General features: G+C 72.5%; 45 protein-coding genes and 1 tRNA gene (2 of these 46 running past the window's edge). 17 read left to right on the top strand and 29 right to left on the bottom strand.

Annotation, left to right across the window (positions count from 1 at the left end):
* The 3 genes in view from P9K36_RS08965 to metG are tightly spaced (at most 32 nt apart) and all read right to left on the bottom strand, a layout consistent with a single transcriptional unit that may run on beyond the window.
* Positions 1-620 carry the 5' portion of an MBL fold metallo-hydrolase gene (locus tag P9K36_RS08965; RefSeq protein WP_043354553.1) on the bottom strand. 184 nt of this gene lie to the left of the window's left edge, so the window shows 620 of its 804 coding nt (coding positions 1-620); the start codon lies at positions 618-620; the stop codon falls past the left edge of the window.
* Positions 621-648: 28 nt separating this feature from the next.
* Positions 649-1,452 carry a TatD family hydrolase gene (locus tag P9K36_RS08960; protein ID WP_043756678.1) on the bottom strand — a complete coding sequence of 268 codons (804 nt, stop codon included), beginning with the start codon at positions 1,450-1,452 and terminating at the stop codon, positions 649-651.
* A gap of 32 nt (positions 1,453-1,484) precedes the next feature.
* Positions 1,485-3,062, bottom strand: coding sequence for a methionine--tRNA ligase (metG, locus tag P9K36_RS08955; RefSeq protein WP_043354549.1), 1,578 nt, complete (start codon positions 3,060-3,062; stop codon positions 1,485-1,487).
* Positions 3,063-3,292: 230 nt separating this feature from the next.
* Here metG and P9K36_RS08950 point away from each other — a divergent pair, with 230 nt between their 5' ends.
* Positions 3,293-3,511: a hypothetical protein gene (locus P9K36_RS08950; RefSeq protein WP_043756676.1), complete on the top strand. Its 219-nt coding sequence runs from the start codon at positions 3,293-3,295 to the stop codon at positions 3,509-3,511.
* Between the two features lie 564 nt (positions 3,512-4,075).
* Here P9K36_RS08950 and P9K36_RS08945 read toward each other — a convergent pair.
* The 6 genes from P9K36_RS08945 to P9K36_RS08920 form a co-directional block, all read right to left on the bottom strand.
* Positions 4,076-5,128 carry a DNA polymerase III subunit delta' gene (locus P9K36_RS08945; RefSeq protein ID WP_043756674.1) on the bottom strand — a complete coding sequence of 351 codons (1,053 nt, stop codon included), beginning with the start codon at positions 5,126-5,128 and terminating at the stop codon, positions 4,076-4,078.
* A 383-nt stretch (positions 5,129-5,511) separates the two neighbouring features.
* Positions 5,512-6,234, bottom strand: a complete 723-nt coding sequence (gene tmk, locus P9K36_RS08940; RefSeq protein ID WP_100794081.1) for a dTMP kinase — start codon at positions 6,232-6,234, stop codon at positions 5,512-5,514.
* Positions 6,235-6,244: 10 nt separating this feature from the next.
* Positions 6,245-7,489, bottom strand: coding sequence for a D-alanyl-D-alanine carboxypeptidase family protein (locus P9K36_RS08935; RefSeq protein ID WP_043354561.1), 1,245 nt, complete (start codon positions 7,487-7,489; stop codon positions 6,245-6,247).
* A gap of 172 nt (positions 7,490-7,661) precedes the next feature.
* Positions 7,662-8,993: a septal ring lytic transglycosylase RlpA family protein gene (locus tag P9K36_RS08930; protein ID WP_043761076.1), complete on the bottom strand. Its 1,332-nt coding sequence runs from the start codon at positions 8,991-8,993 to the stop codon at positions 7,662-7,664.
* A 281-nt stretch (positions 8,994-9,274) separates the two neighbouring features.
* Positions 9,275-9,613: a ribbon-helix-helix domain-containing protein gene (locus tag P9K36_RS08925; protein ID WP_043354543.1), complete on the bottom strand. Its 339-nt coding sequence runs from the start codon at positions 9,611-9,613 to the stop codon at positions 9,275-9,277.
* Positions 9,597-10,244: a ParA family protein gene (locus tag P9K36_RS08920; protein WP_278306918.1), complete on the bottom strand. Its 648-nt coding sequence runs from the start codon at positions 10,242-10,244 to the stop codon at positions 9,597-9,599. Before P9K36_RS08920 ends, P9K36_RS08925 begins: the two co-directional genes overlap by 17 nt.
* Before the next feature lie 318 nt (positions 10,245-10,562).
* On the opposite strand from P9K36_RS08920, the gene P9K36_RS08915 reads away from it, so the two are divergent.
* Positions 10,563-11,177: a PAS domain-containing protein gene (locus P9K36_RS08915; RefSeq protein WP_051044948.1), complete on the top strand. Its 615-nt coding sequence runs from the start codon at positions 10,563-10,565 to the stop codon at positions 11,175-11,177.
* Between the two features lie 79 nt (positions 11,178-11,256).
* Positions 11,257-12,894, top strand: coding sequence for an acyl-CoA synthetase (locus tag P9K36_RS08910; protein WP_053609825.1), 1,638 nt, complete (start codon positions 11,257-11,259; stop codon positions 12,892-12,894).
* A 56-nt stretch (positions 12,895-12,950) separates the two neighbouring features.
* On the opposite strand, the gene P9K36_RS08905 is transcribed toward P9K36_RS08910, so the two are convergent.
* A complete protein-coding gene (locus tag P9K36_RS08905) occupies positions 12,951-13,136 on the bottom strand; it encodes a hypothetical protein (protein WP_053609826.1) in 186 nt (61 codons plus the stop codon).
* Between the two features lie 291 nt (positions 13,137-13,427).
* Here P9K36_RS08905 and P9K36_RS08900 point away from each other — a divergent pair, with 291 nt between their 5' ends.
* Both P9K36_RS08900 and P9K36_RS08895 read left to right on the top strand, forming a co-directional pair.
* Positions 13,428-14,729, top strand: a complete 1,302-nt coding sequence (locus tag P9K36_RS08900; RefSeq protein WP_075380018.1) for an alpha/beta hydrolase — start codon at positions 13,428-13,430, stop codon at positions 14,727-14,729.
* Between the two features lie 239 nt (positions 14,730-14,968).
* Complete coding sequence (locus tag P9K36_RS08895; protein WP_043756668.1) at positions 14,969-17,245, top strand: TonB-dependent siderophore receptor; 2,277 nt, start codon at positions 14,969-14,971, stop codon at positions 17,243-17,245.
* 118 nt (positions 17,246-17,363) lie between these two features.
* Here the strand turns inward: P9K36_RS08895 and P9K36_RS08890 are convergent, their stop codons facing one another.
* The 8 genes from P9K36_RS08890 to P9K36_RS08855 form a co-directional block, all read right to left on the bottom strand.
* Positions 17,364-18,905, bottom strand: a complete 1,542-nt coding sequence (locus tag P9K36_RS08890) for a hypothetical protein (RefSeq protein WP_052083592.1) — start codon at positions 18,903-18,905, stop codon at positions 17,364-17,366.
* The gene (locus P9K36_RS08885; protein WP_052083591.1) at positions 18,905-19,585 is read right to left on the bottom strand and encodes an ATP-binding cassette domain-containing protein; all 681 of its coding nucleotides are present in this window, start codon (positions 19,583-19,585) and stop codon (positions 18,905-18,907) included. The genes P9K36_RS08890 and P9K36_RS08885 overlap by 1 nt, the downstream gene beginning before the upstream one ends.
* A gap of 5 nt (positions 19,586-19,590) precedes the next feature.
* Positions 19,591-20,517: a putative selenate ABC transporter substrate-binding protein gene (locus P9K36_RS08880; RefSeq protein ID WP_051976367.1), complete on the bottom strand. Its 927-nt coding sequence runs from the start codon at positions 20,515-20,517 to the stop codon at positions 19,591-19,593.
* Between the two features lie 177 nt (positions 20,518-20,694).
* A complete protein-coding gene (locus tag P9K36_RS08875; protein WP_043389442.1) occupies positions 20,695-22,020 on the bottom strand; it encodes an adenylate/guanylate cyclase domain-containing protein in 1,326 nt (441 codons plus the stop codon).
* Complete coding sequence (gene hflX, locus P9K36_RS08870) at positions 22,020-23,444, bottom strand: GTPase HflX (RefSeq protein ID WP_043389440.1); 1,425 nt, start codon at positions 23,442-23,444, stop codon at positions 22,020-22,022. The genes P9K36_RS08875 and hflX overlap by 1 nt, the downstream gene beginning before the upstream one ends.
* A 284-nt stretch (positions 23,445-23,728) precedes the next feature.
* Entirely contained in the window at positions 23,729-23,980 is a 252-nt protein-coding gene (gene hfq / locus P9K36_RS08865) for an RNA chaperone Hfq (protein WP_007563033.1), read from the bottom strand.
* Between the two features lie 200 nt (positions 23,981-24,180).
* Positions 24,181-25,545, bottom strand: coding sequence for a sigma-54 dependent transcriptional regulator (locus tag P9K36_RS08860; protein ID WP_012318476.1), 1,365 nt, complete (start codon positions 25,543-25,545; stop codon positions 24,181-24,183).
* Positions 25,542-28,016: a PAS domain-containing sensor histidine kinase gene (locus P9K36_RS08855; RefSeq protein WP_182592906.1), complete on the bottom strand. Its 2,475-nt coding sequence runs from the start codon at positions 28,014-28,016 to the stop codon at positions 25,542-25,544. Before P9K36_RS08855 ends, P9K36_RS08860 begins: the two co-directional genes overlap by 4 nt.
* 307 nt (positions 28,017-28,323) lie before the next feature.
* Here P9K36_RS08855 and P9K36_RS08850 point away from each other — a divergent pair, with 307 nt between their 5' ends.
* The 3 genes from P9K36_RS08850 to P9K36_RS08840 all read left to right on the top strand — a co-directional run bounded on the left by P9K36_RS08850 (position 28,324) and on the right by P9K36_RS08840 (position 30,086).
* Positions 28,324-29,385, top strand: coding sequence for an oxidoreductase (locus tag P9K36_RS08850; RefSeq protein WP_278306917.1), 1,062 nt, complete (start codon positions 28,324-28,326; stop codon positions 29,383-29,385).
* 125 nt (positions 29,386-29,510) lie between these two features.
* A tRNA-Sec gene (locus P9K36_RS08845) sits at positions 29,511-29,603 on the top strand.
* A gap of 210 nt (positions 29,604-29,813) precedes the next feature.
* Positions 29,814-30,086: a hypothetical protein gene (locus P9K36_RS08840; RefSeq protein ID WP_043356670.1), complete on the top strand. Its 273-nt coding sequence runs from the start codon at positions 29,814-29,816 to the stop codon at positions 30,084-30,086.
* Positions 30,087-30,111: 25 nt separating this feature from the next.
* On the opposite strand, the gene P9K36_RS08835 is transcribed toward P9K36_RS08840, so the two are convergent.
* Positions 30,112-30,516 carry a hypothetical protein gene (locus P9K36_RS08835; protein ID WP_043356668.1) on the bottom strand — a complete coding sequence of 135 codons (405 nt, stop codon included), beginning with the start codon at positions 30,514-30,516 and terminating at the stop codon, positions 30,112-30,114.
* Between the two features lie 169 nt (positions 30,517-30,685).
* On the opposite strand from P9K36_RS08835, the gene P9K36_RS08830 reads away from it, so the two are divergent.
* Positions 30,686-30,922: a DUF4170 domain-containing protein gene (locus tag P9K36_RS08830; protein ID WP_043356667.1), complete on the top strand. Its 237-nt coding sequence runs from the start codon at positions 30,686-30,688 to the stop codon at positions 30,920-30,922.
* 169 nt (positions 30,923-31,091) lie between these two features.
* Positions 31,092-32,036 carry a ribose-phosphate pyrophosphokinase gene (locus P9K36_RS08825; protein ID WP_043356665.1) on the top strand — a complete coding sequence of 315 codons (945 nt, stop codon included), beginning with the start codon at positions 31,092-31,094 and terminating at the stop codon, positions 32,034-32,036.
* A gap of 24 nt (positions 32,037-32,060) precedes the next feature.
* On the opposite strand, the gene glgX is transcribed toward P9K36_RS08825, so the two are convergent.
* A complete protein-coding gene (glgX, locus tag P9K36_RS08820) occupies positions 32,061-34,181 on the bottom strand; it encodes a glycogen debranching protein GlgX (protein WP_182592908.1) in 2,121 nt (706 codons plus the stop codon).
* A gap of 54 nt (positions 34,182-34,235) precedes the next feature.
* The gene (locus tag P9K36_RS08815; RefSeq protein WP_043389425.1) at positions 34,236-35,657 is read right to left on the bottom strand and encodes a trehalose-6-phosphate synthase; all 1,422 of its coding nucleotides are present in this window, start codon (positions 35,655-35,657) and stop codon (positions 34,236-34,238) included.
* 392 nt (positions 35,658-36,049) lie between these two features.
* Between P9K36_RS08815 and P9K36_RS08810 the strand changes: the two genes are divergently transcribed.
* The 4 genes from P9K36_RS08810 (at position 36,050) to P9K36_RS08795 (ending at position 38,302) form a co-directional block, all read left to right on the top strand.
* Positions 36,050-36,571, top strand: coding sequence for a hypothetical protein (locus tag P9K36_RS08810; protein WP_043352818.1), 522 nt, complete (start codon positions 36,050-36,052; stop codon positions 36,569-36,571).
* A 4-nt stretch (positions 36,572-36,575) separates the two neighbouring features.
* Positions 36,576-36,989 (top strand): phage holin family protein, encoded by a 414-nt coding sequence (locus P9K36_RS08805; protein WP_043389422.1) that lies wholly within the window; start codon positions 36,576-36,578, stop codon positions 36,987-36,989.
* A gap of 5 nt (positions 36,990-36,994) precedes the next feature.
* Complete coding sequence (locus P9K36_RS08800; protein WP_170861816.1) at positions 36,995-37,366, top strand: DUF3618 domain-containing protein; 372 nt, start codon at positions 36,995-36,997, stop codon at positions 37,364-37,366.
* Between the two features lie 105 nt (positions 37,367-37,471).
* Positions 37,472-38,302 carry a hypothetical protein gene (locus tag P9K36_RS08795; RefSeq protein WP_043352824.1) on the top strand — a complete coding sequence of 277 codons (831 nt, stop codon included), beginning with the start codon at positions 37,472-37,474 and terminating at the stop codon, positions 38,300-38,302.
* 112 nt (positions 38,303-38,414) lie between these two features.
* On the opposite strand, the gene P9K36_RS08790 is transcribed toward P9K36_RS08795, so the two are convergent.
* The 3 genes from P9K36_RS08790 to P9K36_RS08780 form a co-directional block, all read right to left on the bottom strand.
* Positions 38,415-39,932 (bottom strand): malonyl-CoA synthase, encoded by a 1,518-nt coding sequence (locus P9K36_RS08790; RefSeq protein ID WP_278306916.1) that lies wholly within the window; start codon positions 39,930-39,932, stop codon positions 38,415-38,417.
* Between the two features lie 132 nt (positions 39,933-40,064).
* A complete protein-coding gene (locus P9K36_RS08785; RefSeq protein ID WP_043389412.1) occupies positions 40,065-41,474 on the bottom strand; it encodes a malonyl-CoA decarboxylase in 1,410 nt (469 codons plus the stop codon).
* A gap of 248 nt (positions 41,475-41,722) precedes the next feature.
* Positions 41,723-41,914, bottom strand: coding sequence for a hypothetical protein (locus tag P9K36_RS08780; RefSeq protein WP_043352836.1), 192 nt, complete (start codon positions 41,912-41,914; stop codon positions 41,723-41,725).
* 331 nt (positions 41,915-42,245) lie between these two features.
* Between P9K36_RS08780 and P9K36_RS08775 the strand changes: the two genes are divergently transcribed.
* Positions 42,246-43,421: an MFS transporter gene (locus P9K36_RS08775; RefSeq protein ID WP_043389410.1), complete on the top strand. Its 1,176-nt coding sequence runs from the start codon at positions 42,246-42,248 to the stop codon at positions 43,419-43,421.
* Here P9K36_RS08775 and cobD read toward each other — a convergent pair.
* A complete protein-coding gene (cobD, locus tag P9K36_RS08770) occupies positions 43,414-44,433 on the bottom strand; it encodes a threonine-phosphate decarboxylase CobD (protein WP_278306915.1) in 1,020 nt (339 codons plus the stop codon). The two genes, P9K36_RS08775 and cobD, sit on opposite strands and share 8 nt — an antisense overlap.
* On the opposite strand from cobD, the gene cbiB reads away from it, so the two are divergent.
* Entirely contained in the window at positions 44,425-45,420 is a 996-nt protein-coding gene (cbiB, locus tag P9K36_RS08765; RefSeq protein ID WP_278306914.1) for an adenosylcobinamide-phosphate synthase CbiB, read from the top strand. The genes cobD and cbiB overlap by 9 nt on opposite strands.
* Positions 45,421-45,500: 80 nt before the next feature.
* Positions 45,501-46,415: an NAD(P)-dependent oxidoreductase gene (locus tag P9K36_RS08760; RefSeq protein ID WP_111474035.1), complete on the top strand. Its 915-nt coding sequence runs from the start codon at positions 45,501-45,503 to the stop codon at positions 46,413-46,415.
* A 7-nt stretch (positions 46,416-46,422) separates the two neighbouring features.
* On the opposite strand, the gene P9K36_RS08755 is transcribed toward P9K36_RS08760, so the two are convergent.
* From P9K36_RS08755 to cobO, 4 genes are all read right to left on the bottom strand, one after another.
* The gene (locus tag P9K36_RS08755; protein ID WP_043389407.1) at positions 46,423-46,647 is read right to left on the bottom strand and encodes a hypothetical protein; all 225 of its coding nucleotides are present in this window, start codon (positions 46,645-46,647) and stop codon (positions 46,423-46,425) included.
* 52 nt (positions 46,648-46,699) lie between these two features.
* Positions 46,700-48,046: an MFS transporter gene (locus tag P9K36_RS08750; protein WP_043355965.1), complete on the bottom strand. Its 1,347-nt coding sequence runs from the start codon at positions 48,044-48,046 to the stop codon at positions 46,700-46,702.
* A 77-nt stretch (positions 48,047-48,123) separates the two neighbouring features.
* Entirely contained in the window at positions 48,124-49,566 is a 1,443-nt protein-coding gene (locus tag P9K36_RS08745) for a cobyric acid synthase (protein WP_278306913.1), read from the bottom strand.
* 23 nt (positions 49,567-49,589) lie between these two features.
* Positions 49,590-49,849, bottom strand: the 3' portion of a protein-coding gene (gene cobO / locus P9K36_RS08740; RefSeq protein WP_053609835.1) for a cob(I)yrinic acid a,c-diamide adenosyltransferase. Its footprint extends 343 nt past the window's final position; only the last 260 of its 603 coding nucleotides appear in the window; the start codon falls outside the window, past its right edge — the gene reads right to left on this strand; its stop codon occupies positions 49,590-49,592.

Raw genomic sequence — 49,849 nt, 5'->3', positions numbered from 1 at the left:
CGCAGGGCATCGATGATCAGCAGGTCGAGACCGTGGAGCCGGGCCAGGGTCGCGTCCGGGATCAGGCTCACGTCGGGCATGTAGGCCGCATTGCCGAAGCGGAAGCCGAGGGCGGCCTCGTTGCCGTGCTCCACCGGGAGCGATGCCACGGTGATCGGGCCCCCCTCCCCCTCCAGGGTCAGGTCGCGGTCGGCGTCGAGGTCGCGCAGGTCGAGGATCGGCGGGTAAGCGCTTCCGGGGGGCGTCTCGAAGCAATAGCCGAACCGGGTCGTGAGCAGCGACCGGGTCAGGGCGTCCGCGTAGACCGGGATCCGTGCCCGCATGGCGATCACCAGCGGGCGCAGGTCGTCGATTCCGTGGGTGTGGTCGGCATGGGCGTGGGTGTAGAGCACCCCGTCCAGACGCCGGATGCCGGAATCCAGGAGCTGCTCGCGCAGATCGGGGGAGGTGTCGACCAGAAGCGTGGTCCGCCCGGCCCCGGATGCCCGCTCGACCAGGATCGAGCAGCGCCTCCGGCGGTTGCGTGGCTCCTCCGGATCGCAGGCACCCCAGCCGGTGCCGACCCGCGGCACCCCGCCGGAGGAGCCGCAGCCGAGGATCCGCAGGGTCAGGCGCGCCATCCGGATCTCCCGCTCCCGCCCGCTTCGGTCACGCGCCGCTGCGGGGCGTTGCGCCGGCCGCCTTGTCGAACAGGCTGAAAAAGTTCGCTGTGGTGATCCGGGCGAGGTCCTCGGCCGGCAGCCCGAGCGTCTCGGCGAGGGACCGGGCCGTGTCGGCCGTGTAGGCCGGCTCGTTGGTCCGCCCGCGATGGGGCTCGGGGGCGAGGAACGGCGCGTCGGTCTCCACCAGGATCCGATCCAGGGGCACGCTCCGGGCGATGTCGCGCAGATCGTGCGAGCGCCGGAAGGTGACGATGCCCGAGAAGGACACGAACAGCCCCAGCTCCACCCCGGCCTCCGCCAGCCGCTTCCCCGAGGAGAAGCAGTGCAGCACCGCCCGGAAGGGTTTGTGGCCCATCTCGTCGGAGAGCACCCGCTCCATGTGGTCGTCGGCGTCGCGGGCGTGGATCACCAGCGGCAGGCCGGACAGGCGCGCCGCCTCGATATGGGCGCGCAGCACCCGCTCCTGCACCGCCTCGGGGGCGGCGTCGGCGTAGTGGTAATCGAGCCCGGCCTCGCCGATCCCGACGCAGCGCGGGCTGGCCGCGGCGATCTCCGCGATCGCCCCGGCGGCGACGTCCGGCTCATCGGCGGCCCCGTGGGGATGGGTGCCGATCGTGTACCAGACCTCCGGATGAGCCTCGGCGATCGCCCGGTAGGTGTCGGCCTTGGCGACCCGGGTGGCGATGGTGAGCATGCCGGTGACGCCCGCGGCCTTCGCCCGGGCGATGACCCCGGGCAGGTCGGCGGCGAAATCCGGGAAGTCGAGATGGCAGTGGCTGTCAATGAGCATCGGGTCTCGGGGCCGTCGGGCGGCAAGATTCGTCAGGCGGACGGGGTCTCGGGGCGCTCGAAGCGCGGGAAGATCGGCGCGGGGGCGGCGAGCGCCGTGCCCGGCACGAGCCGGCCCCCCTCCCCCACGGCGGCGAGGCTGCGCCGGTCGGCCGGCACCGCCAGCAGGTCGAGGAGCTTGGCGGCCGCCCCCGGCACGAAGGGCTGGGTCAGGATGCCGAAGACGCGCAACGCCTCCAGCGTCGTGTAGAGCACGGCGTTCATCCGCGCCGGGTCGGACTTGCGCAGGCGCCAGGGCTCCTGGGCGGCGAAGTAGCGGTTCGCCTCCGCCACCACGGCCCAGATCTCGGCGAGGATGCTGTGCAGCGCGAGGTCGCCCATCAGGGTGCGGGCGCGCTCCGGCAGGGCATCGACCTGGGCGAGCAGGGCGCGGTCGGCCTCGTCCAGGCTGCCCGGATCCGGCACCGCACCGTCACAGTTCTTGGCCACCATCGAGAGCGAGCGCTGGGCGAGGTTGCCGAGGTCGTTGGCGAGATCGGCGTTGATCCGGCCGATGATCGCCTCGTGGCTGTAGCTGCCGTCGCCGCCGAACGGCACCTCGCGCAGCACGAAGTAGCGCACCGGGTCGACGCCGTAGGTGTCGGCAAGCTCGAACGGGTCGAGGACGTTGCCCAGCGACTTCGACATCTTCTCGCCCTTGGAGAGCAGGAAGCCGTGGCCGAAGACGCGCTTGGGCAGGGGCAGCCCGGCCGACATCAGGAAGGCCGGCCAGTAGACCGCGTGGAACCGGACGATGTCCTTGCCGATGATGTGCAGATCCATCGGCCAGAATTTTTTTCGCGGATCGGACTCGTCGGGGAAGCCGGTGACGGTGAGATAATTGGTGAGCGCATCGACCCACACGTACATGACGTGGCTCGGATGGCCGGGCACCGGCACGCCCCAGTCGAAATTGGTGCGGCTGACCGAGAGGTCCTTGAGGCCGGAGCGCACGAAGCTCGCCACCTCGTTCCGGCGGGTGTCCGGCCCGATGAAGTCGGGCTGGTCCGCGTAGAGCTGCAGCAGCCGGTCCTGATAGGCGGAGAGCCGGAACAGGAAATTCTCCTCCTCCATCCACACGACCGGCGTGTCGGTGGCGAGGCTGCGGCGGCTGCCGTCCTCCAGGAGCCGGGTCTCGGCCTCGTCGTAATAGGCCTCGTCGCGGACCGAGTACCAGCCGGCATATTTGTCGAGGTAGATGTCGCCGTTGGCCTCCATCCGCCGCCAGATCTCCTGGGCGGCGGCGGAATGGCCGGGCTCGGTGGTGCGGATGAAGCGGTCGTAGGCGCAGTCCAGCCGGTCGGCCATCGCCTGGAACCGGGCGGCGGTGCCGTCGACATACGCGCGCGGGGTGGTGCCGGCCCGGGTCGCGGCCTGCTGGATCTTCAGCCCGTGCTCGTCGGTCCCGGTGGAGAACAGCACGTCGTAGCCGTCGAGCCGGTGGAAGCGCGCGATGGCGTCGGCGGCGATCACCTCGTAGGCATGGCCGATATGGGGCGCGCCGTTGGGGTAGGAGATCGCGGTCGAGAGGCCGAAGGTTTTTTTCAGGGGCGCCGGGGCGTTGGACGTCACGTCTGTGGTGTTCCGGATGAGCGCGGGAAGCTGCCCGCGTTGTCGCGCGACCGGAGCCGGGACGCAACCGTCGCGGCCGGCAAGACCGGCGCTGCCGCGACGGCGGCCGGTCCGGGAGGCGGCCGTCGTCGACCGTCTCCGGACATGCGTCATAGTCCCCGCGCGCCGGTGGCGCCGGGGGCATGGCCCGGGAGCGAACACGAGGGACGCGGGACGCCGCGGGAACCCAGGTGTCGGCCAAAGTCGCGCGGGATCCGATCCCCGCGGCGCCCCGCGGCATCGACCGGGCGCCTGCCCCGGCCGGTGCCGTCTTTCTCGTCGCGGCGTCTCCAGCGCCCCGGTCCTGCGACTCCCTGTTCGCGGTCTCGGGCGAAGCCCAGGCACGCCGTGCCCGCACCTCCGGAACCCGCATCAGCGCCGTGGCCTTCCAGCCGCCCCCCGCCTCGTAGTGGGCGGGTCCGCAGGTCGCTCAGGGTCGGCCCAGAGGCGGGTCGGCGCGGGGGCATTTCCTCGACCCCGCCGGGCAAACTGCCGCCCGGTCTCACGCCCGCTTCCGAGACACGCCCCGCACCGGTCCGCCGCCCGGGGCGATGGCGGCTGAAAGCCACCGACGCGGGCGCCGCCCCGCCCCCGGACCCGCCCGGTCAGCCACCGGGCGGGCCCCCGAAGGACGCCCCGGGATCGCTCCCGGGCCGCCGCGGACAGGTGCGGTCAGGAAGCACAAAATAGGAACATTGTCAAGGTGCGGGCGGCGCGTCCGGGCGGTGATGCCCTGCGCCCATCGATCCGCGCGGTCATTCCGGGGTGCCGCAGACGAACCCGGACCCGGAGGGGTACGCCGGAGCCGGGCGACCCGGGAACACCGTCCGTGCGAGGCCGTGCCGCCTCGGCGTGTCTGGATCCCAGGCCCCGCCGGGCGGCCCCGGGACGACGGGATGCGGCGGCCTCACGCGGCGGCCTCACGCAGCGGCCTCTCACGGCGCCCATCGCCCGCGGCACCGCCGCGTCCGGCCCTACGCCACCTCGGCGAGGTCGCCGAACAGGGACAGCATCACCGGGCGCCGGTCGAGGTTGTAGATCGCCGCCTCCCGGGCGGCGCGGCCGAACCGGTCGGCGACCTCCACCAGGGCGGCGAGGCGGGCGGGGGGCTCGTCCCGGCGCCGGTCGATCTCAGCCGAGACGAAGCGCAGCACCGCGTCCTGGGCGGCCTCGAACCGCGCCTCCGCGTCGCGGCCCGCCAGGGTCTCGGCCAGCTTGAGCACCCGGCCCCAATCGGGCGTGCGCGCCCGCGCCAGCAGGGTCTCGATCTCGGCCACGAGGCCGGCGGTGACCGGATCGAGCATCGCCAGCGCCCGGGCGACCGAGCCCTCGCACTGGGCCAGCGCCCGGGCCAGGGCGGCCTCGTCGGGTTGCGGGAAGGGCTCGGGCAGGCCGCGCACCACCTGGGCGACCGCCGCGGGGGACAGCGGGCGCAGCATCAGGACCCGGCAACGGGAGCGGATGGTCGGGAGCAGCCGGCCGGGCTGGTGGGACAGGATCAGGAACAGCGCCCGGGGCGGGGGCTCCTCCAGGACCTTGAGCAGGGCGTTGGCGGCGTTGGCGTTGAGATCCTCGGCGCTGTCGAGGATGCAGACCCGCCAGCCGGAATCCGTGGCCGTCGAGGCGAAGAGGTCAAGGGCCCGGCGCACCATGTCGACCGAGATCTTGGTCGGCAGCGTCTTGGTGCCGGCGGTCCGGTGGCGGCGCAGGACCACCAGATTCGGGTGCGACAGGCCCGCCACCTTGCCGATGACGGCATCGTCCGCCGGCACGTCGAGGCCCGCCGGCCCGCCGCCCGCGGGATGGGCGAGCAGGCGGCGCGCGACCCGGTAGGCCAGCGTCGCCTTGCCGATGCCGGGGGCGCCGCCGATCAGCCAGGCATGGTGCAGGCGGCCCGCCGCGATCGCGGCCGCGAAGGCGTCGGCCGCCGCCCCGTGGCCGACGAGCCCGAGGGTCTCGCGCGGGCGCGGGATGCCCGACAGGTCTCCGGGCTCGACGTCGTCGGCGGCGCGGTCCACGGGTTTCATGCGAGCCTTCGCTCCTCTGGCGGTTCCGGCACCGCTGCGCTTCCGGAAGCCCACGGGCGGTGCCCAGCGCCCCCGAGAGCGCCCCTCGGAACGCCCCTGGGCCGGTCGCACCGGCCTCGCCCGGGCCTCACCGACCCACCCCGCGCCGGTCGCGCGCGGCCCTGCGTGCCGAGCCTGCGTGCCGAGAATGGGCCTCTCCGGCATTCTCGCGCGCGGAACAGGGCGAGCGGAGGTTCCACCGCCGACGCGCCCTGCACCCCGTGATCGTGCGCCGGCTCGACCTTGACGGGTCAGCGCCAGGGAGCGGCGGTTTCCATCCGGACGATAGCCCGGACGATAGCCCGAACGGGGCACGCCGCAAACCGGCCGCGGAGCGCCGCCGCTCACACCGCATCGCCGCTTCTGCCCGTCCCCTTCGGCCGGTCGGGCAGAAGCTCGGGCAGCCGGGACGCGACGACGGCCCGGATCGCCGCCTCGACCGCGTCGGGATCGCGGGACGCGTCGATCACCGCGCAGCGCTCCGGCTCGGCCCGGGCGATCGCCAGGAAGGCCTCCCGCAGCCGGATGTGGAAGTCGAGGGCCTCGGCCTCGAACCGGTCGGCCCCCTGCCCCGTCCCGGCGCCGCGCCCGGCCGCGCGGGCGAGGCCCGCCTCGGGGGCGAGGTCGAGGATCAGGGTGAGGTCGGGCCGGGTCGGGCCGACGACGACCCGCTCCAGGGCGTCCAGGATCCCGGGATCGAGGCCGCCTGCGGCGCCCTGATAGGCCCGGGTCGAGTCGATGAAGCGGTCGCACAGCACGATCTCGCCCCGGCGCAGGGCCGGACGGATCAAGCGGTCGAGGTGGTCGATCCGGGCGGCGCTGAACAGCAGGGCTTCCGCGAAGGGGCCGTAGGGCTTGGCGACGCCGTCGAGCAGGGCCGTGCGGATCTCCTCCGCCCGCGGCGAGCCGCCGGGCTCGCGCGTCACGCAGACGGCCCGGCCCGATTGCGCGCGCAGGGTCGCGGCGAGGCGGGCGATCTGGGTCGACTTGCCGGCCCCCTCCCCCCCCTCGAAGGTGAGGAAGGCGCCGCCCGCCTCCGCGGGATCCCGGAGCCGCAGCACGGTCACGCGCGCGCCGTCACGAGGGGTTGGCCGCCCCGGCAGCACCCTTGTCAGTCCCCTTGTCGCCACCCTTGTCGCCGCCCTTGCCGGCCCGGTCGAGGGCCTTGCGGACGAGGCCGGTGCCGAATTCCAGCGCCGCATCCATCGCCCGCTGCGACAGCGTGCCGGGCTCCACCGAGGCGCCGGCGTAGAGGGGCTGGTCGAGGGCGACCGTATCGCCGCGCTGGATGCGCAGGACGCCGACTCGCCGGCCCTCCTCCACGGGGGCGACGAGGGGCCCGGTATAGATCACCTTGGCGCTGACCCGGTCGCTGGAGCCGCGCGGCAGCAGGACCCGCACGGGCTTCTTCGCCACCAGCGGCACCGAGCCCGACTGGCCGCCATACACGGAGGCTTCGGCCACGGTCTCGCCCGGCGTGAAGACCTGCCGGGGCTCGAAGGCGCGGAAGCCCCATTCCATCAGCTTGCGCGACTCGGAGGCGCGGTCCCGGGCGCTCTTCAGCCCCGAGACCACCAGAACGAGCCGCTGGCCGTTCTGCACCGCCGAGCCCGTGAGCGCGTAGCCCGATTCCTCCAGGTAGCCGGTCTTGAGCCCGTCCGCGCCGATGTCGAGGGCGAGCAGCGGGTTGCGGTTCTGCTGGCGGATCTTGTTCCAGGTGAACTCCTTCTCGGAGAAGATCTTGTAGTAATCCGGGTAGGTGTCGATGATGTGCAGCGCGAGCTTGGCCATGTCCCGGGCCGTGACCTTCTGGTCGGGCGCCGCGTAGCCGGTGGCGTTGCGGAAGGTCGAGTTCGTCAGCCCGATCTCCTTGGCGCGCTGGTTCATCAGCCCCGCGAAGGCCTCCTCGGACCCGGCCATGTTCTCCGCGATGGTGATCGCCGCGTCGTTGCCCGACTGCACGATCAGGCCGCGCAGCAGGTCCGCCATCTTGATGCGGCTGTTGACCTGCGCGAACATCGACGAGCCGCCCCCGCCGGCGCCGCCGCGCTTCCACGCGTCCTCGGTGACGGTGAACTCCGTGTCCATGGAGAGGCGGCCGGATTTCAGCGCCTCGAACACGATGTCGGTGGTCATCAGCTTGGCCATGCTGGCCGGCGAGAACCGCTCGTCGGCGGCCTTCTCGAACAGGACCGAGCCGGAATCGGCGTCGATCAGGATCGCGTGCGGGGCCGCGGTCTGGAAGCTCTGTGCGGCGGCGGCGGCGAGGCCGGCGCCCAGGGCGCAGGCGGCCGCGAGGAGGGTGAGAAGGGGTCTGCGCATCACCGTTCCGTCCCACGCCTGCCGCCGGCCCGGAAGCATCCCGGCCGTATCCCAATAACAAGCGTGACCATATTACGGTTTCGGCGCCGGATCGAACGCGAAATGCCGCATCGGCGGCCGAGACCCGGCCGGGATCCGGCCGAGGCCCCGATGGCCGACGCCGCGGGCGGCGTCAGTAGATCCCGGCCAGGCGGGCGTGATGGGCGCCGGCAGGGGCGGCGATCCTGCTCGGTGACGCCTTGCCGGGCGCCGCGGACTTGGCAGGCGCTGCGGACTTGGCAGGCGCCGCGGACTTGCCGGGCGCCGCCTTGGACGGCGCGGCCGCCGCGGGCTTGGCCGGCACGGCGGCGAGGCGTGCCATGGCGAGCTTGGCCGAAGCCGGCAGCGGCGCGGAGGGCGGCGCGGAGGGGCCCTTGGCGAGCTTCGTCGGGCCGGGCGCCGGAGCCCCCCGGCCGTGGACCTCGGCGAGCGCCGGACGGGCGGCCGAGCCGGGTTTCGAGGCGATTTTCCCGGCAGCGGCATGCCCAGGCGCCTGGGGCGCTCCCTGGGCGAGGGCCGGGTTGAGACCCGCGACCTTCAGGTTGCCGGCCCCGACGCCGCCACCCTTGGCGGCGGCGGTCTGGACGGGGGCGGGCCGGAACTCCCGCACCCGCGGGGCGGTGGGCTGCACGGCCGCCGGGACCGTCACGGCGGCGGAGGCCAGCATGATCGGCGCGCGCACCGGTGCCGTCCTCTCGGGCCGCGCGGCCGGGGTCTCGGCGGGCTCCGACGCGGAATCCTGGGCGGGACGGAAGGCCAGCGGCGCCGGGGCGGAGCGCGTGTAGCGCTCCGTGTCCTCGGTCGGGCCGAGATCGGCCATCATCACGGTCGAGCGGCCGGCCGGCCGGCCGTCGGTGCGCAGGCTGGCGAGCAGCTTGCGGTCGTCGCTGCCGGCCACCGAGGCCTTGCCGACATATTCGACGCGCACATGCGCGGTGCCCTTGCGGTGGAAGCCCAGGGCGTCGGCCGCCTCCTCCGACACGTCCATGACGCGCCCGGCATGGTAGGGGCCGCGGTCGTTGACGCGCACCACCATCGAGTAGCCGTTGTCGAGGTTCGTCACCCGGGCGTAGCTCGGCAGCGGCAGGGTGGGGTGGGCGGCGGCGATCGAGTGGCGGTCGAACACCTCGCCGTTGGCGGTCATGCGGCCGTGGAAGGCCGAGCCGTACCAGGAGGCGAGCCCCTCGCGCACGTAGCCGTTCGGATTCTCCTTCGGCACGTAGGTCTGGCCGGCGACCACGTAGGGCTTGCCGGTGTAGCGGCGGCCGCCGCCCTTCGGGATCACGTCGCCCTCGTTGTAGAGGCGCGGGCTCGCCTTGACCCCGTATTTCGGGTCGATACCGTTCCCGGCGGCGAGCTTCTGCTGGGGCGAGGTGGCGCAGTTGGCGGTGGCCAGGGCCACGCCCGAGACGGCCATGAGCCGCAGGGCGAGGCGCGCCGGCCGGGGAAGCGTCGTGCGCACCATCGTGGGGGTCACCAAACTCTACGCGTGGCCGGGGCCCGAACCGGACCGGACCCGGACGCGCCAAGAGGCCCGCGGCCGGGTCCACCCAGAATTGTAGGGATCGCGTAAAGGAAGCCTGAACGTTGCCGGAGGTCGGGGTTCAGGCGCTGCGCCCGACGGTGCCGGGCGGTTCGTGCGTGATCTCAGGATCGACGCATAAATGGCTGTTCGAGAAGGGGAAAGGCGCTCCCGGAGGGCATCTCCCTCCCCGCCGCGGGGGAGGGAGGCGGAGCCGCCTGCCCTCAGCGGGACTGCGCGTCGGTCAGCTGCGCGATCGACTGGGCGCCGCGCTGCTTGAACAGCAGGTCGAGGCCCTCCAGAATCAGGGCGTGCATCTTGGTCCTCTCGGCGTAGGCGAGGTCGCGCAGCTGGTCGTAGACCGGCGGCTCCAGATAGACCGACATCTGGCGGGCCCGCTGCTTGAGCGTGGCCGCGGGCTTCGGCACCGGAGGCGCGAGGGTCAACGACACGATCTCGGCGCCCTGCGGCCGGACCGCCGGCGCGGATCGGGCGAGGGGCTTCACCTGCGGGCTCGCCGAGGCCACGATCGCCGCGAGGCTGAGCTTAGGCGGCTTGGACATGCTGACCCGTCCTCAGGGGCTGCGTGCGGCGCTCGATCCAGGACCAGAGGCGGCGGACCTCCCCGGCGGCCTGGCCCTTCGGGTTGAATTCGGTGACGCCCTGCCCGAGGCCGATCGCGTCCTGGTGGTCGGTGCGGGCGACGATGTTCACGTCGGGCAGGATGCCGAGCACCGCCAGCCCGTCCGCGGCGTCGCGGATCCGGTAGGAGCGCGGCGGGGTCTGGTTCAGCACGAAGGCGAACTTCTTCTCCAGCCGGTAGACGGCGGCCAAGGTCGGCTTGAACGCCCGCAGGTCCGCGGGGGTCGGCCGGCACGGGATGATGCACAGGTCCGCCGCGCGGATCGCCGACAGCGTGCCGGTGGAATCGACCCCCGGCGTGTCGATGAACACGTAATCGTAGGCGGATTCGCGCAGGCGCTCCATCACGGCGTCGATCTGGGTGGCGTCGATCTGCGCCACCTCGGGGCCGTCGGCGGTGCGGTGGTCGAGCCAGTCGGAGATCGTGGCCTGCCGGTCCATCTCCAGGATGCAGACCGTGTGGCCGGCTTCCCGGGCGGCCACCGCCAGGGAGATGCACAGCGTGCTCTTGCCGCTGCCGCCCTTCTGCGTGACGAAGGTGATCGCTTTCATCCTGGGCGTCCTCCAGAAGGCCCCGTGCATCCGTTCGGGCGCCCGCGACCGCCGGTCGCTGCGCCGTCTGGATCAACCTCAGGTATGGAATTTGCGGCGTGCCGCGATCCTGTGACCCAAGGATGTCCCAAGGCAGGTTGCGGCCGACATGGTTAACGACCCGTTAAGACGGCGCGTCGTTCCGAAGATCCAGGCCCAATGCGGCCACAGGCTATCCATCTAAACTTCAGGTTAAGATTCTTAGCATATAGAGAGTTAACAGCCTTTCCAGCGGCGCTCGGATACCGTAGCGTGAGCGCGGGTGAGACGAGGAGTCCGATGGGGGTGAAAACCTCAAGTTTAAAAGCGGGTGTCGCCCCGGCGCGGACTGGCGCGGCCGAAGCCCCGATCCCGCAAGCCGTTCTGGAAGCCTCCGGCGTCGTGGGCACCTGGGCCCACGATTACTGGGCGGGGCAGCTGGCGCTCTCGGCCACCTTCGCGGATCTGCTCGGCCTCGACCCCGAGGCCGCCGCCGGCGGGGTGTCCCTCGAGGTGTTCCTCGATCACACCCATCCCGAGGACCGCATCCGGATCGAGAGCTACCTGCACGCGATGGCCGAGACCGGCGGTCCGGTCGAGGCGGAGTTCCGCACCCGCGACACGCGCACCGGGATCCGCACGCTCCTGATGCGCGGCCGGATCGAGCGGGACCCCGCCGGCGGGGCGACCCGGGGGCGCGGCATCGCCATCGACCGCACCGAGGAGCAGGCCGCCAATCTCGTGCAGAGCGAGCGGGTGGTGAACCGGATGGCCGAGCACATCATCGCCCTGCGCGACCTCGCCCGCGCCCTGCACCGGCCGACCCTCACCGACCGGATCGAGCACCTGATGATCGAGATCGGCTTCGAACTCGCCCGCTTCCTGCCCGAGCCCGAGGACGAGCCCCGCCACTGAGGATGTCCGCGCCCGCCCGATTGATCGCGCCCGTCCCGGCAAGCTACGGTCCCGGCAACATTTTGCCGGGAGGACGGGGATGGCCCGCGACACGATTTACGACCGCGACCTCGACCGCGTCCCGGCCAACCACCAGCCGCTGACCCCCCTGCTCTACCTGGACCGGGCCGCGCGGGTGTTTCCCGAGCACGTGGCGGTGGTCCACGGCCCCCTGCGGCGCTCCTACCGGGACCTCTACGCCCGGGCGCGCCGCCTCGCCTCGGCGCTGGCGGCGCGCGGGATCGGCCGGGGCGACACCGTGGCGGCGCTGCTGGCCAACACTCCCGAGATGATCGAGTGCCACTACGGCGTGCCGATGACCGGGGCGGTGCTCAACACCCTCAATACCCGCCTCGACGCCGGCGCGATCCGCTTCTGCCTGGAACACGGCGAGGCCGCGGTGCTGATCACCGACCGCGAATTTTCCCGCACGGCCGCCGCGGCGCTGGAGGGGCTGGAGACCAAGCCGTTCGTGATCGACGTGGACGATCCCGAATACGACGGCCCCGGCGCCCGCCTCGGCGAGACCGACTACGAATCGTTTCTGGCCGGCGGCAACCCGGAGCACGACTGGCGTCTCCCGGACGACGAGTGGGACGCGATCGCCCTGAACTACACGTCGGGCACCACGGGCGACCCGAAGGGCGTGGTCTACCACCACCGGGGGGCGGCGCTGCTGGCGCTCGGCAACGTCATCACGGGCGGGCTCGGCCAGCACCCGGTCTATCTCTGGACCCTGCCGATGTTCCACTGCAACGGCTGGTGCTTCCCCTGGACCCTGTCGGTGGTGGCCGGCACCCATGTCTGCCTGCGCCAGGTCCGGGCGGAGGCCATGTACCGGCTGATGGACGAGCACGGGGTCACGCATCTCTGCGGGGCGCCGATCGTGATGCAGATGCTGATCAACGCCTCCGATGCCGAGCGCCGCGACCTGCACAAGCGCGTCGCGTTCTTCACCGCCGCCGCGCCGCCGCCGGAGGCGGTGCTCGCCGGCATGTCGGAGGCCGGGTTCGACGTGACCCACCTGTACGGCCTGACCGAGAGCTACGGGCCGGCGGTTGTGAATGCCTGGCACGGCGACTGGGACGCCCTCGCGGCCGACCAGCGGGCGGCCAAGAAGGCGCGCCAGGGCGTCCGCTATCCGGTGCTCGAGGCCCTCGACGTCCGCGACCCTGAGACGATGGAGCCGGTGCCCGCCGACGGGGCCACGATCGGCGAGGTGATGATGCGCGGCAACGTGGTGATGCGCGGCTACCTCAAGAATCCCGCCGCCACGCAGGCCGCCTTCAAGGGCGGCTGGTTCCGCACCGGCGACCTCGGGGTGAAGCACCCGGACGGCTACGTGCAGCTCAAGGACCGCTCGAAGGACATCATCATCTCGGGGGGCGAGAACATCTCGTCGATCGAGGTGGAGGACGCCCTGTTCAAGCACCCGGCGGTGGCCGCCGCGGCGGTGGTGGCCAAGCCCGATGCGAAATGGGGCGAGACCCCCTGCGCCTTCGTGGAGCTGAAGCCCGGCGCATCCCCCAGTGCCGACGAGCTGATCCAGTGGTGCCGGGGGCGGCTGGCCTCCTACAAGCTCCCCCGCCACGTGGTGTTCGGCGAATTGCCCAAGACCTCCACCGGCAAGGTGCAGAAGTTCATCCTGCGCGAGCGGGCCCGGCAGGAGGGGACCTGACCGGCATCCGTCGGAAGATCCCGGCGGACGGGGCTGACGCCGCCCGCTCGGACCGATCAGGCCTGCGGCGGAATCCGGCGGTCGACGCGGACCGGGACCGGCACCGCCCTGGGGGCGGACCCGGCGTCGCGGAGGTCCGCGAGGATCTGAGCGACGAAGGCCTGGAGCGACACCACGCTGAACAGGCTGATGGCGGCGACCAGGGCGGCGGAAACCAGGGTCTTGGCGGTTGCGGGATCCACGGCTGGAGTCCTTGGCTTTGCCCCGCCGCGGGTGATCCGGGCGAGGGGCGCGCGTAGCGGCGCCGATGCGGTCCCAAGGTGGGCGTGCCGCCCGCGCCGCGCCAGCACCGCCGCGGGCGCGCCTGGCATGCGCCGGGGGCCGGGCTCGGCCGCGATCCGGGTGCCGTGACGCTTCGCCCGACCCCGCCGCGGACATCGCGGGCGGGATGGTGCAGCTTTCCCGGCTGGCCGAACGTTGCGTTTCCCGCAATAAGCGCCCGCGCGGAGTGGCGCGCATCCGGGAGAGACGGCATGGCCGGCAACGGCATCGCGAACGGCGCCCGCGCGGCGCTGCTCGCCGTTCAGGGGCTGAGCCTGTCTGCCGGGCTGGCCGCCGGGTTGGCGGCGGGACTGGCGGCGGGGCCGGCCCGGGCCCAGGGCCCTGTCCCGGCCCAGCCGCCGGCGCAGGCCGCCGCCCCCCAGAGCGTGGCGCCCGCCTCCGCCCCGGCGGGACCGTCCGAGCCGGTGACGCGCGCCGGCTATTTCTACATCGGCGGCCGCTACCAGAAGCTCGGCGACAAGACCGTGATGGTCGGCCAGATGTTCGTGCAGTCGCGCAGCCCGGCCCGGATCACGCAAGCCTACCCGGTGGTGATGGTCCACGGCCTCGCCCAGACCGGCGTGAACTACCTCGCCACCGCGGATGGCCGCCCGGGCTGGGTGCAGCGCTTCGTCGAGAAGGGCTACCCGGTCTACGTGGTCGACCAGGTCGGGCGCGGGCGCTCGGGCACCAACCCGGAGGTCTACGGCCCCTACGACCGGCTCGGCACCCGGAGCCTGGAGCGCACCCACACGGCCCCGGAGGTCTACGACCTGTACCCGCAGGCCAAGCTCCACACCCGCTGGCCGGGCGGGGCGGGCGTGCCGGGCAACGCCGCCTTCGATCAGTTCTTCGCCAGCCAAGTCCCCTTCCTCGCCAACAGCCAGCAGACCGAGGAGCTGGTCGATCCCGCCCTGCTGGCCCTGCTGGAGAAGATCGGTCCGGCGATCCTGATCACCCACGGCCAGGCGGCCCTGTTCGGCTGGGCCGCCTCGGATGCGCGGCCGGACCTCGTCAAGGCGCATGTCGCCGTCGAGCCGAACGGCCCGCCCTTCTTCGACGTGCAGTTCCGCGGCGGCAAGGAGTTCTGGGAGAAGACCGGGGACGGGCGCGCCCGGGCCTACGGCCTGACCCGCATGCCGCTGACCTTCGATCCCCCGGTCAAGGCCCCCGAGGACCTGATCGTGGCGCAGCAGGCCAAAGGGTCTGACGCCAAGGGGGGCGATCCGAAGGGGGGCGACGGGCGGATCCGCTGCTGGCTGCAGGGCGAGCCCGTCCGGGCCCTGCCGAACCTCGCGAAGGTGCCGACCGTGGTGGTGACCGCGGAGGCCTCGTTCCACGCCACCTACGACGAGTGCACCATCGCCTTCCTGACCCAGGCCGGCGCCAAGCCCGACGTGGTCCGGCTGGCCGATCAGGGCCTCCACGGCAACGGCCACATGATGATGCTGGAGACGAACAGCGACGCCGTGGCGGACGTCCTGGCCGGCTGGATCGCGGGCCGCGTGAAGTAGCCCCGGGCCGCCGGGCCGCGGGCCCGGTCGCTGCACCACCGATACGTGTTGAAATGGCAACAGCCCTCGTCTTCCGCGCGAAGGCTGCTTGCGGCCGCGCCCGGCTGCCCGTAGTCCGGGGCTGGAAAGATCAAGTATTACAGTAGTTTATCACGATTCTAAACAGCGCGGCTGACACGTCGGGGGCGAATCCGGCGAACGCGGCCGGCTGCCCGCAGCGTCGCATCCGGCAAGAGATCATGAGAGCCGCCCACCCCCTCCCCGGCGCCACGGGCATCGTCCGGCGCGTCACCCTGCGCACCCTCCTCGCCGGCGCCTCCCTGGCCGTCCTGGCGCAGGCCGCGCCGGGCCCGGCCCGCGCGCAGGACGCCGCGCCGCGCCGCGGTGCCGCCGCGGCGCCGGCCGGCAGCAGCGTGCAGCTCGAGGAACTCAGCGTGGAGAGCCAGGGCGGCGGCGGGCCGGCCTCCGCGGTCCGCGCCGGGGCGCCCGCGCGCGCCGTGGAGAGCCCGACCGGCCCGATCGACGGCTACGTGGCCCGGCGCTCGGCCACCGCCACCAAGACCAACACCCCGCTGATCGAGACCCCGCAATCGATCACCGTCGTGGGCCGCCAGCAGATCGACACGCAGAACGCCCAGACCCTGCAGCAGGCGACCCAGTACGTGGCCGGCACCTATGCGGGCACCTTCGGCGCGGATTCGCGCCTCGACTATTTCCAGCTGCGCGGCTTCGTGGCGAGCGATTACGGCCTCTACCGCGACGGCCTGCAGCTCCTGAACTACGGATTCGCGTATTACCGGGTCAACACCTACGGGCTGGAGCGCGTCGAGGTGCTGCGCGGCCCCGCCGCGGTGCTGTTCGGGGCCGGCAATCCCGGCGGCCTGATCAACCAGGTCACCAAGCGCCCGACCGAGACGCCGTTCGGCTCCATCGAGGTCGGCGGCGGCTCCTTCGACCAGCGCTACGCCGCCTTCGACGTCGGCGGCCCGGCGGATCGGGAGGGCCACTGGTTCACCCGCCTGACCGGCTACGCCCGCAACGGCGGCACCCAGGTCCAGGGGGCGCCGGACGACAGCTACTACATCGCCCCGGCCTTCACCTATAAGCCGGACGGCGCGACCCGGCTCACGATCCTGTCGAGCTTCCAGCGCGACAACTCCGCCGTGACCTCGAACTTCCTGCCCTATTACGGGACGGTGAAGCCGACCGCGCTGGGCCTGCGCATCCCGCGCGCGCTCAACGTCGGCGATGCCGGCTTCAACACCTTCCGGCGCGACCAGGCCTTCATCGGCTACGAGTTCGAGCACGCCTTCGACGAGACCTGGACGGTCCGCCAGAACGCCCGCTACGCCTTCGCGGAGAGCTACCAGAACTCCTATATCGGCCAGCTCGGCTATGCCGATCCGCAGCAGACGCAGCTCGCCCGCTACCTGTTCCGGGACCACGCCAAGGTCGCCCAGCTCGACGTCGACACCCAGGCCGAGGCGCAGTTCTCCGACGGCTTCTTCCGGCACCACTTCCTGATGGGCGTGGAGTACCGGAACTTCCAGATCCACGACAACCAAGCCTCGGGCTTCCCGGCCCCGAACCTGAACATCCTCGCGCCGGTCTACGGTCCGCAGACGGTCTCCGCCTCGCCGTACCTGATCAACGCCGACTCGTTCCAGCAGGTCGGGCTCTACTTCCAGGACCAGATCAAGCTCACGCCGGAGCTGAGCCTGATCCTCGGCGGCCGGCAGGACTTCGTCGACAACCGGGTCTACGACCGCCTGACCCCCGCCAACAGCAACGGCCGCAACGACAGCGCCTTCACCTACCGGGCGGCGGCGATCTACAACTTCGACTTCGGCCTCGCGCCGTACGTGATGTACTCGACCTCGTTCCAGCCGCTGATCGGCACGGACATCAACAGCCAGACCTTCAAGCCGGAGACGGGCGACCAGATCGAGGGCGGCGTCAAGTTCGAGCCGCCGGGCCAGGGCTACTTCCTGACCTTCGCGGGCTTCGACATCCACCGCAACAACGTGCTGACGCCGAATCCGGCGAACACGCTGTTCCAGAGCCAGCTCGGCGCGGTGCGCTCCACCGGCTTCGAGGCGCAGCTGGTGGCCAACCTATTCGACGGCCTCAACGTCGTCGGCTCCTTCACGGTCTTCGGGATCAACACCGTGCGGGGCACCGTCGACCAGCTCGGGCGCGTGCCGGTCAACACCCCCGAAAACCTCGCCAACCTGTTCTTCGACTACACGATTCCGACCGGCGACTGGCGCGGCTTCGGCTTCGGCGGCGGCGTGCGCTACATCGGCCGCTCCTTCGCCGACGTCGGCAACACCCTGCGCCTGCCGGACTACGTGCTGTTCGACGCGCAGGTGCACTACGATTACGAGAACTGGCGCTTCCAGGTGAACGCCACGAACCTCGCCGACCGGCGCTTCGTCTCCTCCTGCCAGGCGCAGAATTCCTGCTTCTACGGCGATGCCCGGCGGGTGCTGGCGAAGATCAGCTACAAGTGGTGAGGGCGGGGCGCCCGGGTTTCACGGTCCCGGTCCGGTGCAGGCTTCGGGCGACCCGGGTTCGGTTCGCGCCGCGGATCGCCGGCCGGCGCCCCGTCCGGGCCGGCGTCACCGATCCCGCTCAGGTCGGCTCCGCCCCGGTGATCGGCTGCGGCCCGGAGAGCCGGGTCGGCAGGGCGTCGATCCGCAGGGACCGGCGCAGGGCCCGGGAGAGGGCGTCGACCGCCACCGTCACCAGGGCGGTGGCGGCGATCAGCACCACGGCCACGTCGAGGCGCAGCTCCGAGATCGCCGCGTCGACGTAGAAGCCCAGCGTCGTGACCCCCAGGATGCCGAAGATCGCGCTCTCCCGCAGGATCAGCTCCCAGCGGTAGAGCAGGTAGGCCAGGAACTGGCCGTAGAGGCGCGGCACGGTCTCGTAGGCGTAGAGATCGAGGCCCCGGGGCGCGTCGGCCCGGTAGGGGATCGCGTCGGCGTGGCGGCCCATCAGGTAGGCGACGATCCCGGCATTGTGCAGCGAAAGCGCCAGGATCGCCGGCAGCATCGAGGGGCCCAGGAGCTGCAGGCCGAGATAGGCGAGCACGTATTCCGGCGTGGAGCGCACCACCACCAGCAGCACCCGCCCGAGGGGCCGCCCGATCGGTCCGGCGAAGCGCCGCGCGGTCAGCGGGAACAGGACCAGCGCCCCGAGGGCGGTGGCCACCAGCGCGATCTGCGCCAGGATCAGGGTCTGCGCGGTGCCGGGCAGGACCTGCCCGGCGAGGATCGGGCGCAGCCAGGACCAGAGCCGGACCCAGGTCTCGGGCTCGGCGAGGGCGGCGTCCCGGAGCGGCGCCGGCACGATGTCGTGGCCCAGGAAGCGCGCGAGGCTCGGGCCGATCGCCGCGCTGCCGACGGTGGGCGGCAGCGCCAGCACGGATCCGACGAGGAGGAGAGGCAGCGTCCGGGCCCGCACCCAGAGCCGCCGCGTGCCGATCAGCGCGTAGAAGATCAGGAGCAGCGCCCCGGCTTCCGCATAGCGGCCCTGGCGGAAGGCGGATTCGAAGGCAAAGCCCATGGTCGGCAGGCCGATGAAGCCGAGCACGAGGCTGGAGCGCAGGCCGCATTCCAGGCGATAGAGGGTGTAGTCGCGCATCCGCCCGGCCACCTCGGGCAGGCGGGCGTACAGGAAGGCCGAGACCGCGCCGGTGCCCGCGGGCAGGACCCGGACGGCCGCGAGGTCGGCCTCCTCGATCAGCTCGGCATAGACCTTGGCGCAGATCCCCGCATAGGGCAGCGCGATGGCGAGCACGCCGGTGGTCGCCGAGAGCCCGAAGACCTGCATCAGCAGCAGGGCCCAGAACAGCTCGTGGACGGCGCGGACGCCCGCGCAGGCGAGCCGGACCGTGCGCGAGCGGGCGAAGGGGATCGCCAGCAGCAGCCCCGTCCCGGCGCCGAGCCCGACGCCGAGCATCGCGAAGGCGACGGTATAGACGACGCTCCAGCCCTCCACCGCGGGGAAATCGGGCCGGATCAGGCCGCCGAGGAGGCGGGCGAGGTCGGCCAAGGGGTGGAGCGTCGTGACCTGCAGGTCCGCCACCAGCAGGCCGGCGAGCGCCGCGGCCAGGAACCAGCGGCTCACCGCCGCGTAGCCGGGCCGCGGCAGGAAGGCGGGGCTGCGCATCAGGCGGCCGCGTAGAACGGGCTGAGCCGCGCCGGATCGAGGCCCGCCGACGGGGCGTCGAGGACGATCCGGCCGGCCTCCAGCACCACGATCCGGTCGGTCTGGGCGAGGGCCAGGGCCACGTCGTGCAGCGCCAGGATCAGGGTCTCGTGGCTGCGGGCCAGCTCGGTGAGGATCCGCGCGCCCTGCTGGCGGTCGAGCGCCGAGACCGGCTCGTCCCCGACCAGGATCGGCCGGCCGTTGTAGAGGGCGCGGGCCACGGAGACGCGCTGCTGCTGGCCGCCGGAGAGTTCGCCGGCCCGGGCCCAGAGCCGGTCCGCGAGCCCGACCCGGTCGAGGACCGCTTCCACCGCGGCGACGTCCGCCCGGGCCGGCCGGACCAGGGTGCGCAGGTTGTGCAGGGTCGAGCGCCGGTCGAGGCGGCCCATATAGACATTGTGGAACACCGAGAGCGGCCGCACGAGGGCGGCGGCCTGGGGCACCAGCGCCACCTGCTCGGGCGCCTGGGCGTGGATCAGGCCGATCAGAGTCGACTTGCCCGCCCCGGAGCGGCCCATCAGCGCGACGCGCTCCCCCGCCCGCACGGTCAGGTCGAGGCCCGAAAGCACCGGACGCCCGCCATAGGATGCGGAGGCGTTCCGGAGGACGATGGCCGCTCGGGCTTGCGCGCCGCTCGCCACGGACGTCAGTCCAGCAGGCCGGTGGAGCGTCCGACCGCGACGAGGGGCTCGTAGGCGGCGTTGGTCACGGGGATGAACTTCGAGCGCCCGAACGGCTCCAGGATCGCCGGGTCGGTGATGCCGACGAGCGCCCCCCGCAGCCTCTCGGTAAAGCCGGCGCCGTAGGTCTGCTCCACGTCGCCCCGCACGGTCCACTGGTAATCGGGGAAGGCCGGGCTCTCCCAGATCACCGAGACCGCCTGTCGGTCGACCTTGCCGGCCTTCGCGTCGAGGTCCCAGACCGAGTAGTCAACGGCGCCCACCGCGAAGGCGCCGGACTGGACCAGCTGGATGGTGCGGCTGTGATCCCCCGAGAAGCCGACCCGGGCAAAGACCTGCTCGGGGCTCTGCCCCGGGAAGGCCTGCCGGATGAAATACTCGGGCATCAGCCGCCCGGAGGTCGAGGCGCGGGCGCCGAACGTGAAGGTCTTGCCCGCGATGTCCTTCGGGAAGGCCTTGTCGGGCTTCAGCCCCGTGGCGGCGTTGGCGATGAGGTAGGTCTTGAACGCCGCGTCCTCGGCGCCCTGCGCGATCGCCTGGGCGCCCGGCACGGCCTTGCGCGCCTGGACGCCCGTGAAGCCGCCGAACCACGCGAGCTGCACCTGCCCGTTGGTGAAGGCGGTGACCGCCGCCGGGTAGCTCTTCACCGGGATGTAGCGCACCGGCACGCCGAGCTTGGCCTCCAGATAGGCGGCGACCTTGCCGAAGCGCTCGACCAGGCGGCTCTCGTCCTGATCGGGGATGCCGGTGAACACGAGGGGCGGGAGCGCCTTCGGGGCTGCCGTCTCCTGCGCCCGCACCGGCCCGGCGCCGGCCAGGGCCGCCAGGGCTCCCAGGGCGAGCCGCCCCAACCATCCCGATTCCCGCTTCGATCCCCGCTTCGATCCCAGCATCGTTTCCTCGTGGCACCGTGCCCACGCACGGTGGGCTGACAATCCGGCGGACGTAGCAGAAGACGCCCGGCCCGCCAGCCTCAATCCGCGCGATTCCGGCACCCTGCGGCGTCGGAATCGGCCGGCCGAGACCGAACGCGATCGGCGCGCCGCAGTCCCGGTCCTGCCCGGGCCGCCTCAGGCGCCCGGCGCCACCGTGATCGCCGCCAGGGTGAGGGGCTCCGGCAGGGCGGCGTCCGGCACCGGCACGGCCCGGATCCCGGCCGGGAGCACGCCGCCGAGCAGATCCAGAAAATCCCCCGAGGCGGCGAGCTCGATCTCGGCCGCCTTGGCCCGGGTCTCGATCCGCGCCAGGGCGTTCATCGCCGGACCCAGCACCGTGTACTCGGCCCGCACCCCGTCGTCGAAGACCCCGACCAGGAGGTCGCCCGCGTGCAGGGCGACCACGACCCGCAGGGGGAACAGCCCCTCCCGGGCGCGGGACGCGTTGAGGGCGGCGATCCGGTCGCGGATCGACAGGGCGCAGGCAAGCGCCGCCCGGGCCTGGGCGTCGGGGTGGCCGACGACGAACTGCACCAGCACCGCGTCGCCGATATACTTGTCGACGAGGCCGCCCTGCTCCGCCACCGCCGCCTGGGCGGCCGCCCGGACCGCCAGCAGGGCCGTGACCATGGCCTCCGGCGGATGCTCGCGGGAGAGCCGCGAGAAGCCGCGGATGTCGAGGATCATCAGGCAGGCGTGGCGCCGGTGGATGCCGAGGCCGGAATCCCCGTCCTCGGCGGCGAGATCGAGGGCGACCGTGTCGGGCACGAAGCGGGCGAGCTGGGCCCGCTCGTGCTCCATGCGCAGGGCCCGCGCCACCGCCGCGCGCAGGCGGATCATGCCGTCGACCACCAGGAGGCCCGCCGCCATGAAGGTGGCGAGCCCGGTAAGCTGCGCGGTCGGAAACGTCTCGGCGTTCGGGAACAGGTCCGGATGCAGCAGCCCGACCAGGAAGGCCGCGCTCCAGCAGAGGGTGACCACGCCGCAGAACAGCAGGGTCTGCGCCACCCGCATGCTCAGGCCGGTCTGGAGCAGGAGCAGGAAGGCGGGCAGGCGGCTCACCGCGTCGGCGCCGAGACCGGCCCCGCCGCCGGCCAGCATGTGCTCGATGATCACGTAGACGGCGAGACCGGCGTTGAGCCCGGTGCCGGCCCAGCTGTAGACGTTGGCCGCGGGGCCGCCGCCCCGCTCCCGGAGACCGAACCAGACCGTGCCGAGGCCGTAGAAGCCGAGGATGAGCCAGTGGCTCAGGGCATGCAGCGAGCCGTCATAGGCCTGGGCCGCCATCAGCAGCACCAGCACGATCACGATCCGCAGGCCGAGCAGGCGCAGGCCGCCGCCGGCCTGCATGGCCCGCAGCACCGCCTCGTCGTCCGATCCCGGATCCGCCCGGCCCGCCGCCGGCGCCCGCATGGTCTGCAGGCCGGGAAGCGGTGGATTGCCGAAGCTGCCGGAGGCCATCAACCGCCCCGGCCGAGGCGCCGGGCCGCCGCGAAGCGGTTGAGGAAGCGCGGCTCCTTCTCGGGGGCGATCCGGACCGCGAGATGCAGGGTGCCGTCGGCCTCCGACCGGCGGTCGAGGATCTCGGCGTTCTCGTACAGCCAGTTGAGCGCCGCCCCGTCCTCCGGCGGCAGCGCCACCGCGAAGCTCGCGCGGTTGCGCCCGATCCGCGCCTCGATCCGGGCCGTCAGGGCGGCGAGCCCCTCCCCGGTGACCGCCGAGACCAGGACCGGCGCGGCGCTGTCGCGGTCGTTGCGGGCCTTGGCCTGGCCGCTGAGGTTCAGGAGCCGCGTGCGCTCGTCGTCGTCGAGGAGATCGGCCTTGTTCCAGACCTCGATGATCCGGTCCGCCGTGGTCTCGATGCCGAGCTCCCGCAGCACCTCGCCGACATCCTCGGCCTGGGCCTCGGAATCGACGTGGCTGACGTCGCGCACGTGCAGCAGCACGTCGGCCTCGATGGCGTCCTCCAGCGTCGCCCGGAAGGCGGCGATCAGGGGCGTCGGCAGGTCGGAGATGAAGCCCACCGTGTCGGACAGGATCACGGTCTCGCCGTGGGGCAGCTTGGTCGCCCGGGCGGTGGGATCGAGGGTGGCGAACAGCATGTCCTTGGCGGTGACCTCGGCTCGGGTCAAGGCGTTGAACAGGCTGGATTTTCCGGCGTTGGTATAGCCCACGAGCGCCACGATCGGATACGGAACCCGCGCCCGGCTCTGTCGATGCAGGCCGCGGGTGCGGACCACCGCGTCGAGGTCGCGCTCGATCCGGGTCATGCGCTCCTGGATCATGCGCCGGTCGGCCTCGATCTGGGTCTCGCCGGGGCCGCCCAGGAAGCCGAAGCCGCCGCGCTGGCGCTCCAGGTGGGTCCAGGACCGGACAAGGCGCGACTTCTGGTAGGCGAGGTGGGCGTGCTCGACCTGAAGGGTTCCCTCGCGCGTCGAGGCGCGGCGCCCGAAGATCTCCAGGATCAGCCCGGTGCGGTCGATGACCTTGGCGCCCCAGGCCTTCTCCAGGTTGCGCTGCTGCACCGGCGACAGGGCGCAGTCCATCACCACGAGGCCGATCTCCCGGGCGCGGATCAGGCCGGCGATCTCCTCGACCCGGCCCTTGCCGAGATAGGTCGAGGGCCGGATCCGCGGCAGGCTGACGGCGAGGCTCTCGACCACGTCGAGTTCGATGGCCGCGGCGAGGCCGGTGGCCTCGTCGAGGCGGGCCTCCACGGAGCGGGACGGCGCGGCGGCCCCCTGCCCGCCCCCCTGCCCGGCCCCCGAGGCGCCGCGGGCCAGATAGGGGCCGATCACCAGGGTGTGGGTCGCCGCGGCGATCTCGCCCTCGGGGGCGGCCTGCGCCTGGAGGCGGGCTTCGCCGGACGTCAGCGTCTCGCTCATGCAGCCTTTGTGACCGCCGGGAGGCCGGCGGCTTCGTTGGAGAGGTCGGATCCGACAGAATGGGGATGCGGGCGACCTCAGCCAAGATGCCGGGTCAATATGCCGGGCCGGGCCGGGGCGGTGGCGGATATCCGCGACGGCATCGGGAACCAGGCCGCGCGGCGGCATCGGTCCGGAGGCCGCCCTCGCCCCGCGCGACAGCCCCGGACCGGTCCCAGCTTCGGCAGCGGCCTCGGTCGGTCCGATCCGCCGGCCTCGCCCCGGGCGCCCGGGGCGACGAGCCCTCACGCCTTCTCGGCGGTCTCGTCCGGCTCGAACAGCTGCACCGGATGGCCCGGCATGATCGTGGAGATCGCGTGCTTGTAGACCAGCTGCGAATGCCCGTCCCGGCGCAGCAGCACGCAGAAATTGTCGAACCACGTCACGACGCCCTGCAGCTTGACGCCGTTGACGAGGAAGATGGTCAGGGGGATCTTGTTCTTGCGGACATGGTTGAGAAACGTGTCCTGAAGGTTCTGTGCGCGTTCGCCCGCCATCTTCTTAGCCTTCTTGTTGTCCCGGATCGCTCCGTCCGGGATGAGTCGTATGCCGCCGGCCGGATCGTCCGAACACCCGGTCCAGGGCCCATGTATACAAATACCATGACGCCGTGAAAGCGTGGGCGCAAGCAACCCCCGTTCCAGCCGATCCGTGACGGATCGGCCCCGCCCTCAACGCGCGCCCCGGCTCCGGAGCCTCACGGGCCGATGCCCAGGGACTTCAGCTTGCGGTGCAGGGCCGAGCGCTCCATGCCGATGAATTCGGCGGTGCGCGAGATGTTGCCCGAGAACCGCGCGATCTGCGCCACGAGGTATTCCCGCTCGAAGATCTCCCGGGCCTCCCGGAGCGCGAGGCTCATCAGCTTCTCGCCGCCCGCGCCCCCCGGGGTGGTCGGCACCAGGGCGCCGATCTCGGAGGGCAGCATCTCGGAGGTGACCTCCTGCTCCGGGTCGGCCTGGGTCAGGATCATCAGCCGCTCGACGTTGTTCTTGAGCTGGCGGACGTTGCCGGGCCAGTTGTGCGACTGCAGCACCGCCATGGCGTCCTCGGCGATCCGACGCTTGGGCAGGCCGGTCTGGGACGAGATGTTGTCCATGAAGAACTGGATCAACTCGGGCACGTCCTCCCGGCGCTCCGACAGGGCTGGCACCCGGATCGGCACCACCGAGAGGCGGTGGAACAGGTCCTCGCGGAAGCGGCCCGCCGCGATCTCCTCCTGGAGGTCCCGGGAGGAGGACGAGATGATCCGCACGTCGACATGCACCCGGGTCGTGCCGCCGACCCGCTGGAAGTTCTGGTCGACGAGGACGCGCAGGATCCGGTTCTGGGTCTCGCGCGGCATGTCGGCGACCTCGTCGAGGTAGAGGGTGCCGCCATGGGCCTCCTCCAGGGCGCCGACCCGGCGGCCGCTCTCGCCCTCGACCCCGAACAGCTCCGCCTCCATGGTCTCGGGCAGGATCGCCGCCGCGTTGAGCAGCACGAAGGGGCCGTTCGCCCGGGCCGAAGCCTTGTGCAGGCTGCGCGCGGCGAGTTCCTTGCCGGAGCCCAAGGCCCCGGTGATCATCACCCGGGCGTTGGTCGGCGCCACCCGGTCGAGGGTCTGGCGCAGCTGGTTGATGGCCAGCGACGTGCCGACGATCCGGTTGGTGGCGCCGGAGCGCGCCGTCAGGTCGCGGACCTCGCGCCGGAGCCGGGAGGCTTCCAGCGCCCGCTCGGCCACGAGGATCAGCCGGTCGGCCTTGAACGGCTTCTCGATGAAGTCGTAGGCGCCCGCCTTGATGGCCGAGACCGCGGTCTCGATGTTGCCGTGGCCCGAGATCATCACCACCGGCAGGTCGGGGTTGGCGGCCTTGATCAGGTCGAGCACCTGCAGGCCGTCGAGCCGCGAGCCCTGCAGCCAGATGTCGAGGAAGACGAGGTGCGGCCGGCGCGCCTCGATGGCGGCCAGCGCCTCGTCCGAGCCGCCGGCCGTGCGGCAGCGGTGGCCCTCGTCGTCCAGGATCCCGGCCACGAGGTCGCGGATGTCGGCCTCGTCGTCGACGATCAGGATATCGGCGCTCATGCGTGCATCTCCGCGATCCGGGGGGCCGTCGGTGCGGCGCCCTTCTCCTCTGTCGTGACGGGACTCGTCTCGGGGGTCTTGGTGTCGGGACCCGCGCCGGACGGTTCGGGCCCGTGCTCGCGCGGGACCCGCATCCGCACCTGGCCGCCGCGGCCGGCGGGATTGTCGTTCAGCTCGATCCCGCCGCCGTGCTCCTCCAGCACCTTGCTGACGATGGCAAGCCCCAGCCCGGTGCCACCCTCGCGGGTGGTCATGTAGGGCTCGAGGAGCCGCTGGCGCCCCTCGGCGGGAAATCCCTTGCCGTTGTCGGTGACGGCGATCACCGCGAAGCCGTCCTCGACGGCGAGGCTCAAGGCGATCTTGCCCTTGCCGAGCTCGGCCTCCGGCACCTCGGCCACGGCCTCGACGGCGTTCTTGAGGATGTTGGTGATCACTTGGCTGAGCAGCCTGATGTCGAAGGCCGCCACGATCTTTTCGGATCCCCCGGCGCCGCTCTGGGCCGAGAAGGCGAAGTCGATATCCGGATGCGCGACCCGCATCATGAACAGGTTCTGCTTGGCGATCTCGGTGAGGTCGTTCGGCGCGATCGCGGGCTTGGGCATCCGCGCGAAGGCCGAGAACTCGTCGACCATGCGCTTGATCTCGTCCACCTGGCGCACGATCGTGGCGGTGCACTGGTCGAACACCTCCTTGTCGGCGGTGATGACCTTCCCGTACTTGCGCCGGATTCGCTCGGCCGAGAGCTGGATCGGGGTCAGCGGGTTCTTGATCTCGTGGGCGATGCGGCGCGCCACGTCGCCCCAGGCGGAGCTGCGCTGCGCCTGGACGAGGTCGGTGATGTCGTCCAGCGTCACCACCGAGCCCCGGGACGCGCCCTGCGCCTGCTCGCTCGTGACCCGCACCGTGATGGTGCGCTCGCCCCGGGAGCGCGTGAGCTGGATCTGCTGCTGCTGCAGGCTGCGCGAGCGCGCCTCGCTCTCGGCGAGCACGGGGGCGAGTTCGGGCACCGCGCGGGCCAGCGGCTGGCCGACCAGGGCGTCGCTGGCGAGATCGAGCATCCGCTCGGCGGCCGGGTTGGCGATGGTGACGAAGCCCGCCGCGTCGAGGCCGATCACCCCGGGCGAGACCCCCGACAGCACGGCCTCGGTGAACCGGCGGCGGGTGTCGATCAGGTCGCTCGCCGCGATCAGGCCGGCATGCTGGCGGCGCAGCTCCTGGGTCATCTTGTTGAAGCTCTCGCCGAGATGGGCGAGGTCGCCGCTGGTCTTCTTGGTCGGCACCTGGGCGTAGAAGTTGCCCGATGCCACCTGGTCGGCGGCGTTGATCAGCCGCCGGATCGGCGCCACGAACCGGTTGGCGAAGTTCATCCCGAACCAGACGGCCGAGAGCAGCGCGATCAGCGCGATCAGCAGGAACACCGACGCGAAGGTGATCTGGATCGAGCGGCGCAGCGAATCGTAGGTGAGATACTCGGCCGCCGCCGCCCGGGACACGCCGGGGAACTCGATGGCGAGCTGGCTCACCTCCCGCTGCACCATCAGCACGGCGTCGTCGTAGGCCGGCATGCGCAGGAGCGCGGCGAAGACCCGGCCCTCGGTGGGCAGGAGGCAGATCGGGTCGGCCGAGTTGGCCGCGTCCTCGAAGGCCGCCGCCGAGGGCAGGCGGTTCGTCTTCAGGACGTCGATCTTGGCCCGGGCCACCACCTCGGTGGGGCCGCGCATGATCTGCGCCACCGGCAGGCCGAGATTGGTCGCCCGGGTGGTCAGGAAGGTCTGGAACCAGTCCCGGTTCACGTCGAAATTCGGCCGGGCCCGGGTCAGGTCGTCGGCGAGGATGCGGATCTCCCGGGCGAGGCTCTGGCACTGGTTCTCCTGGTAGGCGTCGGCCACCTCCACGGATTTCAGCACCACGTCGCGGACCCGGTCGGTGAAGCCCAGCGACAGGCCCCGGTCGATCGTCACGGACGCCACCACGGCGAGCAGGATCGTCGGCAGGATCGCGATCAGGCTGAACAGGCCGACGATGCGGGTGTGCAGCCGCGCCACCGCGGCGTTGGCCTTGCGGGCGTGCAGGAAGACCCGCGCCTCCCAGGCGATGATGACCGCCAGCCCGAGCACCAGGGCGGCGTTGATGGCGAGCAGGGTCACGCCGTAGGCCGGCGTCGGCGTCACCCGGATCACCCCGGCCAGGATCAGGAAGGTCGCCAGCGCCGAGACCAGGGCGGTGACCACCATGGCCGCGCCGATCCAGCCCGGACCGCGCGGGCCGGGCTGCAGGGATTCCGCCAGGGGCGTCCCGGACGGCGGGGGCGCGTCCGAACCCGCGGGCATACCCGCGTCCCGCTGGTCCGCGGCCTGCTGGCCAGCGGCTTCAGCCGCCCCTTGAGCCACGTCTTGGCCAGCCCCGTCGCCGGCCCTCTCGGGTGCCGGCGTGGAGCCTTCCTCTGTCCGTGGGCGTCTCAGGAACGGCATGACTGGTGCAGGGCCACAACAGTGTGGCGGAATTAATACGAATCCGGGCTTCCGGGCGGCGGATCGGCGGCGCGATCCGTCGCATGCGACCGCCACGACCACAGCCACGACCACAGCCACGACCACAGTCCGGACCGCGGGCCCCGGTCCCGGTGGCCGCCCGCGTCCTCCGGAGCGCGGCGCGCGGCCGGTCCAGCCACGCGCGGACTGCGGGGTGTAGGGTGGCGCGCTGGGACCGGCGGTGCCGGGGGGCCAGAAGTCGGGTGCGGCGGGTCTCGGCGTCGCCCCGGAGAGCCGGGGGCGCGGCATGCAGGCAGGGCAACGGATCAGGGTCGGTCTGATCGGCTACGGCTATTCCGGCCGGACCTTCCATGCCCCGCTCATCGGCGCCGTGGCGGAACTCGACCTCCGGCTGGTCGGCTCGAGCGCGCCCGCCCGGGTCCGGGCCGACCTGCCCGACGTGAGGGTGTCGGCGGATCCGGTCGCGGTGGCCACGGCGGAGGCCGTCGACCTCGTCGTGATCGCCACCCCGAACGACACCCACGCGCCCCTGGCGCGGGCCGCCCTGGCGGCGGGCAAGCACGTCGTGGTCGACAAGCCCTTCACCCTCGACCTCGCCGAGGCGCGCGGGCTGGCCGCCGCGGCGCGGCGCGGGGGCCGGCTGCTGCGCGTCTTCCACAACCGGCGCTGGGACAGCGACTATCTCAGCGTCCGCCAAGCCGTCGCGGAGGGGCGCGTCGGCCGCGTCCGGCACTTCGAATCGCACTTCGACCGGTTCCGTCCGGAGGTCCGCGACCGCTGGCGGGAGGGGCCCGGCCCGGGCAGCGGGATCTGGTACGATCTCGGTCCGCATCTGGTGGACCAGGCGCTCCAGCTCTTCGGTCTGCCCGATCGGGTGAGCGCGCATCTGGCGCGGCTCCGCCCCGGCGCGCAGGCCGACGATTGGGCCCATGCGGTGCTGGACTATCCGGGCCTGCGCGTGGTGCTGCATGCCAGCATGCTGGCCGCCGGCGGATCGCCCCGCTTCCTGGTGCACGGCGAGGCCGGCAGCCTGATCAAACACCGTCCCGACATCCAGGAGCAGCAGCTGCTGGCCGGCGTGAAGCCGGGGGCCGCCGGCTGGGGCGCGGATCCGGACGGGCTGGAGATCCACGACGCGACCGGGCGGGTGGCGCGCGCACCGGCGCTGGCCGGCGACCAGCGCGCATTCTACCGCGCCGTGGCCGGGGCGATCGCCCGCACCCCGGTCGACCAGACCGAGGCGCTGGAGGCCGTGCGGGTGATGGCCTGCCTCGAGGCGGCGCTCACGTCGGCGCGAACCGGGACCTCGGTCGGCCTGACGCGCGCGCCGGACGAGCGGGATCCCTGACCCGCAGCCCCCGACCCGCGACCCCGACCCCGGCCCGCGACCTTTGCGCGCTGGCCCGCCGCCACGCCCGCCTGCCGGCATCCTGGACCTTGACCCGTCCGGCGGCGGCCCGTAACCCCGGTGGTGGAGGCGAACGGGGTCTGGTGGCCCTCCTGGTCTTCAAAACCAGCGGTACGCCAACAGCGTACGGTGGGTTCGATTCCCATCCGCTTCCGCCATTCTTCAGACTGCCTCAACCGACAAATCAGTGTTCGCCTGTATCCAGGCGACACGCGCCGAAAATTTGGCAATACTGATCTGTCGGAACTGTGGGGGGGCCGGTTCGTTTCCCGCGACCGATCCCGTGCTGGTGTCCCCGTGAAGAACCGTTCCGCCGCCACCGTCCCGTTCCCGCCGGCCCCGGCCGGCCGTGCGCGCTGAGGCCGGCCATGCTGAACAGACTCGTGACGCTCCTGCCCTCCGGCGCCCGTGAGGCGCTGCGGACCCTCGCGGCGCGCATGCCGGCACATCTGCCGGCACGCATGCCGGCAGACGTGCCGGTGCGCCCGCCGGCGCCGCAATCCGCGATCCTGCCGGATTTCGACACGCGGCCCGCCGCGATGACGCCGCTGCTTCCCCCCGCCGCCATCAACGACAATCCGCTCCAGGCCGTCCACGAGGCGGTCGAACGCGACCTGCGCGCCAGCGGCCACCTGCGCTGAGGCCGGACCGAGAGGCCCGTCGGGGTCAGCGCTTGGCCGGCGCGGGCGTCTCGGGAATCGTCCCGGGCGCGATCCAGTGGCAGGCCGTGGTGCCGCGCACGCCGGCACAATCGTAGCTCTGGCCGCCCAGGGTCACCTTGTCGACGATGCCGGTGAATTCCGTGCGCGCCAGCGCCGAGCAGCCGAGATGGTCCGCCTTGGGATCGGCCAGATGCGCCGCGGCCGCCGCCGCGCCGTCCCGCATCAGCATCCGGTAATTGGCGAGCGACGGGCAGCCGATCACCGGTGGCCCGCCCCGCCGGTCGGGGGCGCTCCTGTCGGATCCGGCGGCGCGGGGCGCCCGGGGCGCCTGCTGCGCCAGAACCTGCGCCGCGCTGAGGCTGACGGTCACCGCGACGGGGACGAGGAGAGCGAGAGGTCGGCGTGTCATGGTCCGCTCGTAGCATGACGCATCCGAGGCTGCGCATCCGGCGCGGCGCCGCGCCCGGAACCCGGCCGCCGCGCAGACCTGCGGCGGGTTCAGGGCTCGGCTGCGACCATGCAGGCTTGACCGGAGGCCCGCCATTTGCGAGCGCCGCGGAGAAACGTGAGGAGAGGCCATGGCGACGGCGATCGACAGCGACCAGAAGCTGCACCTGGTCTTCGGTGGTGAATTGCAGGATCTCGACGGGGTCCGGTTCCGGGACATCAAGGGCCTCGACATCGTCGGCATCTTCCCGGACTACGCCTCCGCCCAGGCCGCGTGGCGGGCCAAGGCCCAGGCCACCGTCGACAGCGCGCAGACGCGCTATTTCGTGGTGCACCTGCACCGCCTGCTGGAGCCGCCGGCTCCCTGAGCGCCGCCGCAGTACCTGTCGGCGGCGAGTGCTGGGCGGCCGTGAAGGCATTGTGACAGTTCCTGCCCGCTGCTAAGAGCCTCGCCCGTCATCGGATCGTTCCGGCTCCTCGGGAGACCGGTCTGGACAAGAGCGGCGGTAAGGTCCGGCCGCGAGTGAGCGGCCGCCCATGAAATCCTCGATCAAGATCATCGCCGGGAATGCCAGCCGGCCCCTGGCCGAGGCGATCGCGGCCTATCTCGAACTGCCGCTGGCCAAGTGCATGGTCCGGCGCTTCGCCGACATGGAGATCTTCGTCGAGCTTCAGGAGAACGTGCGCGGCGAGGACGTGTTCATCGTCCAGTCGACCTCGTTCCCGGCGAACGACCACCTGATGGAACTGCTGATCATGATCGACGCTGCGCGCCGATCCTCGGCCCGGCGCATCACGGCGGTGATCCCGTATTTCGGCTATGCGCGGCAGGACCGGCGCACCTCCGGCCGCACGCCGATCTCGGCCAAGCTGGTGGCGAACCTCATCACCGAGGCGGGCGCCGACCGCGTCCTGACCCTCGATCTCCATGCCGGCCAGATCCAGGGCTTCTTCGACATCCCCACCGACAACCTGTTCGCCGCCCCCGTGATGGTGCGCGACATCAAGGAGCGGCTGCCGGGCGACAACCGCATGGTGGTCTCGCCCGACGTCGGCGGCGTGGTGCGGGCGCGGGCCATCGCCAAGCGGATCGACTGCCCGCTGGCCATCGTCGACAAGCGCCGCGAGCGCCCGGGCGAGTCCGAGGTGATGAACATCATCGGCGAGGTCGAGGGCCGCTCCTGCATCCTCGTGGACGACATCGTCGATTCGGGCGGCACCCTGGTCAACGCCGCCGAGGCCCTGCTCAATGCCGGCGCCAAGGACGTCTCGGCCTACATCACCCACGGCGTGCTGTCGGGCGGCGCGGTCTCGCGCATCGCCGCCTCGCGGATGAAGGAGCTGGTGATCACCGACTCGATCCAGCCGACGCAGGCCGTCAAGCTCGCCCGCAACATCCGCGTGGCCACCATCGCGCCGCTACTGGGCGAGGCGATCGGGCGCACGGCGACGGAATCCAGCGTCTCCAGCCTGTTCGACTGACGGATCCGCGGGGGGCTCCTGTCCCTAGCGTTCCGGCACCCAGCCGCCCCGGTTTCCGGTCTCCGTCCCCGGCGCGGTGAGCACGAGGACCGTGCGGCCCGGCAGCGGCACGGCGGCCCCGGACTCAACGGCCGGCGTGCCGGGCGCGCGGGCGCCCGCGGGCTCGCCGGTGTCGAAGACCGGCGTCCAGGGGCCGCCCACCACCGGGGCGAGGCGGAACGGGACGGCGCCCTCCCCGGCGTTGAACAGCATCAGGAGGCGGTCGCCCGGATCGCCGTCATTGCCGATCTGCATGCCGAACACCTGGAGCCCGTCGTCGGACCAGTGGCGGCCCTCCATCTCGGTGCCCTCGGGGGAGAGCCAGTGCACGTCGCGCAGGGGCTCGTCGGGATCGATCAGCGCGCCGGTGAAGAAGCGCCGCCGCCGCAGCGCCGGCTGGGCCCGGCGCAGGGCCAGCAGGTTGGCGACGAAATCCGTGAGGGCGGGATCCGGATCGACGCTCCAGTCCATCCAGCTCGTCGGGTTGTCCTGGGCATAGGCGTTGTTGTTGCCGCCCTGGCTGCGGGAGCGCTCGTCGCCCATCAGCAGCATCGGCACGCCCTGGGCCAGCATCATGGTGGCCAGCATGTTGCGCTTCTGGCGGGCGCGTAGAGCCAGGATCGCCGTGTCGTCGGTGTCGCCCTCGACGCCGTAGTTGCGGCTGACGTTGTGGTTATGGCCGTCGCGGTTGTCCTCGCCGTTGGCTTCGTTGTGCTTCTGCTCGTACGCCACCGTGTCGGCCAGGGTGAAGCCGTCGTGGCTGGCGATGAAGTTGACGCTGGCCAGCGGCGAGCGACGGGACGGGGCGAACACCTCCCGTGAGCCGGTCAGCCCCTGCGTGACCTTGGCGAGCGTACCGGAATCCCCCTTCCAGAAGCCCCGCGCGGCGTCGCGGAACTTGTCGTTCCACTCGCTCCAGCCGCGCGGATAGCCGCCGAGCTGGTAGCCCCCCTCCCCGATGTCCCAGGGCTCGGCCACCATCTTCACCCGGGCGAGGACCGGATCCTGCGCCACCGCCTGGAAGAAGGCCGCCTGCGGGGTGAAGGCGAAGGGCGCGCGCCCGAGGCTCGAGGCCAGGTCGAAGCGGAAGCCCGCGATGCCGTAGGCGGTGACCCAATGGCGCAGGGAATCCAGCACGAGCTGCATCACCCGCGGATGGCTCGCGTCGAAGGTGTTGCCGCAGCCGGTGCAGTCGATGGTGCGGCGCGGGTCGGCGGGATCGAGCTTGTAGTAGCTGGCGTTGTCGATGCCGCGGAACGACAGGGTCGGGCCGGTGTGGTCCCCCTCGGCGGTGTGGTTGTAGACCACGTCGAGCCAGGTCTCGATCCCGGCGGCGTTCAGCTCCCGGATCGCCGCCTTCAGGCCGCCCAGTCCGCCCTCCCCCAGGTAGCGCGGCTCCGGGGCGAAGTAGCCCAGGGGCTGATACCCCCAGAAATTGACGAGCCCCTTCTCCACCAGGAAGCGGTCGTCCGCGAAGGCGTGGATCGGCAGCAGCTCCAGGGCGGTGACGCCGAGCCTGACGAGGTGCGCGATGATCGCCGGGTGGGCGAGCGCCCCGTAGGTGCCGCGCTCCGCCTCGGGGATGTCGGGATGGGTGCGGGTCAGCGCCTTGACGTGCGCCTCGTACACCACCGTCTCGGCCAGCGGCCGCCGCACCGGCGTGAGGGCCAGATCGGGCACCTCCGGGGCGGTGACCACGCATTTCGGCATGTAGACCGCGCTGTCGCGCCGGTCGATCCGGTCCTCGCGCCCGCCCCGGCGATGGCTGTAGAGCGCATCGTGCCAGCGGATCCGGCCGCGGATCTCCCGGGCGTAGGGGTCGAGGACGAGCTTCGAGGCGTTGAACCGGTGGCCGGACGCCGGATCCCAGGGGCCATGCACCCGGTAGCCGTAGAGCTGGCCCGGCAGCACGCCGCGCAGGTAGCCGTGCCAGACGTCGTCGGTCCGGCAGGGCAACCGCACCGTGCGGGTCTCGTGCCGCTCCCCCGCCTCGAACAGGCAGACATCGACCGCGGTGGCGTGCTCGGAAAAGAGGGCGAAGTTGACGCCGCGCCCGTCGAAATGGGCGCCGAGCGGCGCCGGCACCCCGTCATCGACGGCGATCATGTGGGGCGTCCGGTCACACGGGGGACTGCAGGCGGAATCAGCGGGCTGCGCCGGCTATTCGGCGGCCGCGGCGGCGGTGGGGGCCTCGCGCTCCATGGTGCGGAAATTCTCGAGCTCCGCCAGGAAGTTGCGCGCCCACCAATCGACGTCCTCGCGGGTCATGCGCTCGACCATCGGCTTCCAGCGCGCCACACGCTCGGCCTTCGGCATGTAGAGCGCGGCCCGGATCGCCTCTGCCACCTCGAACCGGTCGTAGGGGTTAATCAGCAGCGCCTCGGGCAATTGCCGGGCGGCGCCGGCGAATTTCGACAGGACCAGAACCCCCGGATCGTCCTCGGACTGGGCGACCACGTATTCCTTGGCGACGAGGTTCATGCCGTCGCGCATCGGCGTGACGAGGCCGACCCGGGCCGCCCGGTAGAGGCCCGCCAGCACCGGGCGCGGATAGGCCTTGGTGATGTACTGGATCGGCGTCCAGGCCGGGTCGCCCAGCGAGCCGTTGATCTCGCCGACCTTCTCGTTCACGTCGCGCGAGAGCTGCTCGTATTCGGGCACCTCGCTGCGGGATTTCGGCGTGATCTGGATGTAGGTGACGTTGCCGCGCTGGTCGGGATTCGAGGCGAAGAAGCTCTCCACCGCCTCCATCCGCTCGGGCACGCCCTTGGAATAGTCGAGCCGGTCGACGCCGATCAGCAGCTTGCGGGTGCGCAGGCCCGCGATGGTCTCGCGCACGACCTTGTTGGCGTTGGCTTTCTCGGCCGCCTCCTTGAAGCCCGCGACGTCGATGCCGATCGGGAAGGCGCGGATCCGCGTGCGGCGGCCATCCACCATCAGCGAGCCGCCGCCCAGCGGGATCGCCCGCTGGGTATCGACGAGGTTGCGCTGCAGGTTCTGCACGTCCGCCTCGGTCTGCAGGCCGATCAGGTCGTAATCGACGATGGCACGCAGCAGCTCGCCGCTCGCCGGCAGCGAGTTGAACACGTCGGCGGCGGGCCAGGGGATATGGTGGAAGTAGCCGATCGGGTTGTCGAGCCCGAGGCCGCGCAACTCGGCGGCGAGCGGCAGCAGGTGGTAATCGTGCACCCAGATGATGTCGTCGGGCTCCACCAGCTTGGCGAGCGCCCGCGCGAAGGTCCGGTTCACACGGCTGTAGCCGGCATAATCCGAGCGCGAGAAGGCGCCGAGCCCCAGCCGGTAATGCATGATCGGCCACAGGGCGCGGTTCGCGAAGCCGGCGTAATATTCGAGGTGGTCCTGCGGCGAGAGGTCGACGACCGCGTACTGGACCCGGCCCCGGTCGATCAGCGTCGGCTCCTCGGAGGGCTCCTCGGAGATGGTGCCGCTCCAGCCGAACCAGAGCCCCTCATAGGCCGTGAAGGCCTCCTTGACCGCGACGGCGAGGCCGCCCGCCGCCACCGCCTTGCCGCCCTCTTCCGGGATGGCGACGCGGTTCGATACGATCACAAGGCGTGCCACGCGGGTCGGCTCCGGATCAGGGGCGCGGCCGGCCGCGCCTGCATCGAGACTTCACTAACATGTCAGAACGCGCGGGGGGCCTGCGCGATCCTTTGTTGCTTGTCAGGCAACCCAAGCGTGAAGCCGGGCGCGGGTCAAGTCGAGGCCCTACCGTTCCGGGACAGGGGGGCCGCTCCGTCCCGATCGGGCGCGTTGTGCAAGCGTGGCGGTTCTGGCAGATCGTGCCTGAACGTGGAGTGAGCGGTGCCGCCCGTCCCGTCGGAGCCCGAGCGCAGATCGGAACTGTGCACCGGGACCGGAACCCGTGACAGCCGAGTCGGTTACTCAGCCATCGCGGGGCTCGCGGTCGCCGCGAGCGGCTCCGTACCCGCGCCGCGAGGAGTATTTTCGAGATGGCCGGCAACGAGTTACCGCAGGGCGCCCCCGTGGACCCGGTTGCGGATCCGCACGGCGCGGCGCCGCACACCGCCGCGGAGGAGCGTGCCCAGTGGCGCGCCCTGCAGGGCGATGTCGAGGGGCTGGCCGACGTGGCGGCCGAACGCGGCCGCGGGCTGCTCGACGCGGCCCGGCTGCAGGCCCAGACCTATGTCGAGCAGCGCAAGAGCGATGCGGCCCAGTCGGTCCACGATCTGGCCCAGACGATCCGCAATTCCGGCCGCGACCTCGGCGACAAGCCGAACGTGCGCGCCTTCTTCGACAGCGCCGCCGACGGGCTGGAGCAGCTCGGCTCCTCCATCGAGCGCCGCAGCCTCGGCGACTTCTACAGCGAGGCCGAGGCCTTCGCCCGGCGGGCGCCGGTGGCGGTGGCGGTGGGCACCTTCGTGGCCGGCCTGATCGCCGCCCGCTTCATCAAGTCGTCGAGCCTGCCGCCGGAGGCGCCGGACGGCGATGCCCGCGACAGCTTCCGGGCCTGACGCCATGACGCACGGCTCCGACCCGCGCCAGACCGGCGCCTCCAGCATCCAGAGCCTCATCGGCGATGCCCTGCGGGAGACCAACGAACTCGCCCGCAAGGAGATCGCGCTGTTCCGGGCCGAGATGGCCGGCAACATCCGCCAGCTCATCGTCGGCCTCGCCTGCATGGTCGGCTCGGCGGTGTTCGCCGTGGTCGCCCTGCTGGTCCTGATCGGCGCCTTCGTGAAATGGCTCGCCACCATCGTCGGGTCCGAGTGGCTCTCGGCCCTGATCGTCGGCGGCGTGCTGCTGGCCCTCGCCCTCGGGATGGCCCTGTGGGCGCGCAGCGTCCTGTCCCTCTCGACCCTGGCCCCGAAGCGCACCACGCGCCAGGTCCGCCAGGATGCCCAGGCCCTGTCGGAGCGCGTGTCCGGATGAGTACGATGAACGACCTCGAGAAGGAGATCGAGGAGAGCCGCGCCCGGCTCGACGACACGATCGACCGCATCCAGGGGCGGCTCTCGGTGCCGAACCTCGTGGACGAGATGCTGGGCAATGCCCGGCGGGTGCCGGCCCTGAACAGCACCTACGACTCGGCCCTGGAGGCGGTGCGCCGCAACCCGGTGCCGGTGCTGCTGATCGCGGCCGGCGTCGGCCTGCTGTTCAACCGGATGGCGCGCGACGCCCAGCGCCGGCGCACCGAGGTCTCGGCGGAGCGCGTGCCCACCCTGAACACCGGCGCGGCCCGCGGCTACGACCCCGACCTGCCGACCGCGCGCCCGGCCCGCGATCCGCTGGACACGACCGAGATCTGACGACCGGGCGGGGCCCGGACCGAGAAACCTCCCGCGCCCGGCCGGACGGCCGGGCAGACCGGCGCCGAAGGCGGGCTGCCGGGACCGACATTCGAGGACACCGCCATGACCGACAAGCCGGGTACCCCCGCCACCCCCTCCAGCATTCCCGAGCCGCGCCCCGGCGAGGCGCCGCCCCACGGCGCTCGGGACGGGAGCCTGCGGCCCGATCCGGCCGGTCTCGGCGACCCGCGCGGGATCCCCGGCGCGGCGGCGGGGGACTTCACGCTCCGGCCCGACCCCCGCGGGCTGCACGACCCGCTGCCGCACGGCGCCGCGCCCCTCTCGGCCGGCGGCCATTCGAGCGGCGGCGCCACCGGCGCCTCGCGGGTGGACGCCGCCTCCGCCACCGTGAAGGAAGGCGTCCAGGCGGCCGGTGACCGCGCCGCGGACCTCGCCGGACAGGCACGGCAGACGGTGTCGGACTTCGCGGACGATGTCGGCAACCGTCTCGGCGGCGCCGCCGATCAGGCCCGCGACCGCGCGGCGTCCGCCTACGACGAGGTCCGGGAGCGGGCCGGCACGCTGCGCCGGCGCAACATGCGGGCTCTGGACGACCTGACCACCCAGGGTATCGACGGGCTCAACCGCGGCCGCACCGCCGTCGAGCGCTTCGTGGACGACAATCCCCTCCTCGTCGGCGTGGTCGGCGTGGCCGCCGGCCTTCTGCTCGGCGCGCTGCTGCCGCGCACCCGCCAGGAGGATCGGAGCATCGGTCCCTGGGCCGACGAGGTCCGCGACCAGGGCCTGCGCTACGCCCGCGAGGTGACCAGCATCGGCCGCGACTTCGTCCAGACCGCCCTCGATCCGGACAACCTGAACGCGGCCGCCCGCAAGGTGGTGGATCCGGACAGCCACACGCCGCCGGAGGGCGAGCGGAAGGAGCACAATCTCTGATCCGCGTTCCGGATCGGCGCCGTCGCGTTACGCCCGCACCGTCATCCCGCCGCGCGCGACGACGGTGCGGCCGAATTCCCGATCCGCCGGTCCCTGCCGGCGGATCGGATCGTCAGTCCCGGTAGAGCTCCACATGCGCGTCCCGCAGAAGATTCTTCTGCACCTTGCCCATGGTGTTGCGCGGCAGCTCGCTCACGAACAGGACGCGCTTGGGGCACTTGAACCGGGCGAGCCGGCCCTCCAGGGCGGCCTGTACGCCGGCCTCGTCCGGGCATCCCGGCCCCCCCACCACCACGGCGGTGACGGCCTCGCCGAAATCGGGATGGCTCAAGCCGATCACCGCGGATTCGACCACGCCCGGCAGCGCGTCGATCTCGGTCTCGACCTCCTTGGGGTAGACGTTGAAGCCGCCTGAGATGATCAGGTCCTTGCCGCGCCCGACGATGTGGACGTAGCCCCGGTCATCGACCTTGCCGAGGTCGCCGGTGATGAAGAACCCGTCGGCCCGGAACTCGGCCGCGGTTTTCTCGGGCATGCGCCAGTAGCCCAGGAACACGTTCGGGCCCTTCACCTCGATCATGCCCACCGCGTCCGGACCGAGGGCCGCGCCGGTTTCCGGATCGACCACCCGCAGGGACACGCCCGGCAGGGGGAAGCCCACCGTGCCGGCGACCCGGTCGCCCGCATAGGGGTTCGAGGTGCTCATGTTGGTCTCGGTCATGCCGTAGCGCTCGAGGATGGCGTGGCCGGTACGGGCCTGCCACGCGCGATGCGTCTCGGCGAGCAGCGGCGCCGAGCCCGACACGAACAGGCGCATGCCTCCGGCCGCCTCCGGCGTGAGGCCCGGCTCCTTGAGGAGGCGGGTGTAGAAGGTCGGCACGCCCATCAGCACGCTGGCCCGGGGCATCAGGCTCAGGATCAGCTTCGGGTCGAGGCGGGGCAGGAACAGCATGGAGCCGCCGCTCGCCAGCACCGTGTTGGTCGCCACGAACAGGCCATGCGTGTGGAACACCGGCAGGGCGTGGATCAGCACGTCGTCGGCGGTGAAGCGCCAGAAATCGACGAGGGTTCGGGCGTTCGAGGCGAGGTTGTCGTGGGTCAGCATGGCGCCCTTGGAGCGCCCGGTCGTGCCGGAGGTGTAGAGGATCGCCGCGAGATCCTCCGGGCCCCGGGGCACGTCGGCGAAGGCGCTCCCCGCATCCCCGGCCCGGTCCGCGGCCTCGGCGGCGCTGCCGCCGCCCGCCCCGTCGAGGGTCCAGATCCGGCGCACGCCCGCGGCGGCCTCCGCCAGCGCGTCGCGCCGGCCCGGGTCGCAGACGAACACGGCGGGCTCGGCGTCGTTCAGGAAGTAGCCAATCTCCGCCGGGGTGTAGGCGGTGTTGAGCGGCAGGAACACGGCGCCGGCCCGGACCGCGCCGAGATACAGGAAGATCACCTCGGGGCTCTTCTCGACCTGCACGGCCACCCGGTCGCCGGTCTCGACGCCCGCCGCCCGCAGGGCCGCCGCGTAGGCGCCGGAGCGGGCGATCAGGTCCGCGTAGGAGTATCGGCGGCCCTCAGGGGTCTCGATCACGGTCTTGGCGGGATCGGGGACGCCGTCCCGCACCAGGGAGAAGAGGTGGTTCGTCATCGTGAGGCTAGAGCTGTCGCGGGACCTGTCTGTCTGACGCACCCATAACCGCCCGGAGGGCCTTCCGGCGAGCCCTTTCCGGTGGCGCCCCGCGGCCCGGCGGTGACAGGCGGGCCCCGACCGGCCCGGATCCTACGCCTCGGCCAGCACCACGGCCCGCGGCGGCGGCAGCTTGGCGCGCAGCTCACGGGTCACCGCCGGCGCGGCCACCACGGTGCCGAGATTGGCGTAGGTCTCGTGGTTCCGCTCGATGGCGGCGAGGTCGTAGAGGTAGTTGACCATCAGGCCGTGCGACTGGGCCAGACCCTTCTTCGAGGTGTCGCCCAGGAAGTTGATGCGGTCGAGGCGCGCGCCGTTGCCGAGGTGGAACCGGGCCACCGGGTCGAGGGGGCGGCCGCGCTCGTTCTTGGCGCGCAGGAAATAGGCCGCCGCCGCCGGGATCAGCGCCCGGCGCACCGTCTCGGCCCGGGCCTTGTCGGCCGGCCAGTTCGGGTCGTCCAGCGCCCGCAGGACCTCGACATCCTCGGGCAGCAGGCCCTGCGGGCTGTCGGCCCGGCGCTCCCGCGCCAGCCACGCGGCGAAGCCCGGCACCGGCGACAGCGTCACGAAGGTCTTGAGCGTCGGCACCTCGCGGGTGAGGTCCTCGACCACCTGCTTGATCAGGAAATTGCCGAAGGTGACGCCGGCGAGCCCCTTCTGGCAGTTCGAGATCGAGTAGAACACCGCCGTGTTGGCCGCCTGCGGCTGCAGCGGCTTGCGCTCCCGCGACAGGATCGGGGCGATGGCCGGGGCGATCTGGTCGGTGAGCGCCACCTCCACGAAGATCAGCGGCTCGTCGGCCAGCGCCGGGTGGAAGAACGCGAAGCAGCGCCGGTCCGGCGGCTCGATGCGGGCGCGCAGGTCGTCCCAGTCGGCGATGGCGTGCACCGCCTCGTAGCGGATGATCTTCTCCAGGATATGGGCCGGCGTCGTCCAGTCGATGTGGCGCAGCACCAGGAAGCCGCGGTTGAACCACGAGGCGAACAGGTGCTCGAAATCGCTGTCCAGGCTGTCGACGGCGTCCATCAGGGCGGGGTCGGCCTCGTCGCCGGCGCGCAGCGCGCGGCGCAGGTCGAACAGGTCCTCGCGCATCCGCACGAGGCTGAGCGTGCCGCCGCGGGCGAGGTTGAGGCGGCGGATCAGCTCCTGGCTGCGCGGCTCGGCGGCCTCGTGCAGGCTGCCGAGGCGGGCGCGGGAGGGGGCGGCCCGGTAGGCGGCGATCGCCTCGTCGACGGCTTCGTGGTCCGCATCGAAATCGAGGGCGATGGCCCGCAGGAAGGCGTGGCGCTCCGCCTGCCCGAAGCTGGCGTAGCGGTCGAGGATCAGGCGGGCGAGCGCCACCCCGGAGGCCTCGCCGCGCCGGGAGATCAGGTCCTCGCACAGCTTGACGAGGTCGCCCGCGCTGGCCCGGGACGTCATGTCCCCGCGCCCGATGCCGATCAGGTCGCGGCCGCGCTCGCTGATGGTCTGAAGCAGGTCGCCGAAGAAGGAGATCGCCGCCATGACCCTTGCACTGACCCCCGTCGACCCGGATTCGAGACGCTTCCGGCCCCGCGACGCCGGCTCGTCGGACGGGCGCGTGCGGATCCGGCAGCCGCCGCCCACTCCGGGGCGGCTCGCTCAGCGTCCCGATCCGCCCGCCATTCTACGGCGCCGCGGCCGCCGCGACCAGAGCTTGACCGGCCCGAACGGCGCGCTCCCAGCGTGCGGGAGCGGCACGAAGGTCGTGTGACGATCCCGGGGCGGGTGCGTCAGAGCTGTTCGGCGACGGTGGCGAGGTCGGCCCGCTCCCGCCAGTCGCCGACGCCGTGCTGGCGGGCGAAGCGGAGTTCGGCGGCGCGGCGGGCGCGCTCGGGATCGCGGGCCCGCGTGATCGCCACGGAGCCGACCGTGAACGGTACCCCGAGGATCTCCTTGGCAAAGTCGATGCGGTAGTTCGGCATCCCGTACTCCCTGCTGCGGCGGTTCCGGCCCCGTTCATCCGGAACGAAACCGCCCTCTCGTTCGTAATCCGGTTCGGAACCTCTATCGGCTCGACGCCCGGTGCATGGCCTGCGGCGCCCGCTCGCGTGCGGACGGCGCCGGCTGCATCTTCCGCATATGGGGCGCCCTCGGTTCCGGTGAAGGGGCCGGGGGCGTGCCGGCAGGGATGCATCGCCGCAGCTTGCTCCACCGCACGCTCCGCCCGTATCGCTCGCGGCCCGGACCTCTCCCGCACACGGACCCGACCATGGCCCTTCCGCGGCGGCGTGCCTGCCTGCCCCCGACCCAGCCGTGACCACGACGCTCGACGCGAAGGCCCGGCTCGGCCTGACGCTGATCGCCGGCGGAGCGGTCGCCAACATCTACTACAACCAGCCGCTGCTCGGGCTGATCGTGGCGGAGTTCGGCGACCGCGCCGCCCTGTGGGTGCCGACCACGGCGCTCGTCGGCTACGGGCTCGGCATCGTCGGGCTCGTGCCCCTCGGCGATGCCCTGCCGCGCCGCACCCTGATCGTGGGGCAATGCCTCGGACTCGCCCTGGCGCTGCTGGCGGTGGGCCTGGCCCCGAACCTCGCGAGCCTCGCCCTCGCCCACCTCGCGGTCGGGGTGCTGGCCAGCGCGGCCCAGCAGGCGGTCCCGTTCGCGGCGGAACTCGCCCCGGATGCGAGCCGCGGGCGGATTGTCGGCCAGGTCATGACCGGCCTACTCACCGGCATCCTGCTCGCCCGGACGGCGAGCGGCGTCCTGGGGGCGCATCTCGGATGGCGGCCGGTCTTCCTGGTCGCGTCCCTGCTGGCGCTCGCCATGGCGGCCATCGCCCGGGCCACCCTGCCCCACACGGTGCAGACGCACCCGCTGCGCTACCGCGCCCTGATGCTGTCGATCCTGCACCTCGCCCGCACGCAGCCGGTGCTGCGCACGGCGAGCCTGTCGCAGGCGCTGCTGTTTGCCGCCTTCAACGCCTTCTGGGCGACCCTGGCGCTGCTGGTGGAGGGGCCGCCCTTCGGACTCTCCGCCGCGGGCGCGGGGCTGTTCGGGGTGATCGGCGTCTGCGGCGCCTTCGTGGCACCCCTGTCGGGCCGCTTCACCGACCGGCGGGGCGCCAAGCCCGTGGTGCTCGGCGGCAGCCTGCTCGTGGCGCTGTCCTTCATGGTGCTCTGGGCCGGCGGGACGTGGTCGCTCGTCGCGGTGGCCCTCGGGGTGCTGCTGATCGACATCGGCATAAACGGCGCCCTCATCGCCAACCAGACGCGGGCCTACGCCCTGGTCCCCGGGGCGCGGGGCCGCATCAACACGGTCCTGTTCACGACCCTGTTCGTGTTCGGGGCGCTCGGCGCCTATGCCGGCTCGCAGGCGTTCCTGCTGGTCGGCTGGGCGGGAGTCTGCGCGGTGGGCCTCGCCTTCTCGGCGCTGGCCGTGATCGTGGCGGCGCGCGATCCGCATCCGCCCGGCGTGCGGTCTACCTGAGGACCCGCGACAGACGGCACCACGCCGCCTTCCCGGCCGGCAGGCCGAAGCGGAGGCGCTCCGGGCGATCCGCGAAGCGCCGCACCGCGATCCCGGCCGCCGCGAGCCGCCGGTAGAGGTCGGGCCCGTCGGAAAAGTCGGCGGTCCGGAACAGGCTGGTTCCCCCGACGATCCGGCCGCCGCCCCGGGCGATCATCCGGTCGAGGCGGGCCGCGTCCGCGGACCGCGCCGCCGCGGCCTGCGCGCGCCAGCCCGCATCCGACAGGGCGGCGCGCCCGATCGCCAGGGCCGGGCCCGACACCGCCCAGGGTCCGAGGGCCTCGGCGATCCGGGTCGCCGTGCCGGGATCGGCCACCGCGAAGCCGAGGCGCAGGCCGGCGAGCCCGTAGGTCTTGCCGAAGGAGCGCAACACCACGAGGCCCGGCGCCGCGTGTGGGCTCAGGCTCTCCACCGGCTCCAGATCCGCGAAGGCCTCGTCGGCGATGAGCAGGCCGCCCCGCTTGCCGAGGGCCGCGGCCAGGGCCCGGCGCTCGGCCAGGGGCAGGGTCCGCCCGTCCGGGTTGTTGGGATCGACGATCACCGCCACCCGGGCCTCGCCGAGGGCATCGAGCTTCCGGATCTCCGTCACCGCGTGCCCGGCGCGCGCCCAGGCGGCGGCGTGCTCGGCATAGGTGGGCCCGAGCACCGCGACGCGGGTCGGCGCCATCAGCCGGGGCAGGGTCTCGATCAGGATCTGGGTGCCGGGGGCGGGCACGACATGCGCGGCGTCCGGCGCGCCGTAGGCCGCGGCGGCCGCCGCCCGGAGCGCCCCGAGCTCGGCGGCCTCGGGCAGCCGCGTCCAGGCGCTGGCCTCCACCGGCGGCACGGGGTACGGGACCGGATTGATCCCCGTCGAGAGGTCGAGCCAGGGCTCCGGCGCGTCGGGAAAGGCTTTGCGGAGTCCGCCGAGATCGCCGCCATGCGCGATCGGGGCGACCTCACGCGTGGGAACGCTCCACACCGAATGGTCCATCTGCCCGGTACGTTTGCCGACACGCTTGCCGTCCTCGCCGTCGCCCTCGGGATCGAGGCGGCGGCCGGCTATCCCGACGCGCTCTACAGGGCGGCCGGTCACCCTGTCACCTGGATCGGCCGGCTGATCGCCGCCCTGGAGCGCGGCCTCAACCGCGGCTCCGCGCGGCGGCGGCGGATCGCCGGCTGCGCCGCGCTGGCCTGCCTGCTTGCCGCGGTGGGCCTGCCGGCCCTCGCCCTCACGGTGCTGGCGGGATTGGCCGGCCCCCTCCCCGCCCTGCTCCTTCTCGGCCTGCTCTGCGCGAGCCTGCCGGCGCAGCGCAGCCTGCACCAGCACGTCGCCGCCGTGGAGAAGGCCTTGCGCACCGGCGGCCGGGAGGCCGGGCGCCGGGCGGTGGCGATGATCGTCGGGCGCGACCCCGAGCGCCTCGACGAACCGGCGGTCTGCCGCGCCGCGATCGAGAGCCTGTCGGAAAACTTCTCCGACGGGATCGTGGCGCCGGCCTTCTGGATCGGCGGCCTCGGCCTGCCGGGGGGCGCCCTCTACAAGGCGATCAACACCGCCGACAGCATGATCGGCCACCGGACGCCCCGCTACGAAGCCTTCGGCTGGGCTGCGGCGCGGCTCGACGACGGGGTGAATCTGCCGGCCTCCCGGCTCGCGGGCCTGCTGATCGCCGCGTCGGCGCTCCTGCGCGGCGCCGACGCGCGGGGCGCGCTCCGGGCGATGGCCCGGGACGCGCGCCGCCACCGCTCGCCCAATGCCGGCTGGCCCGAATCCGCCATGGCCGGGGCGCTTGGCCTGCGGCTCGCGGGACCGCGGGTCTATGACGGCACCCTCGTCCCGGACGCCCATATGGGCGACGGGCGGGCCGAGGCCACGGCCGACGACATCGCCCGGGCGCTGACCCTGTACCGGACGGCCTGCTGGCTCCAGGGCGGGCTCGTGCTGGGGCTGCTCGCCCTGTCCCTGGCGCTGGCGGGCTGACCCGTCCGCCCCGGCCGACCGGGCCTTGGCACGGCCCGCGCTCCCGACGCATCGTGACGGGACCGGACAGGGAGACCCCGATGCGCGCGGTGTTCGTGGATGCCAACGAGACCCTGGCGGCGGTGGCCCGGCGGCTGCTGCGGCCGGACGACCCGCCCTTCGCGATCCACGCCGATCCCGGCATCGCTCCGCAGGACCTGCCCGGCCTCCTGTCCGGGGCGGAGATCGCCGTGATCGACCACACCGCCCTCCCCCGCGCGGTGGCCCGGGCCTGCGGGGGCCTGAGGCACGTGGTGTTCCTCGGCACCGGCGCCCGCAGCTACATGGACCCGGAGGCCCTCGCGGCCGAATGCGGGATCACGGTCCACACCATCAAGGGGTACGGCGACACGGCGGTGGCCGAATGCGCCTTCGCGCTGATGTGGGCGGCGGCCCGCGGGCTATCCGAGATGGACCGGGCGATGCGTGCCGGCACCTGGCTGCGCCGCGAGGCGGTCCAGCTCACCGGCAAGACGGTCGGCCTCGTCGGGTTCGGGGGGATCGCGGCCGAGATGGCACGGCTCTGCCGGGGCATCGGCATGCGGGTGCTCGCCTGGAACCGGACGCCCAAGGCGCATCCGGACGTGACCTTCGTGCCGCTGGAGCGGCTGCTCGCCGAGAGCGACGTGGTCTCGCTCCACCTGCTCCTGACCGACGAGACCCGCGGCTTCCTCTCGGCCGCGCGCATCGCCGCGATGAAGCCCGGCGTCCTCCTGATCAACACCGCCCGCGGGGCCCTGATCGACGAGGCCGCCCTGGTCGAGGCCCTGCGCAGCGGCCGCGTCGCGCAGGCCGGGCTCGACGTGTTCACGGTCGAGCCCCTGCCGGCGGACCACCCGCTGGTGTCCCTGCCCGCCGTCACCCTCTCGGCGCATTCGGCGTTCCGGACGCCAGAGGCCAGCGACAACCTGATCGGCGCCGCCCTCGATCATTGCCGGCGGATCGCCGCCGGCTGACGGAGCCTCAGTGCTCGGTGCCCGGCATGTTCGGCCGCGGCGTGCCGCCGTGCTGGTGGATCAGGTTGGAGCGTTCCGGGCTGCCCTTGGCGTCTGCGACCTGCTTCCGGGCTGCGGCGGCCAGGAACCAGATGCCGCCGAGCGTCCCGAAGGCGAGGATCATAAGGGGAAATCCCTGGCTCATCGTGTAGTCCTCCTCGACGCTGTCCCGCGGGATGCGGTCCTGCATCATCCTGCCGGGCGATCCGGCTTGAGGAAGGATAACGCACGGATCCGGCCCGTGTTCAGGCCGGACGTGCCCCATTCGGCGCCGCCCGCCGCGCCGCGTCCCGGCGCAGGGCGGAGAGCACCACGAACATCAGGCCGGCGCCCACGGCGAGGCAGGCGGCCAGGAACAGCATCGGCACGAGGTCGCTCCGGGTCTGGTCGCGGATGAACGGCACCGCGTTCTGGGCGACGAAGCCGCCGAGATTGCCCACCGAGTTGATCGCCGCGATCCCGGCCGCCGCCGAGGCGCCGCGCAGGAAGGTCCCGGGCATCGACCAGAAGACCGGCTGGGCCGCGAAGGTCCCGGCGGCGGCCACGCACAGGCAGGCGAACTTCACCGCGTTGCCCGGCAGGACGACGGAGAGCGCGAGGCCCGCCGCCCCCACCAGCGCCGGCCCGACGACGTGCCAGGTCAGGGCATTGCCCTGCGCGCCCGTGCGGGCGGCGTGGCGCGGCACCCACCAGAGGGCGACGGCCGTGGCCATCCAGGGGATGATGTTGAGGAAGCCGTTGGTGAGGTTCGAGACGCCGAAGCCCTTGACCACGGTGGGGAGCCAGTAGCCCAGTCCGTAGGCGGCGAGCGGCAGGGAGACGTAGACACCGGCGAGCATCAGCACCCGCCGGTCGAGGAGCGCCGCGAAGGGGTTGCCGTGGTCGACATGGCCGCCCTCCTCGCGCTCGGCCCGCAGGGTGCGGGCGAGCCAGTCGCGCTGCGCCTGCGACAGCCAGGGCGCCGTCTCGGGACCGTCCGGCAGGACCACCAGCACCACCGCGGCCATGAGGATCGCCGGCGCGCCGGTGGCCAGGAACACCCATTGCCAGCCCTGGAGGCCGAGGAGCCCGTCGAGGCCGAGCAGCGCGCCGCCGACCGCCGCGCCCACCGCGTTGGCCACCGCGCTGGCGATCATGAACCAGCCGATCATCCGCGCCCGGTGTCCTTGCGGGAACCACAGGGTCAGGGCGAACAGCACGCCGGGGAAGAAGCCGGCCTCCGCGGCGCCGAGCAGGAAGCGGAGCACGTAGAACATCGCCGTGCCCTGGGTGAAGCCCAGCAGGACGGTGACGATCCCCCAGGTGATCATGATCCGGGCGAACCAGATCCGGGCGCCGACCCGCTCCAGGAAGACGTTGGCCGGCACCTCGAACAGGAAGTAGCCGAGGAAGAACAGCGAGGCCCCGAGCCCGTAGGCGGTCTCGGAGAGGCCGAGGCTGCCGACCATCTCCAGCTTGGCGTAGGAGACGTTCTGCCGGTCGATATAGGCGATCAGGTAGAGCAGGCCGAGGAGCGGCATCAGCCGCAGCGTCACGGTGCGGACGGTGCTCGCGCCGAGATCCTCCCCGACGGGGGATTGCGTGGGGGGCATGGGGCGTTCCTCTGGCGCGTGCGGCCCTTCGTGGCGGGACCGGCATTACACAGAGTAATCCCTGGCGCGGCCCGCGCCTACCGGGCAAGCGCCAGGAGGCGGTCGCAGTCGACATGGGCCGCGATGTGTCGCGCGAGGCCGTCCAGCGCCGCCTCGACCCCGGCCTCGTAGCCCGGGCCGTCCGAGGCCGTCCCGAGGCGCGCGAGCCAGGCCGCCCGCTGGGCATCGTGGGCGAACAGGCCGTGCACGTAGGTGCCGGCCACGCGCCCGTCCGCCGAGACCGCCCCGTCCAGGCGCCCGTCGGCGAGGCGCAGGAGCGGCCGGGCGGCGTCGGGGCCCTCCGTCGCGCCGATATGCATCTCGTAGCCGGCAAAATGAACGCCGTCCGGCAGGCTCGTGCCGGTGACCGCCGCGAGGCGCTTCTCGGGGGTCATGACGGTGTCGACGTCGAGGAGCCCGAGGCCCGCCACCGTGCGGGGCGCGCCCTCGATCCCGTGCGGGTCGGCGAGGCTGTTGCCCAGCATCTGGTAGCCGCCGCACAGGCCGAGCACCCGCCCGCCCCGGCGGATATGGGCGCGCAGGTCGACGTCCCAGCCCTCCTGGCGAAAGGCCTCCAGGTCGTCGATCGTGGTCTTGGAGCCCGGCAGCAGCACGAGGGCGGCCTCGGCGGGGATCGGCGTGCCGGGCCGGACCAGCACCACCGACACGCCGGGCTCCGCCCGCAGGGGGTCGAGGTCGTCGAAATTGGCGATGCGCGGCAGCACCGGCACCGCCACCGTGACGGCTCCGGGCCCGCGCGATTCCGAGCCGGCGAGCCCCAGCACGTCCTCGGCCGGCAGGCGCGCGGCATCGGGGAAGTGCGGCACGAGGCCCAGAGCCGCCCAGCCGGTGCGCTCGGCGATCAGCCGCATGCCGTCGGCGAACAGGCTCGGATCGCCGCGGAAGCGGTTGACGAGGAAGCCCGCGATCAGGGCGGCGTCCTCCGGGTCGATCACCGCCTTGGTGCCGACGAGGCTCGCGATCACCCCGCCCCGGTCGATGTCGCCGACCAGCACCACCGGCGTGTCGGTGGCCCGGGCGAAGCCCATATTGGCGATGTCGCCGGCCCGCAGGTTCACCTCTGAGGCCGAGCCCGCGCCCTCGACGAGGACCAGATCCGCCTCCCCGGCGAGCCGGGAGAAGCTGTCGAGGACGGCCGACATCAGCCGGGGCTTCCAGGCCTGGTAGTCGCGCGCCTTCACGGTGGCGACCATCCGGCCCTGCACCACCACCTGGGAGCCGACCTCGCTCTGCGGCTTGAGCAGGACCGGGTTCATGTGGACGGAGGGCGCCACCCGGGCGGCCCGGGCCTGGAGGGCCTGCGCGCGGCCGATCTCGCCGCCATCGGCGGTGACGGCGGCGTTGTTCGACATGTTCTGCGGCTTGAACGGCCGGACCCTTAAGCCCCGCTCCGTGAAGGCGCGCGCCAGCCCCGCCACGAGCAGCGACTTGCCGACATCGGAGCCGGTGCCCTGGATCATCAGGGCCTTTGTCCGCGGCGGGCTCAGAACTCGATCCCTTCCTGCGCCTTCACGCCGGCAGCGAAGTGGTGCTTGACGCTGCCCATCTCGGTGACGAGGTCGGCGGCCTCGATCAGGGCCGGCTTGGCGTTGCGGCCGGTGACGACCACGTGCAGGTCCGGCCGCCGCGTGCGGAGGGCTTCGACGACGGCGTCGAGGTCGAGATAGTCGTAGCGCAGCGCGATGTTCAGTTCGTCGAGGACGAGCAGGCGGATCGTCGGATCGGCCATCAGGCCGGCGGCGA

The sequence above is a fragment of the Methylobacterium sp. 391_Methyba4 genome (genome assembly GCF_029691625.1).
GTDB classification, from domain to species: domain Bacteria; phylum Pseudomonadota; class Alphaproteobacteria; order Rhizobiales; family Beijerinckiaceae; genus Methylobacterium; species Methylobacterium fujisawaense.
The sequence above is the reverse complement of the archived record's forward strand: the minus strand, read 5'-3'. Positions and strand labels throughout refer to the sequence as shown.

Excerpts from the sequence above, each read along its gene's own strand:
- P9K36_RS08960 (WP_043756678.1), bottom strand. The coding sequence starts at position 1,452 with ATGCTCATTGACAGCCACTGCCATCTCGACTTCCCGGATTTCGCCGCC.
- P9K36_RS08945 (WP_043756674.1), bottom strand. The coding sequence starts at position 5,128 with ATGAAACCCGTGGACCGCGCCGCCGACGACGTCGAGCCCGGAGACCTG.
- P9K36_RS08935 (WP_043354561.1), bottom strand. The coding sequence starts at position 7,489 with ATGCGCAGACCCCTTCTCACCCTCCTCGCGGCCGCCTGCGCCCTGGGC.
- P9K36_RS08930 (WP_043761076.1), bottom strand. The coding sequence starts at position 8,993 with ATGGTGCGCACGACGCTTCCCCGGCCGGCGCGCCTCGCCCTGCGGCTC.
- P9K36_RS08925 (WP_043354543.1), bottom strand. The coding sequence starts at position 9,613 with ATGTCCAAGCCGCCTAAGCTCAGCCTCGCGGCGATCGTGGCCTCGGCG.
- P9K36_RS08920 (WP_278306918.1), bottom strand. The coding sequence starts at position 10,244 with ATGAAAGCGATCACCTTCGTCACGCAGAAGGGCGGCAGCGGCAAGAGC.
- P9K36_RS08915 (WP_051044948.1), top strand. The coding sequence starts at position 10,563 with ATGGGGGTGAAAACCTCAAGTTTAAAAGCGGGTGTCGCCCCGGCGCGG.
- P9K36_RS08910 (WP_053609825.1), top strand. The coding sequence starts at position 11,257 with ATGGCCCGCGACACGATTTACGACCGCGACCTCGACCGCGTCCCGGCC.
- P9K36_RS08900 (WP_075380018.1), top strand. The coding sequence starts at position 13,428 with ATGGCCGGCAACGGCATCGCGAACGGCGCCCGCGCGGCGCTGCTCGCC.
- P9K36_RS08895 (WP_043756668.1), top strand. The coding sequence starts at position 14,969 with ATGAGAGCCGCCCACCCCCTCCCCGGCGCCACGGGCATCGTCCGGCGC.
- P9K36_RS08890 (WP_052083592.1), bottom strand. The coding sequence starts at position 18,905 with ATGCGCAGCCCCGCCTTCCTGCCGCGGCCCGGCTACGCGGCGGTGAGC.
- P9K36_RS08880 (WP_051976367.1), bottom strand. The coding sequence starts at position 20,517 with ATGCTGGGATCGAAGCGGGGATCGAAGCGGGAATCGGGATGGTTGGGG.
- P9K36_RS08875 (WP_043389442.1), bottom strand. The coding sequence starts at position 22,020 with ATGGCCTCCGGCAGCTTCGGCAATCCACCGCTTCCCGGCCTGCAGACC.
- hflX (WP_043389440.1), bottom strand. The coding sequence starts at position 23,444 with ATGAGCGAGACGCTGACGTCCGGCGAAGCCCGCCTCCAGGCGCAGGCC.
- hfq (WP_007563033.1), bottom strand. The coding sequence starts at position 23,980 with ATGGCGGGCGAACGCGCACAGAACCTTCAGGACACGTTTCTCAACCAT.
- P9K36_RS08860 (WP_012318476.1), bottom strand. The coding sequence starts at position 25,545 with ATGAGCGCCGATATCCTGATCGTCGACGACGAGGCCGACATCCGCGAC.
- P9K36_RS08855 (WP_182592906.1), bottom strand. The coding sequence starts at position 28,016 with ATGCCGTTCCTGAGACGCCCACGGACAGAGGAAGGCTCCACGCCGGCA.
- P9K36_RS08850 (WP_278306917.1), top strand. The coding sequence starts at position 28,324 with ATGCAGGCAGGGCAACGGATCAGGGTCGGTCTGATCGGCTACGGCTAT.
- P9K36_RS08840 (WP_043356670.1), top strand. The coding sequence starts at position 29,814 with ATGCTGAACAGACTCGTGACGCTCCTGCCCTCCGGCGCCCGTGAGGCG.
- P9K36_RS08835 (WP_043356668.1), bottom strand. The coding sequence starts at position 30,516 with ATGACACGCCGACCTCTCGCTCTCCTCGTCCCCGTCGCGGTGACCGTC.
- P9K36_RS08830 (WP_043356667.1), top strand. The coding sequence starts at position 30,686 with ATGGCGACGGCGATCGACAGCGACCAGAAGCTGCACCTGGTCTTCGGT.
- P9K36_RS08825 (WP_043356665.1), top strand. The coding sequence starts at position 31,092 with ATGAAATCCTCGATCAAGATCATCGCCGGGAATGCCAGCCGGCCCCTG.
- glgX (WP_182592908.1), bottom strand. The coding sequence starts at position 34,181 with ATGATCGCCGTCGATGACGGGGTGCCGGCGCCGCTCGGCGCCCATTTC.
- P9K36_RS08810 (WP_043352818.1), top strand. The coding sequence starts at position 36,050 with ATGGCCGGCAACGAGTTACCGCAGGGCGCCCCCGTGGACCCGGTTGCG.
- P9K36_RS08805 (WP_043389422.1), top strand. The coding sequence starts at position 36,576 with ATGACGCACGGCTCCGACCCGCGCCAGACCGGCGCCTCCAGCATCCAG.
- P9K36_RS08800 (WP_170861816.1), top strand. The coding sequence starts at position 36,995 with ATGAACGACCTCGAGAAGGAGATCGAGGAGAGCCGCGCCCGGCTCGAC.
- P9K36_RS08795 (WP_043352824.1), top strand. The coding sequence starts at position 37,472 with ATGACCGACAAGCCGGGTACCCCCGCCACCCCCTCCAGCATTCCCGAG.
- P9K36_RS08790 (WP_278306916.1), bottom strand. The coding sequence starts at position 39,932 with ATGACGAACCACCTCTTCTCCCTGGTGCGGGACGGCGTCCCCGATCCC.
- P9K36_RS08785 (WP_043389412.1), bottom strand. The coding sequence starts at position 41,474 with ATGGCGGCGATCTCCTTCTTCGGCGACCTGCTTCAGACCATCAGCGAG.
- P9K36_RS08780 (WP_043352836.1), bottom strand. The coding sequence starts at position 41,914 with ATGCCGAACTACCGCATCGACTTTGCCAAGGAGATCCTCGGGGTACCG.
- cbiB (WP_278306914.1), top strand. The coding sequence starts at position 44,425 with ATGGTCCATCTGCCCGGTACGTTTGCCGACACGCTTGCCGTCCTCGCC.
- cobD (WP_278306915.1), bottom strand. The coding sequence starts at position 44,433 with ATGGACCATTCGGTGTGGAGCGTTCCCACGCGTGAGGTCGCCCCGATC.
- P9K36_RS08760 (WP_111474035.1), top strand. The coding sequence starts at position 45,501 with ATGCGCGCGGTGTTCGTGGATGCCAACGAGACCCTGGCGGCGGTGGCC.
- P9K36_RS08755 (WP_043389407.1), bottom strand. The coding sequence starts at position 46,647 with ATGATGCAGGACCGCATCCCGCGGGACAGCGTCGAGGAGGACTACACG.
- P9K36_RS08750 (WP_043355965.1), bottom strand. The coding sequence starts at position 48,046 with ATGCCCCCCACGCAATCCCCCGTCGGGGAGGATCTCGGCGCGAGCACC.
- P9K36_RS08745 (WP_278306913.1), bottom strand. The coding sequence starts at position 49,566 with ATGATCCAGGGCACCGGCTCCGATGTCGGCAAGTCGCTGCTCGTGGCG.